Below are 53,731 nucleotides of genomic sequence, written 5' to 3' on the forward strand. Positions count from 1 at the left end.
GGACATCGACAACGTGCGCCTCACCCAGAAGGCGATCCTGCGCTTTCCCGCCTTCAACCAGCGGGTAACGCCCGAGATCGACGGCCAGGTGAGCCGGGTCTCGGCGGATGTGACCACGGACCCGAAGAGCGGGATGAGCTACTACACGGCCCGGATCCGGGTGGCGGAGGACCAGCGCGAGCGCCTTGGCGGGGTGCGGCTGGTACCGGGCATGCCGGTGGAGGCCTTCATGCAGATCGGCGAGCGCTCGGTGCTGAGCTATCTCACCAAGCCGCTGACCGACCAGATCGCCAAGGCTTGGCGTGAGCGGTAAGACCTGGCGCGAGCGGTAGAGCCCGGCGCGAGCGCTCGGCCCATCGCGCTTGCGCCGGTGGGCCGCGTCTGCCAAGGCGCTTGCGCAGCCTGCATCCGGTGCCGCCGCACCGGTCCGCGGCGGGTGCGCGGAGCCGCTTGAGCATGCAATGCCTCGTCATCGGCGCTGGAATCGTCGGGCTCGCCGTCGCGCGGGCCCTGGCGGAGCGCGGCCACGACGTGATCGTCAGCGAGACCGAGAGCGCCATCGGGACGGGCGTGTCCTCGCGCAATTCCGAGGTCATCCATGCGGGCCTCTACTACCCGACCGGCTCCCTGCGGGCCCGGCACTGCGTCGCGGGTCGCCGGATGCTCTACGCGTTCTGCCAAAGCCACGGCGTCGCGCATGCGCGCTGCGGCAAGCTCGTGGTGGCGACGCGCGAGGCGGAGACAGCCAAGATCGCGGCGATCCACGCCCAGGGTCTCGCCAACGGCGTCGAGAACCTGCATCTCCTCGACGGTGAGGCCGCCCGGGCCCTGGAGCCGAACCTCGCCTGCGTCGGCGCCCTCCTGTCCGAGGAGACCGGCATCGTCGACAGTCACGGCCTGATGCTGGCCCTGCAGGGCGACCTCGAGGCGCGGGGCGGCATGATCGCGTTCCGCACGCCCGTCGAGGGCTTGTCGCGCCGGGACGGGGTCTGGATCGCCCGGTTCGGCGGCGCGAGCGCGGGCGAGATGGAATGCGACGCCGTCGTCAACGCGGCGAGCCTCGGGGCGCAGGGGATCGCCGAGCGCACGCAGGGCTACCCGCCGGAGCGGCTGCCGCGCCTCGTCCTCGCCAAGGGGCATTATTTCGGCTGCACCGGCAAGGCCGCGTTCCGGCACCTGATCTACCCGGCCCCCGTCGATGGCGGCCTCGGCACGCACCTGACCCTCGATCTCGCGGGGCGGATGCGCTTCGGCCCCGATGTCGAGTGGGTCGAACGGATCGACTACAGCGTCGATCCGGGCCGGAGCGCGGCGTTCACCGAATCGATCCGCCGCTACTGGCCCGGCCTTCCGGACGGCGCGCTCGTGCCCGATTACGCCGGCATCCGCCCGAAGCTCGTCGGACCCGGCGAGGCACCGGTGGATTTCCGCGTCGACGGGCCGGGCGAGCACGGAATGGCCGGCCTCGTGCACCTGTTCGGCATCGAGAGCCCCGGCCTCACCGCCAGCCTGTCGCTGGCCGAGGACGTCGCGGACCGCCTCGGCGCCTGAGCCGGCCCCTCAACGGGCGGGCGGATCCAGCACGCTGGCGGCGACGGCGTTCAGCGCCTCGCCGCAGCTCGCCGCCTGCTCGGGCGTGAAGCGCAGGATCAGGCGGGCCCCTCCGAGCAAGGTCGTCACCAGGACGGGCAGGCGCGCCGCGCTCAAGGTCCCGGTCTGCCAGCCCAGGACCGGCATGTGGGCGGAATGGATCGGCTCGCCCGGCGCCGGGCGCGGATGCCCGGGCGAGCACACCGCGCTGGCGGCCAGGAGGGCGAGGCCGAGTTCGGCCGCCTGCTCCGGCCCGATATCGACGGGAATCGAGCGTTCCCCGATCTGGATGCGGATGCGCGGATCGCCCGGCCCCATCTCGACGCCGAAGGTTGTTTTCGGCGGTGTCCCACTCTCGCTCACGACCGTGACCCTGCGCAGTTTCGACGCTTCTGCCATGCCGGCCCCGCTCGCGTCGACCCATTCCCTCCGCCGGGGCAGGCCTTGCCGGGCCGCGAGCGCCGCGCCGCCGTCGAGGCGAACCAACAAAACGATCCTCCCGCGCGGCCGATCCGGAACGGGACGGTTTCGTCGAATTCGCCCCGAAAACAGCTTTTGCTTCCGTTGACGGAGGAAGTCTCCCCGGCAATGCTTGTCGAGACGAGCCACCGGTGAAATCTTATAGACGCATTCTGAATAAATGTATTCGGAATGGGATCATTCATCGATCGACAGCCGGATCTCGACTTATTGACGACGCTCAATCCAGGAAACGCGCCATGTTCCAGCCGCCCAGCCCCGAGCCGATCCGCTTCGCCTATTGGGTCCCGAACGTCTCGGGCGGCCTCGTCATCAGCCGCATCCCGCAGCGCACGAGCTGGGATGCGGCCTACAACCGGCGGCTGGCGCAGATCGCCGAGGAGGCGGGCTTCGACTACGCGCTGACGCAGATCCGCTTCACCGCCGGCTACGGCGCCGAGTACCAGCACGAATCGGTCGCCTTCAGCCACGCGCTGCTCGCTGCCACGACCCGCCTGAAGGTGATCGCGGCGCTGCTCCCGGGCCCGTGGAATCCGACGCTCGCGGCCAAGCAGATCGCGACGATCAGCCAATTGTCCGAGGGGCGCATCGCCATCAACGTGGTGAGCGGCTGGTTCTCGGGCGAGTTCCGGGCGATCGGCGAGCCCTGGCTCGACCACGACGAGCGCTATCGCCGCTCCGAGGAATTCATCCGCGCGCTGCGCGGGATCTGGACCCAGGACGACTTCACCTTCCGGGGCGATTTCTACCGCTACGCCAACTATACCCTGAAGCCGAAGCCGGCCGAGCCGCAGCCCGAGATCTTCCAGGGCGGCTCCTCCCGGGCGGCGCGGGACATGGCGGCCCGGGTCTCCGACTGGTACTTCACCAACGGCAACACCCCGGAGGGCATCCGCGCCCAGGTCGAGGACGTGCGGGCCAAGGCCGCCGCCAACGCGCGCCGGGTGAGGATCGGCGTGAACGCCTTCGTGATCGCCCGCGACACCGAGGCGGAAGCCCGCGCGGTGCTGCAGGAGATCATCGACCACGCCGACCCGGAAGCCGTGAAGGCCTTCGGGCACGAGGTCAAGAATGCCGGCAGGGCCTCGCCCGAGGGGGAGGGGAACTGGGCGAAGTCGAGTTTCGAGGATCTCGTCCAGTACAATGACGGCTTCAAGACCAACCTGATCGGCACGCCGGACCAGATCGCCGAGCGCATCGTCGCGCTCAAGGAGGTCGGCGTCGACCTGGCGCTTCTGGCCTTCCTGCATTTCCAGGAGGAGGTCCAGTATTTCGGCGAGCAGGTGATCCCGCGCGTGCGCGCTCTGGAGGCGGTCCGGGACGCCGCCGCGGCACGCCCGGCCGCGGCCTGAGGCCGGCGCCCGGGGCGCGCCCGAATTCGGCGCCAAGAAACGCGGTGCCAAGAAACGCGGTGCCGGGCGCGCCCGCCTCGGCTATCGGGCGCGGGCCCGGAGGCCTATGACAGTCCCATGCGACGCGGCCGCACAGAGCCATCGAGCCGCCCGACCGTCCCGGGCGGCCCCCACCCGATCGCCTGCACGGCGCCCTACGATTGGGAGGGGATCCGGGCCTTCCTGGCCGCCCGGGCGGTTCCGGGCCTCGAACGCGTCACCTCCGGTGCCTACGCGCGCACGATCAGCCTCGGCGGGCGCCATGGCACGCTCCGCGTGCGCGAAGCGGGCGCGGCGGGCCTCATCGCGGATCTGCGCTTCCCGGATCCCGGAGCCATTCCGGCGATCCTGGCGCGGATCGGGCGCCTGTTCGACGTCGCGGCCGATCGCGCCGCCATCGGGGCGCAGCTGTCGGGCGATCCCGATCTCGCGCGCCTCGTCTCGGCCCGGCCCGGCCTGCGCGTGCCGGGCGCCTGGGATGGGTTCGAGCTCGGCGTGCGGGCGATCCTCGGCCAGCAGGTCTCGGTGACGGCCGCGACCCTGCTCGCCGCGGCGCTCGTGGCCACCTACGGGCCTCCCCTCGCGGCCGAGGCCGAGCCCGGTCTCAGCCACGTCTTTCCCGCGCCGCAGGACCTCGCCGAGGCCGACATCTCTCGGGCGCTCAACATGCCGCGCGCCCGCGGCGCGGCGATCCGGAGCCTCGCGGCGGCCGCGGCCGCGGACCCGACCCTGTTCGCACCGGGCCAGGGTCTGGCCGCCGCGGTGGCGCGGCTGACGGCCTTGCGGGGCATCGGTCCCTGGACGGCGCAGTACATCGCGATGCGGGCCCTGCGCGAGCCCGACGCCCTGCCGCCGGGCGATATCGGCCTGCTGCGCGCCCTCGAAACCGGGCAGCGGCGCCCGAGCCGCGCCGAACTCCTCAATCGCGCCGAAGGCTGGCGGCCCTGGCGCGCCTACGCGGCGATGCATCTCTGGGCGGCCGACGCGGATTCGGCGCCAGCGCGATGCGGGAGCAAGGACCGGGATGCGGGCGCTCCGCGAACCGGTGAGAGTGCGGCCTCGCGGGGTGCCGACGGCGCCCCCTCGGAGGAGATGGCGATGCCGATCACGGACCTGCAGACCGAGACCCGGGCGGAGGACGACGCCGGGCGCTGGGCCGCGCTCGCCAGCCGGGACCGCCGCGCCGACGGCCAGTTCGTCTACGCGGTGCGCACCACCGGGATCTATTGCCGCCCGAGCTGCGCGGCGCGCGCCGCCCGGCCCGAGAACGTGCGCTTCCATCCCACCTGCGAGGCCGCGGAGGCGGCCGGCTTCCGGCCCTGCAAGCGCTGCCGCCCGAACGAGGCGGCGCCGGAGGCGCGCCAGGCCGCCGCGATCGCCCGCGCCTGCCGGCTGATCGAGACGGCCGAGACGCTGCCGGTCCTCGACGACCTCGCCCGCGCGGCCGGGATGAGCCCCTTCCACTTCCACCGGGTCTTCAAGCGGATCACCGGGGTCACGCCCAGGGCCTATGCGGGGGCGCGGCGGGCGGAGCGCGTCGCCGAGGGCCTTCAGGAGGCCGGGACCGTGACGGAGGCGATCTACGCGGCAGGCTACAATTCCGCGAGCCGCTTCTATGCCGGCGCGCGCCTCGGCATGACCCCGACGGCCTATCGCCGGGGCGGGGCCGGCACCCGGATCCGCTTCGCGCTCGGCGCCTGCTCGCTCGGCGCCATCCTGGTGGCGGCGACCGAGCGGGGTGTCTGCGCGATCCTGCTTGGGGACGATCCGGACGCCCTGCTGCGGGACCTTCAGGATCGCTTCCCCGCGGCCGAGCTGGTGGGGGGCGAGGCCGATTTCGAGGCGCTGGTCGCGCGGGTCGTGGGCTTCGTCGAGGCGCCGGCCGGCGCCTTCGGGCTGCCCCTCGATATCGGCGGCACCGCGTTCCAGCAGCGCGTCTGGGAGGCCCTGCGCCGGATCCCGGCCGGCACCACCGCGAGCTACGCCGAGATCGCGCGCGCCATCGGGGCACCCACCGCCACGCGGGCGGTGGCGCGGGCCTGCGGGCAGAACGCCCTCGCGGTGGCGATCCCGTGCCATCGCGTGGTGCGCCAGGACGGCGCCCTGTCCGGCTATCGCTGGGGCGTCGCGCGCAAGCGCGATCTCCTCGCCCGCGAGGGCGTCGCCCGACCTGATGGCGTCGCGCTCCGCGAGAGCGTCGACCGGTGAGCGATCGCGTCGAGGCGCTCGACTGGGACCGGATCGCGGCCGATCTCGACGCGTTCGGCTGCGCCGCCATGGGCCGGCTCCTCGAACCCGAGGCCTGCGCGGCCCTGCGCGCCCTCTATTCGGAGGAGGCGCCGTTCCGCAGCCGGATCGTCATGGCCCGGCACGGGTTCGGGCAGGGCGAGTACAAGTACTACGCCTATCCCCTGCCGGCCCCGATCGCGGCCCTGCGCCCGCGCCTCTACGCGCGCCTGGCGCCGGTCGCCAATCGCTGGAATGCCGCGATGGACCTGCCGACCCGCTATCCGCCGGCGCATGCGGAATTCCTGGCGCGCTGCCACGAAGCCGGCCAGGAGCGGCCGACGCCGCTGCTGCTGCGCTACGGGCCGGGCGACTACGATTGCCTGCACCAGGACCTCTACGGCGCGCATGTCTTCCCGCTGCAGGTGGCGATCCTGCTGTCGCAGCCGGGCGAGGATTTCACCGGCGGCGCCTTCGTCCTTACCGAGCAGCGGCCCCGGATGCAGTCGCGGGCGGAGGTGGTGCCGCTCGCCCGCGGCGAGGCCGTGGTCTTCGCCGTCCACACCCGCCCGGTCGAGGGCCGGCGGGGCACCTATCGGGTGAATCTGCGCCACGGCGTCAGCCGGGTGCGAACGGGCGAGCGCTACACCACCGGCATCATCTTCCACGACGCCCAATAGGAGCGTTGCCCGGACAAGCCGGGGCGCACCCGGCCGGTGGCGCGCGGAGCCTCGCGAGGTCCCGCGCGCGAGGCCGCTCAGGCCGCCGAGGCGATCGTGGTCTCGCGGCGCTCCGCGGCGTCCAGGAAGGCGTGCGCGTCCTCCTTGCGCTCGAAGATGTGCGGGGCGAGCCCGCGCTTGCGCAGGGCCTCCTGCATCTTGAGGCGCAGGAAGGCGCTCGTCGCGTAGCGCGTCGAGGTCACGTAGTGGTGGCGCATCATGTACTCGATCATCTCGGCGTAATCGTCGTACAGGTTCTCGGTGATGCGGAACCCGTCGTGGTTGACCACCGAGTTCACCCGCTGCCCGGCCTTCAGGCAGGCGGTCTCCAGCACCTGCCGCAGGGCCTCGATGTCGCCCTTCGAGCGGACCTGCCAGCCCTCGAGGTTGACGAAGAGCAGGTTGCGGCCCGCATCGTAGCTCACCCGCTCGCAGAGGTTCAGGTTGAGGAGGTCGGCGAGCAGCTCCATCGGCTCGTCCCGGAAGATCCGGAGATCCATCGTGATCGGGTTCTCGATGATCGGCGTGAACGCCATGTGGGCGAGGATGTCCCGGCCGATATCGATGCCGGGCGCCACCTCGATCAGTTCGAGGCCGCGCTGAGTCAGGTGGAAGACACAGCGCTCGGTCACGTAGAGGACGGGCTGGTTGCGCTCCTGCGCGAAGGGGCCGCTGAAGGTGTTCTGCTCGACCTCGGCGACGAACTTGCGCGAGCGGCCCTCCTGCAGGATCCGGAGCTTGCCGTCCTCCACCTTGGTGACGAGGCCCCCCGCCGTGAAGGTGCCGGCGAAGATCACCTTGCGGGCGTTCTGTGAGATGTTGATGAAGCCGCCGCAGCCGTTGAGGCGCCCGCCGAAGCGGCTGGTGTTGACGTTGCCCTGGCCGTCGCACTCGGCCATGCCGAGGCAGGTCATGTCGAGGCCGCCGCCGTCGTAGAAGTCGAACATCTGGTTCTGGTCGATGATGCAGTCGGCGTTGGTGGCCGCCCCGAAGCTCGAACCGCTCGCTAGCACCCCGCCGACGGCGCCAGCCTCGGTGGTGAGGGTGATGTAGGGGGTGACCTTCTCCTCGGCGGCGATCGACGAGATGCCCTCGGGCGCGCCGACCCCGAGATTGACCACGCCGTTCGGCGGCAGCTCGAAGGCGGCGCGGCGGGCGATGATCTTGCGGGCGTCGAGGGGCATCCGCGCCATGGCGCCGACCGGCACCCGGATCTCCCCCGCCAGCGCCGCGTCGTGCATGATGCCGTAATTCATGCGGTGCTGCTCGGGCTCGGCCACGACCACGCAATCCACCAGCATGCCGGGCACGCGCACGTCCTTGGGCTTGATCGAGCCCTGCTCGACGATGCGCTCCACCTGCGCGATGACGATGCCGCCGTTGTTGCGGGCCGCCATGGCCTGGGCGAGGTTGTCGAGGGTCAGCGCCTCCTTGGCCATGCAGAGGTTGCCCGAGGGGTCGGCCGAGGTGCCGCGGATGAAGGCCACGTCGATCTTGGTGGCGGTGTAGAACAGCCACTCCTCGCCCGCGACCTCGACGAGCTTGACGATGTCCTCCCGGGTGACGTCGTTCACGCGGCCGCCGCCGTGGCGCGGATCGACATAGGTCTTGAGGCCGACCTTGGAGAACAGGCCCGGCTGGCCCGCCGCGCAGGCGCGGTAGAGCTGCGAGATCACGCCCTGGGGCAGGTTGTAGCCCAGGATCTTGTTCTCCTGCGCGGCCTGCGCGACCTTCGGCATCCGGCCGAAATTCGCCGCGATGACCCGGCTGAGGAGCCCGTCATGGTGTAGGCGCCCGGTGCCGAGCCCTTTGCTGTCGCCCGCGCCCGCGGTCATGATCAGGGTGAGGCCGCGCGGGGCGCCCGTCTCGACGAAGCGCCGCTCCAGGGCCGCGTGGAGCGCCTCGGGGATGCAGCTCTGTACGAAACCGGTCGTAGTGACGACGTCGTCGTTCCGGATCAGCGCGATCGCCTCTTCGGCGGTAATGACCTTATTTTTCCGCATGAGACCTCTATTCCTCCTGTCGCCCCCTCTCGCGGCCGGTTGCGCAAGTATTATCTTGCTGAGGCGGACACGGCGGAAGTCTTTCTTCGACGGACAGGGCGAGCCTAGAGAGCGGAGCCGTTCTCCGCAAGTGCACAAGGGCCCTTCTTGCGTCGCGGCATAGTCTTGTTGCGATGCACTTGCGTAACGGCCGAGAAGAGGCGCGAGGCTGGCCATGATGGCAGGCATTGTGTATGCCAAAAGATGGTGGCGCGGTTCGAAGAAGCCTTGGCCTGAAGCCCTGAATTGGCATTCTCGACCAGCCTGGGCTCCGTCCGCAACTTGGCGCCCGCGTCTTTTGTATATTGAATTATCGCAAGCGCCCGCCGCGCGCGGTGCTGATCCTCAATCCTTGAGGATCAGCTCCTGGATGCGCGCCGTCAGGGTGTCCATCACGAAGGGCTTCGTGAGGACCTGCATGCCATGTTCGAGCTGGCCGTTGCCCAGCACGGCGTTCTCGGCGTAGCCGGTGATGAACAGGACCTTCAGGTCCGGCCGCCCGGCGCGCCCCGCATCGGCCATCTGGCGCCCGTTCATGCCGCCGGGGAGTCCGACATCGGTGACCAGGAGGTCGATCCGCGCCCCCGATTGCAGGATGCGCAGGCCGATTGCGCTGTCGGGCGCCTCGATGGCGGTGTAGCCGAGCGCTTCCAGAACCTCCGTGACCAGCATGCGCACGGTGGGCTCGTCATCGACGACCAGGACGGTCTGGCCCTGCTCGGCCCGCGGCACGGCCGTGACGGCGTGCGGCAGCTCCGCCTCGTCCGTCTCGCCCCGATGGCGCGGCAGGTAGAGGCAGACCATCGTGCCTTCGCCGATCTCGGAATAGATCCGCACCTGCCCGCCCGATTGACGGGCGAAGCCGTAGATCATCGAGAGCCCGAGCCCGGTGCCCGCCCCGATCGGCTTGGTGGTGAAGAACGGGTCGAAGGCGCGCTTGATCACCTCGGGCGTCATGCCGGTGCCGGTGTCGCTGACGCAGAGCGAGACGTACTGGCCGGGCGGCAGGTCCTGCTCGCGGGCGGCGCGCGCGTCGAGCCAGCGATTGCCGGTCTCGATCGTCAGGCGCCCCCCGTCCGGCATGGCGTCGCGGGCATTGATGCAGAGGTTGAGGAGCGCGTTCTCCAGCTGGTTCGGATCCGCCAGGGTGCTCCACAGGCCGCTCGCCGTGACGACCTCCAGGGGGATCGCGGGGCCGACCGAGCGCCGGATCAGCTCCTCGATGCCGGTGACGAGCCGGTTCACGTTGGTGGGCTTCGGGTCGAGCGTCTGGCGGCGCGAGAAGGCGAGCAGGCGGTGCGTCAGCGCAGCCGCCCGCTTCGAGGCGCCCTGGGCGGCGTTGATGTAGCGGTCCACATCGCCGTAGCGGCCCTGCGCCAGGCGCGATTGCAGCAATTCGAGGCTCCCCGAGATGCCGGTGAGCAGGTTGTTGAAATCGTGCGCGATGCCGCCCGTGAGCTGGCCCACCGCCTCCATCTTCTGGGCCTGGCGGAAGGCGTCCTCCAGGTCGCGCTGCTCGGTCACGTCGCGCCCGACCGCGTGGAGATGGCCCTCGCTCGGCACCGCGGTCCAGGACAGGATGCGGTAGGACCCGTCCTTGTGGCGGTAGCGGTTCTCGAAGCGCGGCGTCGCGGCCCCGTCCCGCAAACGATGCAACTCCTCCAGCGTCCGTTGCCGCTCGTCGGCATGCACGTAATCGAGGAAGCGCGATCCCATCAGGTCCTGCGCCTCCCAGCCGAGGACCTCGGTCCAGGCCGGGTTCACGGCCTGGATCATGCCGTCGAAGCCCGCGATCAGCATGATGTCCTTGGACAGGCGCCACATCCGGTCGCGCTCGCGCGTCCGCTCGGCCACCTGCGCCTCCAGGCTCTCGTTGAGCTGGCGCAGCACGTCCGCCGCCTCCCGCCGGGCGCGGGCGAGCTTCAGGTTCGATTCCACCCGCGCCAGGAGCTCGCGGGCCGAGAAGGGCTTCGTCAGGTAATCGTCCGCGCCGGCGCCCACCCCCTCGATCTGCGCCTCCTCGCCGGCCCGAGCCGAGAGCAGGATGACCGGGACGGCGCGCAGGGCGGCGTCGGCGCGCAGGGCCGCGAGCAGGCCGAACCCGTCGAGGCCCGGCATCATCACGTCGGAGAGAACGAGGTCGGGGGGCGCGGCCCGCGCGGCCCGCGCGGCCGCGAGGGCGCTCGCGCCGTCCGCGACCGCCTCGACGACGTAGCCCCGGCTGGTGAGGAGCCGGCGCACGTAGTCGCGCATGTCGGCGTTGTCGTCGGCGAGCAGCACCCGCTCGACCCGCGCCGGAGCGACGGCCCGGTCGCCGACCGGCGGCATCGCGGCCTCCTCGGTCGTGGCGATGGCTTCGCTGCCGGCATTGGCGAGCCAGCGCGTCGCCTCCTCGACAAAGGCCTGCGAGCGCGTCGCCGTCGAGGCCTGGGTGCGCGCGGCGTGGATGCGGTCGGGCGGCAGGTGTTCGCTGCCCAGCGGCAGCGCGACCCGGAAGGTGCTGCCCGCGCCCGGGCGGCTCTCGACGCTGACGCGGCCGCCGTGGAGATGCGTCAGCTCCTGCACCAGCGCGAGGCCGATGCCCGAGCCCTCGAAGCTGCGCCCCTGCGCACCCGCCACCCGGTGGAAGCGCTCGAACAGGCGCGGCAGCTCCGCCTCGGGAATGCCGGTTCCGGTGTCGCTCACCGTCAGGCAGGCCTGCCCGTCCGCCGTTTCCAGCGCCACCCGGATCCCGCCCGCGAGGGTGAACTTGAAGGCATTCGAGATCAGGTTGAGGACGATCTTCTCCCACATCTCGCGGTCGACGAAGACCGGCTCGGAGAGGGGCGCGCAGGCCACGTCGAGGCTGAGGCCCGCCCGCTCCGTGGCCGAGCGGAAGCTCGAGGCGAGCTCGGCCGTATAGGCGCCGAGCTCCGTCGCCTCGAACACGGCCTGGGCCCGCCCGGCCTCGATCCGCGAGAAGTCGAGGAGCGCGTTGACGAGCTTCAGGAGGCGCAGGCCGTTGCGATGCGCGACCTCGACGAGGCGCCGGTTCGCCGGCATCACCTCCGCCTCGGCCTTGCCGATGACCTCCTCCAGGGGCCCGAGCATCAGGGTCAGGGGCGTCCGGAACTCGTGGCTGACATTGGAGAAGAACAGGGTCTTCTGGCGGTCGATCTCCGCCAGCGCCTCGACCCGGCGGCGCTCCTGCTCGTAGGCGTTCGCGTTGGCGAGCCCCGTGGCGATCTGCCCGGCGAAGAGATCGAGGAAGCCCCGGTAGCCCTCGTCGAGGGGGCGGTAGGGGTTGAGCCCGGCCAGGATGAGCCCGGCCGGCCGGTCCTGGCCCTGCTGCGCGATCGGCAGGATGAGGACGTGGCTCGGGGGGAGGTCCCAGGGCCCGGCGGGCAGGCCCGCGAAGGCGAGACCGAGATCCGCGACCGCGACGATCGCCGGCTCGCTCACTTGTCCGGCGCGCGCGGCGATCGCGGCCAGAGCCGCCGGGCCCGTGGCGGCGTGGCCGGCGGGAAGGCCGGCGCGGGACAGGAGGGACGTGTCGGCCTCCTGCGGCCCGGTCAGGTAGGCGAGGAAGACCGGGATGTCGTGCGCGCCGCCCGAGAGGCAGCTCTCGATCACCGCTCCCACCTCCGGGACGGAGCGGATGCCCGCCATGCCGGCGCCGAGGTCGCGCAGCTTGCGCAGGCGGCGCTCGCCGATGACGCGCTCGGTCTCCTCCGAGACGACGCAGAGCATCCCGGTGACCGTGCCGTGATCATCCGCGAGGGGCGAGTAGGAGAAGGTGTGGTAGGTCTCCTCCGTGAAGCCGCTGCGCTGCAGGAACAGCAGCAGGCCCTCGTCCCAGGTCGCCTCGCCGGTGGCGAAGACCCGATCGATGCGCGGGCCGATATCGGGCCAGATCTCGGCCCAGACGGCATCGGAGCGCGAGCCGAGCGCCCAGGTTTCCTTGACGCCGAGGGTCGGCAGGTAGGCGTCATTGCAGAAGAAGATCAGCTCCGGGCCCCAGGCCATCCACATGGCGAAGCGGGAGGCCAGCATCACCCGCACGGCGGTGCAGAGGGATTGCGGCCAGGATTCCATCGGCCCCAGCGGGGTCGCGGCCCAATCATGGGCGCGCAGGCGCTCTCCCATGACGCCGCCGCCGGGAAAACGCGTCCGGTCCGGCGTCTCTAGGCCCTCTGGCATGCGCGAATACAGCCTCGCTTCAGGACGGCTCAGCCGGGATATCGACGAGCCCTATGCACCATGATGCCGGAGATCGCCAGAATACCGCGAAGCCGGGCAGAAAACCGTAGAGCCGGCCGGGGGTTCCCGGGGGCCGTGGCGAGCGGCCCCGGGGCTCGTGACGAGCGGCCCCGGGGTCCCGGATGTTCGGCGCGTGCCGGTCAGGCCATGGCGGGATCGGCCCGCTTGGCCACCGTCCGGCGCGGCTTCGGATCCGCGCGGCGCTCCTCCCGTCCTGCCGGCTTTTCCGACTCCTGCCCCTCCTCATTTCGCGCCTCCTGCCGCGCCTCCTGCCGCGCCTCCAGCAGGCGTTCGAGGAAGGCGGCCGCGAGGGTGGCCCGCTCCGTCGGGTCGGCGCTGCCGCGGGGCAGGATCAGCCGGTTGCCCCGTCGCGCCATCTCGGGATCGAGGGCTGTCAGCGCATCCGCCGAGCCCGCCCGGAAATCCGCCGCGATCCCCTCCGGGCCGCCGCTGAGGCGCGTGATGCCGAGCTGCGCGCAGGCCGTGCGCAGCTCCGCCAGGGTCATCAGGTCCTCGACCGGCCGGGGCAGCGGGCCGAACCGGTCCTCGACCTCGCCCCGCAAGGCCGCCACCTCGTGGCGCTCGCGCAGCCGGAGCAGGCGCGTGTAGAGGCCGACGCGCAGCTCCGGCTCCGGCACGTAATCCTCCGGGACGCAGCCCGAGACCCCGAGGCGGATCTCCGGGCTCCAATCCTCGGCGGGCTCGCCCTTGGCGGCCCGCAGGGTCAATTCCAGCAGGTGCTGGTAGAGGCCGAGGCCGATCAGCTTGACGTGGCCGGCCTGGGCGTCGCCCACGAGGTCGCCCGCCCCGCGCATGTCGAGGTCGCGGGCGCTGATGGCGAAGCCCGCTCCGAGCCGGTCGAGGGCTTCGAGGGTGCGCAGGCGCTTCTCGGTGGCGGGCGCGAGCGGTTGCTCCGGGTCCCCGAGCAGGTAGGCGACGCCCCGGCGCTGGCCGCGCCCGACCCGGCCCCGGAGCTGGTGCAGTTGGGCGAGGCCGAACCGGTCGGCGCGCCAGACCAGCATGGTGTTGGCCCGCGGCACGTCGAGCCCGCTCTCGATGATGTTGGTGGCGAGCAGCACGTCGCCGGCGCTGTCGGCGAAGCGCACCATCACCTCGTCCATCGCGGCGGGCTTGAGGTCGCCATGCGCCACCAGGATCTCGAGTTCCGGCGCGATCTCGGAAAGCCGCGCGCGCATCGGGGCGATGTCCTCGATGCGCGGGCAGACCACGAAGCTCTGGCCGCCGCGCCGGTGCTCGCGCATCAGCGCAGCGCGCACCGGCTCCGCCGCGAAAGGCGCGATCACGGTGCGGATCGGCTGGCGCACCGCGGGCGGCGTCGCGATGACGCTGAGGCTCTGCAGGCCGACGAGGGCGGATTGCAGGGTGCGGGGGATCGGCGTCGCCGTGAGGGTGAGGACATGCGCGCCCTGCGACGCCGCGCGCAGGGTCGCCTTCATCTTGGCGCCGAAGCGCTGCTCCTCGTCGATGATGGTGAGGCCGAGATCGGAAAAGCGCACGCCCCGCCCGGCAAGCGCCTGCGTGCCGACCACGAGGCGGATGCTGCCGTCGGCGAGGCCCGCCTTCACGCGCTTGGCCTCCGTGGGACTGGCGAGCCGCGACAGCTGCGCCGCCTCGATGCCGAACCGGGCGAAGCGCCGGCGGAAGGTCTCGAGATGCTGGCGCACCAGCACCGTGGTGGGGGCCAGGACCGCGACCTGCTTGCCGGCGAACAACGCCGCCGCCGCCGCCCTGAGGGCGATCTCGGTCTTGCCGAACCCGACATCGCCGCAGACGAGCCGGTCCATCGGCCGCCCGCTCGCGAGGTCTTCGAGGACGCCGTCCACCGCGCTCGCCTGATCCGCCGTCAGGGCGAAGCCGAAACCGGCGGCGAAGCGCTCCATCTCCCGGTCCGGCGGCACCAGCGGCTCGGCCGTGGCCTCCTGACGGGCCGCGGCCTCCTCCAGCATGCGCCGGACCGTGTGGGCGATGGCGGCCTCCGCCTGGCAGCGCCGCTTCTCCCAGGATCCGCCCTCCAGCCGGTCGAGGCTGACGGCGTCGGCCTCGGAGCCGTAGCGCCAGATCCGGTCGGCCTGGGCCACCGGCACCATCAGGGTGTCGTCCCCGGCAAAGCGCAGGCGCAGGGCATCCCCGCTCTCGCCCTCCGCGAGGCTCAGCCGCTCCAGTCCCTCGAAGATGCAGAGGCCGTGGTCGCGGTCGATGGCGACGTCGCCGACCCGCAGGTCGACCTCGCCCATGGGCAGGACCGGGGGGACCGCCCCGATGGCGGCGTCGCCGCGCTGCCCGAGGAGGTCGGCCGCCGCGATCGCCGTGACGTTGCGCTCGGGCAGGCGGAAGCCCGCATCGAGGGGCGCCTCGATCGCCACGATGGCACCGGGCTCGGCCGCGAGCACCGCCGACCAGTCGGCCACGCGCCGCACGTTGCGCTCGGTCGCCTTCTCGGCCTGCCGGATGAGGCGGCGCAGAGCCGGCGCCGGACCCGCCAGGAGAATGCGGTCCTGGGCCGCCAGCCGCTCGCGCAGGCAGCGCGCGAAGGCGAGATTCGGCCGCCGGTCGCGCGCGAAGACCGGGATCGTCGCGGATTCGCCCGCATCCTCGCTCGCGGTCGCGACGCGGCGCTCGGCGACCTGCGCGGCCCAGGCCGCGGCGTCGAGATAGAGGCCATCCTGGCCCGCCTTGCTGCGGGCGGAGGGGACGGCCGTCTCCTCTCCGTCGGCGATCTGCTCGAAGAAGGCGGCGGCCCGCTCCTCCGCGCCGGTCTCCACCACGAGGCGGGCCTCGGGCTGATAATCCAGGGGGCTCGCGAGACCCGGGTAGAACTGCGCCAGCCGGTGCTCCTGGCCGCTGAAGGGCACGAGGCACGCGGCGGAATCCGGCGCCAGGATGATCTCGGTGGCGGCGTCGACGACCAGCACCGTCACCTCCGCGACCGAGCGCTGCGAGACCGCGTCGTAGGAGCGGATCGCGGTGATGCGGGCCTCGTCGTGCTCGATCCGGCAGGGGCGGGGGGCGGCCGCCGGGAAGACGTCGATCACCCGGCCGCGCAGGGCGACCTCGCCGGGCTCGTCGACCCGGTCATCCTCGATATAGCCGAGGCGCCGCAACTCGGCGACGACCCCGCTTGGGTCGATCGCGTCGCCGACGCGCAGTTCGAGATGGGCCCCGGACCAGATCTCGGGCGGCGGCACGCGCTGGATCAGGGCGGGCGCCGTCGTCAGCACGAAGTCGGGCCGGGCCGCGTGGTCGGTGAGCCAGCGCAGAACACCGCAGCGGGTCCCCATCACCCCGCGGGAGGGCGAGGCCCGGTCGTAGGGCAGGCAATCCCATTCGGGGTAGATCGCGACGCCGCGCTCGGGCGCCAGCGCGCGCAGCAGGGCGGCGAGACGTTCGAGGCGGCGGTTGTCGCGGGCAACGTGGACCAGGGGACGGGCGGAGCGTTCGAGGTCGAGGAGCGCGACCGCGAGGGCGCCGAGGGGCACGCGCGGCGCGATCGCCTCGGGCGCCACGTCCGGGTTCGTCTGCTGCTTCCGTTTGGCCAATGGGGGCTCCGCGCGACCACGATCTGAAGTTGCATGCAACGCGCGACCTCGGCGGCGAGGTCCCGGCCGGCCGAGCCCGATCCCCAGGATTTACGCGGCGTCCCGAACCGCCCCGACCGATCGCCGCCGCCGCGCGTTGGATCGTCGCCCGCCCGCGACGCCGCACCCGCGGCGGCGGGCCCGAGAGGATTTGCGGTCCCATGAGTCTCAAGCACCCGCTCTACGCGAGCCAGAACGGCGACCGCTGGTCGCTCTGCCGCGGCCAGGACGCCACCGACATCCACGTCCTGCACGAGGCCAACCCGGCCTCGGGCGGCCAGATGTCGCGCATCTCCCTCGGGGCCTTCCTGGCCGGCCCGGCCGGGGCACCCGAGCGGCAGGAATTGCTGCGCCTGATCGGGGCGCTCCTGGAGCAGGCGGCGCAAACGCCGCCCCCGACGCCCGCCGCCCCCGAGCCCGGCGCCGCCGCGGCCGAGCCGACCCCGGGGGAGGGGCTGCGCTGAGGCGCCGCCCGGCGCTGCGGCGCGCCTCGCGCTCCAGGCTGGCCGGGCCGGACTTCACGGCTCTACTGGACCAAGGTCGAATTGAACCGGTCCCTCAACCGTCTAGCTTGAGCTCGTTCCCCCGGGAACGTTCCTTCTGAACTCCAAGCCCGCCCGGTTCATCTCCGACCGCGGCGGGTGTCTTTTTTCCGGTGCACCCGATCCTTGATCCTGTGATCCCCGCATCCTCGGATCACCCGATCCGCGCCGCCGGCATCCTGCCCTTCGCGATCGAGGCCTGAACATTGAACCGATCCATGTCGTCGATCGTCATGCGCCGCTTTATTGAATGCAAAATTTGATCAAACGGACGCCACCCGCCTTAAGATCTTGATCACAGCCGCCGCGTAAGGTGCGGACACTCTTCCTTCACGTGGGCGGTCAGATGGCTAAGTGGATGCCCGGGGTCGCCACGTTCGGGTTGCTGTGTCTCATGATCATTCCGGCTCCCGGAATCTGGGGCGTTCTCATCGGCGGCGTCTGCGCATTGGCGATCGTCATCAGCGCGATGCTGTGGCTGCTTGATCGGATGGCCACCCGCCTCCTGGCCTGGCGTGGTCGGCACCGCGCCCGGCCGGCGCCCCGGCGGCGCGTCGTCCATGCGGGCCCGGGCATAACCAGGAAGGTCTGAAGCGTCCGGCACGGGCCAGGGCGGGCCAGGTCGCTGGGCCAAGTCGCCAGGTCAGGTCGCCAGGTCAGGTCGCCAGGTCAGGTCGCCGGGCCAGGTCGCCGGGCCCGCGCCGAGACGATACGCGGTCGGGCCTCAAAGCGGCCGTACTCGCAGGCGAAACGCGGCAAGCTCTGCCGTACCGGCCGCCGCCTCCAGTGAATCGATGCCCCGTCACGACCGACCCAGCCTGTCGACGCGCTCCATCGTCGACGCGGATCCCCTGTTCCCGGAGTCCGAGGGCGCCCTCGGGCGCCACCATGTCAGCCTGCGCTGGCTCGGCGCCAGCGTCCTGATCGGCACCGTCGGGGCGGCCCTGATGGCCTCCGCGCTGTTCCTCTCCCTCGACGGCAGCAGCACCGCGCCGGCGCTCTCCGCCCCGCGGGCCGTCCACGCCCTGAACGCCGCGGGGGAGGACGAGGGCCCCGACGCCAAGCCGCGCGGCGACCGCCTGGTGCGGGACGCGATGATCGCCTCCGACAAGGACAGCTTCAGCGCCCGCGTCACGCAGGAGGCCGGCGACCACGAGGTGGTGAAGGTCCGCCCCTTCGTGCGGCTCGCCACCAGCCTCGCCGCCGCGATCGGCCCCGAGGCCGGCGAGATCCCGCGCTTCGATCCGGTCCGGCTCTTCGCCCGCGCCGACGATGCGGAGCGCCCGTCCGAGCCTGCCGCCGACCCGTCCGACGCCGAGGTCACCATCGCGCGGGCCGACCTGTCCGAGGACGCCGCCGCGGAGGCGATGCCGGCCATGTCGGACGACGAGGTCACGGCCCTCGTCGAGGAGGAGCGCCGCCGCGCCGCCGTCACCGGCCGGGCTCTGGCGCTCCCCTTCGCGTCGCAGAGCCTGCTCGCCCGCACGCTCGGCGCCGCCCGCCCCGACGCCGCCGACGCGGCCATCGCGGCCGGGGCCGAGACCGACCCGTTCCGGGCGATCGAGGTCCATGTCATCCCGGAGAACGTGACCGCCATTTCCAAGGCCGACTCGGCCGCCGCCCTCATCGCGCAGCGCGACCTCACCCTGAAGCGCGGCGAGACGCTGGCGGCCGCGCTCGCGGCCAGCGGCGCCGGCGAGGGGGTGGCCCAGGCGGTCGTCGGCGTGCTCAGCGAGCACGCCCGCACGGGCCTGTCGGAGGGGCAGCACCTGCGCCTCCTGTTCGCGCCGGGGCCGGAACCGGGCGAGCCGCGCCAGCTCCGCCGCGTCACGCTCTACGGGCCCGAGGGCATCGAGGAGATCGCGGCCGCGAAGGATCGCGGCGGCTTCGTCTCGGTGGCGCCGCCGCCCCGCACCACGGCCCGCGCCCCGAGCGAGGCCGACGATGCCCAGGGCGCCACGCGCCTCTACGAGAGCCTCTACGCCACGATCCTGCGGAACGGCCTGCCGCCCGCGCTGGCTGAGGATCTCGTCGGGATCTTCGGCTTCGGCATCGATTTCCAGCGTGCGGTGGCGCCCGACGACCGGCTCGAACTCCTGTTCAGCCCGGCCGAGGACGCCAATGACCGTCCGGACGTGCTCTATGCCAGCCTCGTCCTCGGGGGCGAGACGCACCGGGCCTACCGGTTTGAGGCGCCGCGCACCGGCGCCGTCGCGTATTACGACGAGCGGGGCGGCTCGCTGCGCAAGTTCCTGCTGCGCAAGCCCATCGCGGACGGGCGCATCACCTCGCCCTTCGGCACGCGCTACCACCCGATCCTCGGCTACGCGAAGTTCCACAACGGCGTGGATTGGGCCAACAAGGCCGGAACCCCGATCCTGGCCACCGGCGACGGCAAGGTGGTCTCGGCCGGTCCGCGCGGCGGCTACGGCAACCGCATCGAGATCCAGCACGCCAACGGCTACGACACGGCCTACAACCACATGTTCCGCTTCGCCAAGGGCATCGCGGCCGGGCAGCGCGTCCACCAGGGTCAGGTGATCGGCTATGTCGGCTCGACCGGCCTCTCCACCGGGCCGCACGTCCATTACGAGGTCAGCATCAACGGCCACTTCGTGGACCCGATGAAGATCCGCCTCCCCGACGGGCACGGCCTCGACGGACCGGCGCTGGCCGCCTTCCAGCGCCAGGAAGAGCAGGCCAACACGCTTCGCCGCCACGCGACCCTCGCGAGTTCCTCCGGCTCGCTCTGAGCCGCGCGGGCAGTCGGCCGCACGGATTGGAGGGCGCTTCAGCGCAGCGGCCTGACCGCGAAGCTGTGGGCGATGTGGCCGGGGATGAGCCGGAAATCGGTCTCGCGCGCGATGGCCAAGCCGTCGGCGTCGAGGGTCTCGACGGCGCCGCGGGCCTTGGTCTCGGACATGTTGGTCCGCGCCGCGATCTCGGCGCAGCTCAGGCTCGCGACCGTGCCGCGCCGGTCAGCGAGGGCGCAGAGCAGCGCGTAGAGCTTCAGGGCGTTGCAATCGCGCGCGTAGCGGCTGGTGAAGCGGTGCAGGTCGGACAGGCTCGCGTCGGGCGCGCTCGGGTCGATCGGAGCATGCGCGATCCGGGCGTAGCGGGCCGGGCCCGGCGCGTCGGTGAGCCGGTACCGGACCCGGCGCCCCTGGCCCTCCTGCGACACCGCGATGAGCCCCTGCGTGGCCAGGAGGCGCTTGCCCGCCGAGAGCACCGGCGAGGACAGGCCGGCCAACGCGCCGATCTGCGCGTAGGAGAGGAGCGCGGCGACCGGTCCGTCCTCCTCCGGGTCGCCGTCCTCGGCCGCGAGCGCCACCGCGAGCAGGATCTTGAGGGCCGCGGTCGAGCGCCCCGCATAGGCCGGCTCGCTGCGGAAGCTGCGCAGGCCCCCGTCGAGGATCCAGCGGCAAGGCAGGCGCGAGATGGAGCGGGGCGCCGGCCGCCCGCCGAGCCGGGCCGCGACGTCCTCCGGGGGACCGGTGCGGCGGGCCTCGCGCGCTTCCGCGCCGGGAAGCAGGCAGTTCATCCGACCAGGCACCCCTGCCGGCACTCGGCCTCCAGGCTGCCGCCCGCGAGGCTGCGGGCGAGACGCCGGGCGATGCCGATGAGCGCCGAGACCATCGGGGTGCCGGGCTCCTGCTTGGGCGCCACGAGGCCGATCGTGTGGCAGATGTCGGGCGCGACGATCGGGATGGCGCGCACGCCCTCCATCGGCCCGAGGGTGTCGGCCAGGATCGCCGGCATGATGGTGGCCCATTGCAGGGTGCGCACGTGGCTCATCAGCACGATCATCGAGTTGGATTCGAGCGTCGGCGCCGGCTCGCTGCCGGAGGCGCGCAATTGCTGGTCGATGATCCGCCGGTTCTGCATGTCCGGCGTCAGGAGGCAGAGCGGGATGCGGCTGACCTCGGCCCAGGTCACGGCGTCGCGCCCGTCATAGGCCCCGCCCGCCGCCGTGAGCAGGCGATAGCGCTCCTGGTAGAGCGGCACGACCGTGACCCGCCCGAGGGGCTCGTTGTCGAGATAGGTGAGGCCCGCATCCGCCTCGAGATTCTCGAGAAGCGCGAAGATCGCCGTCGAGGTGGTGGATTCCACGCTGAACCGCACATCGGGGTAGCGGGCCCGATAGGGGGTGGTGAGCGAGGCCACCATCGGCAGCGCCGTCGGGATCGCGGCGATGCGCAGGTGCCCGGCCGGCCCGTGCCGGAGCGTCGCCACGTCCTCCCGCATGGCGCGGGCATCGGCGACGATGCGGCGCCCCCAGGACAGGACCCGCTCACCCTCCGGGGTGAAGCCCTGGAAGCGCGAGCCGCGCTGCACCAGGCGCACGCCGAGCCGGTCCTCCAGGCTCTTCACGCCCGCCGACAGGGTCTGCTGGGTCACGCCGCAGGTTTCGGCGGCGCGGCCGAAATGCTGCTCGCGCGACAGGGCGAGGAGGAAGTCGAGCTTGTCGATCACGGCGACGCGATGCAGTTCCGTCCAGGCCGATGCGGCGGGTCGCATCTGTGGTATAATGACGTTTCGGTGCGTTCAATATGAAGCAATCTTCCGTTATGATCCGGGCGGTCGAGGGGCCGGGCCCGGAGAGCCCTGCGCCCTCGGCCGCATAGGTGAATTCCCGCAGGGCCGTTACGCTGCGGACCCGATTACGAAGGTTCAGCCCCCGCCCCATGACGATGCGTAGACGCGACGGCGCCCGGATCCCGCGCCTGCTGGCCGGCCTCGCCCTCGCCCTCGCGAGCCTGTCCGGCGCCGCGCAAGGCCGCCCCTTCGTGGATGCGGCCGGGCGCAGGGTCGAGATCCCGGAGACGGTCGGGCGCGTGCTCGCCGCTGGCCCGCCGGCCTCGGTGCTGCTCTACACCCTGGCGCCGGGCAAGATGGTCGGCTGGGTCCGAAGCCCGCAGGCCGACGAGAAGCCCTTCCTGGCCCGGGAGACCTGGGATCTCCCGGCCTATGGGCGCCTCACGGGCCGGGGCAACACCGCCAATATCGAGGCGGTGCTCGCCCTCAAGCCCGACCTCATCGTCGATATCGGCGCGACGGGCCCGACCTACGCGTCCCTCGCCGACCGGGTGCAGGCCCAGACCGGCATCCCCTACATCCTCCTCGACGGGAGCTTCGCCCGGACGCCCGAGACCTATCGCCGCTTCGGCGCGCTGATCGGCGCGGAGGCGCGGGGCGAGGCCCTGGCCGCGGATGCGGAGAGCCTTCTGGCGGAGGTGCGCACGAGGCTCGCCGCCCTCCCGGAGGGAAGGCGGCCGCGCGTCTATTACGGGCGCGGGCCGCGCGGCCTCGAGACGGGGCTCGCCGGCTCGATCAACACCGAGATCCTGGATTTCGCGGGCGCCCGCAACGTCGCAAGCTCGGAGGGGCCGGGCGGGTTGACCACGGTCTCGCCCGAGCAGGTGCTCGGCTGGAATCCGGACGTGATCCTCGCCCTCGATCCCGCCTTCGGCGAGGCGCTGACGCGCAACCCGCTCTGGCGCGGGCTGTCCGCCGTGAAGGCCGGCCGGATCTACCAGATTCCGCGCCTGCCGTTCGGCTGGTTCGACGCGCCCCCCGGGGTGAACCGCCTGATCGGCCTGCGCTGGCTCGTCGCCCTCCTGTACCCGGACCTGTTCCCGCAGCCGCTGGCCGCGATCACCCGCGACTTCTACCGGCGCTTCTATCAGGTGGAGCTTGACGCCAGCCAGCTCGACGCTTTGCTCGCCGGAGCCGGCCAGCCGACAGCCGGCCAGCCCGGAGCCCCGCCGTGACGCGCGCCGCCGCCGGGGCCGGCGCCAGCGACAAGGCCGGGCGGCGCCTCGCCCGTGTCCTGCGCCGGGCCGGCCCGCTTCTCGCGCTGGCGCTCCTCGCAATCGTCTCCCTCTCGGTCGGCAAGTACGGCGTGCCGGCCCGGGAGGTGTTCGCGGTGATCGGCGCCAAGCTCCTGGGGCTGGCCTCCGGCGTCGATCCGACGGCCCAGACCGTGGTGCTGCAGGTGCGCCTGCCCCGGGTCGCGGCGGCGCTCGTGGTCGGCGGGGCGCTGGCGGCGGCCGGCGCGACCTATCAGGGGCTGTTCCGCAATCCCCTGGTCTCGCCCGATATCCTGGGCGTCTCGACGGGCGCGAGCCTCGGGGCGGTGCTCGGCATCTTCCTGTCGCTGCCCGTCTGGGCGATCCAGGGGCTCGCCTTCCTGGGCGGGCTCGGCGCGGTCGGGCTCGTCTACGCGGTGGGGGCGGCGGTGCGCCGGCACGATCCGGTGCTGACCCTGGTGCTGGCGGGCGTCGCGGTCGGGGCGGTGCTCGGGGCGGCGATCTCGCTCCTCAAGGTCCTGGCCGACCCCTACAACCAGTTGCCCGCCATCACCTACTGGCTGCTCGGCAGCCTCGCGGCCGTCACCCTCGGGGATGTCGGGGCGATCCTGCCGGCGATCCTCCTCGGGCTCCTGCCCCTCTGGCTCCTGCGCTGGCGCATGAACCTGATGAGCCTCGGGGAGGAGGAGGCCCGCGCGCTGGGCGTCGAGACCCGGCTCCTGCGCCCGCTCTTCATCGCCAGCGCGACGTTGATCACCGCCGCGGCGGTCTCGGTGACGGGGGTGATCGGCTGGATCGGCCTCCTCGTGCCGCACGTGGCCCGCCTCCTGGTCGGGCCGGATTTCCGGCGCCTCCTGCCGGCGGCCCTGGTTCTCGGGGCCGGCTACCTGCTGGCCGTCGATCTCGCGGCCCGCAGCCTCGCGGTGATCGAGGTGCCGCTCGGCATCCTGACGGCCCTGATCGGCGCGCCCTTCTTCCTCTGGCTCCTCGCCACCGCGCGGCGGGGCTGGTCGTGAGCACGGAAGCGCTGCTGAGAGCCGAGCACCTGGCCTTCGGCTACGGCGCCCGGATCGTCGGGGCCGAGGTGAGCTTCGCGCTCCAGGCCGGGGAGGTGCTCTGCCTGCTCGGGCCCAATGGCAGCGGCAAGACCACCCTGTTCAAGACGCTCCTCGGCCTGCTGCCGGCGCGCGCCGGCCGGGTCCTGGTCGACGGTCTCGACGTCGCGCGCTGGTCCCGGGCGCGGCTCGCCCGCACCATCGCGTATGTGCCGCAGGCCCACGCCGCCCTGTTCCCCTTCACGGTCCGGGAGGTGGTGCTGATGGGCCGCGCGAGCCGGCTGCGGCCCTTCGCGGCCCCGGGTCGGGCCGACCACGCCGTCGCGGAGGCGGCCCTGGCGAGCCTCGGCATCGCCCATCTCGGCCCCCGGATCTACACCGAGATCAGCGGCGGCGAGCGCCAGCTCGCCCTCGTCGCCCGGGCGCTCGCCGGGGAGCCGCGCCTCCTCGTCATGGACGAGCCGACCGCGAGCCTCGATTTCGGCAACCAGGTGCAGGTGCTGGCCCAGATCCGGCGCCTCGCCCGCGACGGGCTCGGCGTCATCCTGTCGACCCACGATCCCGACCACGCCTTCCTGTGCGCCGACCGGGTGGCGCTCCTGCACCGGGGGCGCCTCGCGGCCCTGGGCCCCCCGTCCGAGACCGTCACGTCGGAGAGCCTGCGCCGGCTCTACGGCGTCGAGGTCGCGGTGGTGCCGCTGGCCGGGCAGGGGCGCTCGGTCTGCACCCCGGTGCTCCCGTGAGGAACGGTCCGGTGCCCGCAGCCGTTGCGGGGCTCGACGCGATGCGCGCGAACAGGCGGTGACCCGAGCATGACCGAGCCTGCCAACGAACGGCCCGTCAGCGTGGCGCTGGGGCTCGGGGGCCTGCTGCGGGTCGGCGGCCGCACGGTCGCGGTCGCGGATGCCCTCACGCTGCTGCGGGCGGTCCAGTCGGCCGGCTCGGTCCAAGGCGTCGCCGGCGCGCTCGACCTCTCCTATCGCGCCGCCTGGGAGCGGCTCCGCAGCCTGGAGTCCGGCCTCGGCCGCCAGCTCGTGCAGAAGACCCGGGGCCATGGCAGCGCGCTCACGCCCTTCGGCCTCTCCGTCTGCAACGCGCTCGGCGATGCCAGCGCGGGCCTCGAGGCCGCCCTCGCGCGCGAGGGCCGGGCCGTGGAGGCGCGCCTCGTCGCGCTCTTCACCGAGGCGCCGCGGCGCCTCGCCATCGCGGCGAGCCACGACCTCCTGCTGATGGAGGCGGTCGAGGCGCTCGGCGGCAGCGAGGTCGCGGTTCTGGGCAGCCGGGACGCGGTCCAGCGCCTCCTCGACGGGCAGGTGGACGTGGCGGGCTTCCATCTCGGCGCCGAGCCCCTCGCCGAATCGGGCGTGCCCTTCTCCGACCTCGCCGACGCCGCCACCCTGCGGGTGCGGCCCGTCTTCGAGCGCGAGCAGGGCCTGATGCTGGCGGCCGGAAACCCCCTCGGCATCCGCGCCTTTCCGGATCTCGCCGGCCGGCGGTTCCGCTACGTCAACCGCCAGAAGGGCTCGGGCACCCGGCTCTGGTTCGATCGGCTGCTGGCCGAGCACGGCCTCGCGCCGGCCGAGATCCAGGGCTACGGCGTCGAGGAATTCACCCATCAGGCGGTGGCCGCCGTGATCGCCACCGGGGCGGCGGATGCGGGGCTCGGGGCGCGCTCGGCGGCCGAGCGCTTCGGCCTGCACTTCCTCAGCATCGGCTGGGAGACCTATTACCTCGCGGCGAGCGCGGCGCTGCCGCCCGAGACCCTCGACGGCCTGATCGCCGCGGTGGCGGCCCGGGCCGAGCGCAGCCCCGGCTATAAGGCGCCGCCCCGGGCCTGATCCTCCGGCGGCGGGGCCGCCCCCTTGCCGAGGGCGGCCCGCGCCACGGTCGAGCGCGCCGCGTCGATGGCGATGCGGGCCGCACTCAGGCTGCGCGGCTCGGTCGGGCGCGTGAGGGCGTAGCGGGCGATGTTGGCCGCGAGGCTGTCGATCTCGTCGGCGAGACTCGCGAGCTTGCCCGCATCCTGGATGCGGCGCGCCTCCGAGCGGATCTCGAGGAGGCGCCCGGTCGCGATCTCGATCCGCTCGCGCCGGGCCCGCCACAGGCGCCGGCGCAGCCACGCGACCGTGGAGCCGATGCCGCCGCCCAGGAAGGCCACGAGGTAGATCCAGGTCTCGTAGCGCTCGATGAAGCCCTGCTGCTCGCGCTCGAAGTAATCGATCGCGCCGGGGTGGATCGGCAGCCGGGCGCTGGTGGCGGCGGCGGTGGTGTCGTAGGCCGGCGCCGCCATGTCGTTGGCCGCCGGCACGCTGTCGGCGAGCGCGCTGCGCAGCTCGAACAGGTGCTCGGTCGCCTCAGCGGCCACGCTCCGCGACAGGGTCGCGCGCGCCACCAGCCGATAGGACGCGCCGACGCTCGCCACATCCTCGGCCGGCAGCTTCGGGTTGCCGCCGAACAGGCCGGCCGGCACGCTCACGGCCTGGAGCCGCGGCATCCGGGCGAGCGCCGCCGGAACGTCGGGCACGCCGACGAGGCTGACCGCCCGGCCCTCGCTCGCCTCGCGCACCGCGCCGACGAGGCGCCGCGCCGCCGCACTCGTCGGGCTGGTCAGGACCGCGATGGCGGCGATGCGCCCCTGCGACAGGGCGGCGCCGATCTCGGCCTCCTCGACGGGCACGAGCTGCACGGCCTCGCCCGCAGTGCCCGCGTCCGGGCTCTCCGCCGGCAGATCGAGGCCGCTCTGCTCAAGGAGCGTTCGGATCAGGGCGAGGTCGGCGCCGCGGCGGGCCAGCGTGCCGACCCGCTTGCCCGCGAGGTCGGTCAGGCTGCCGATCCCGGACGCCTCCGGGCTCACCACCAGCACCGCCTGCTCGCGCAGGACCGCGAGGGTCAGGCCGTTGGCGGGGAGCAGGATGTCGGGCCGGACCACCGCGAGGTCGACCTTGCCGGCCTGCAGCGCCTCGGCGCTCTCGCGGACCCCGTCGAAGGGCACGATCTTCAGGCGCAGGTTCAGCCGCTTCTCGGCGAGTGCCGCCGCGTAGGCGCGCATCAGCGCCGGCTCCGTCCCGCCCGCCGGCGCCACCGCGACGGACAGGGTCGTGGGCAGCGACAGGTACAGGATGGAGGCGAGCGCCACCGCGACGAGCAGGCCGATGACGAGGTAGCCGCGCTCGCGCCGCGCCGCGGGCTTCGGGCGCGGCTTCGGCTTGGAATCGGGGGAGGCTTTGGGCGAGGAATTGGGCTTCAGCATCCGTCCTGATCCGTTCCGCGCTCCGGCCGCCAGGATAGGCCGCCCGCCCGGGATGCAGGAACGCGCCGCGCGCGCAATCCGACGCAGAGCATTTCGCGGTGGACGCCGCCCCAAGGCGGGTGGGCTCGATCGCCGGCGGCGCCCCCGGCCCCCCTCAGACCGGGTCCGCGTCGATGCGCAGGCGCAAAACCGCGTAGGGCGGCGTCTGCTGGTCCGTCCCGCCATTGTATTCCGGCCGGCGGTTCACCTGCGCGGCGGAGACGTAGAGCCAGCGGTCGGGGGTGATCCAGAAGGTGTCGGCCCAGACCAGCCGGTCATCGGAGGCGATCACCGTGATGGTGCCGTCCGGGTCGCGGCGGCCGACGGCATTGTGCTCCTGCAGGCTGAGATAGACCCGGTCCCGCGAATCCGCGATCAACCCGCCGGTGAGGCCCTTCTCGCCGAGATCCTCGACGCCCGCCGCGACCTCCGCGTCGGAGGCCTCCGGGTCGAGGAGGCTCGCCGTGTCCACCGCGTAGAGGCGCCGGCCCATCAGCGGCGCGTAGTAGAGGCGGCGCCCGTCCGGGCTCAGCGCGATGCCGTTGGCCCCGCCGCTCACTGGCTGCGGCTTCGCGCCAGGCGGCCGCAGCATGACGGGGCGCTTCTCGACGAACTTGACGATGCCTTTCTGCGACTTCGTGCTGGCATGCCCGTCGAGGCGGCGCACGACGCGCCCGCTGGCGAGGTCGACGGCCAGGATCGCGCCCTCCTGGCCCTGGCCCTGGTCGGTGATGTAGGCGAGCGCCCGCCCGTCCCGGATATCCACCCGCAGGTCGTTGAGGGAGGAAGCCGGGGTGATTCCGGCCTCGAGCGGCACCACCTTGCGCACCGCGTTCGTTCCGAGATCGACCTGCACGAGCTTGGCGCCCCCCGGCACCGGCGGTCCCTTGCCCTCGGGCAGGCCGGCATCGAGGAGCCAGAGGCTGTCGTCGCGGTCGAAGACGCCGTTCGGCACGTGGAACAGGGCGGATTGCGGCCGGCTCCGGTCCGGCGCGTTGGCGGCGGCGCTCGGGTAGGGCGTCACGCTGCCGTCCGGGGCGACTTCGCCGACCGTGATCGGCACCTCGGCATTGAAGCGCGGCATCATCACGAAGACCCGGCCCCCGCGCGAGATCGCGAGGCCGGTGGGCGTCGAGGGCGCCTGGACGAGATGCGCCAGTTCCATCGCGCCGGCCGGGCGGCTCGTCGAGGCCGCGGCCGCGGCCGCGGGGGCCGCGTCCGCCTGGGCCTCGGCCGGCCGGGTCGTGCTGAGGGCGGCGGCGGTGAGGCCGCCGGCCAGGAGGTCGCGTCGGGCGATCGGCATGGGATCCTCGTGAGGGGGCGGTCGGGTCAGCGGCGGCTGCCGCCCGCCGCGACCTTGAGGTCGACGGCCAGGATGGCATCGCCCGCGGCGATGAAGAGGCGGCGCCCGTCCGGGCCGCCGAAGGCGAGGTTGGCGGCGGCCTTCGGAGTGGCGATGCGGCCGAGCGGCGTTCCGTCGGGGGCGTAGAGGCGCACGCCGTCCTCGCAGGCCGCGTAGAGGTTCCCGTTCGCGTCGACCGCGAGACCATCGGGCACGCCGGCTTCGAGCTCGGCGAAGACCCGGGCCGGGCCGAGGCGCCGATCGGGCCCGACCGCGAAGGCCAGGATGCGGCGGGCGGCCTCGGGGTTCAGGGCCGCGCTCGCGTCGCTGACATAGAGGATGCGCCCGTCCGGCGCGAAGGCGAGGCCGTTCGGCTGGCCGACCGCGTCCGTCACGGCGCCGAGCTGCCCTGAGGGGTTGATCCGATAGACCCGCCGGGCGGATTGCGCCGGCTCGGCCATCAGGCCCTCATCCGCCTGCCGGATCCCGAAGACCGGATCGGTGAACCAGAGCGCGCCGTCGGGCCCGAGGGTCACGTCGTTCGGGGCGTTGAGCGGCTTGCCGTCGAAACTGTCGGCCAGCACCGTGAGGCTGCCGTCCGGCGCGCGCCGCACCACCCGCCGGCCGCGATGCTCGCAGGTGACGAGGCGGCCCTGCGCATCGAGCGCGTTGCCATTGGGGTTGTTCGCGGGATCGCGCAGGGTGCTGACCCGGCGCTCCGCGTCGAGGACGCCGATCCGGTTCGCCCGCACGTCGCTGAAGACCAGGCCTCCGAGGGCGGGGGCCCAGCACAGGCCCTCGCACCAGCGCGCGCCCCGGTGCAGGGTCTCCAGCCGCGCGCCCACGTCGATGACCGCGTCGAGCCGCGGATCGAGGCGGCGCACGATTGGCGCGGCCCGCGCAGGGCCCGGACCCGCGAGGGCCGACGCCGCGAGGCCGGCCGCGAGGAAGTCCCGTCGTCTCAGGGGCGCCATGCGCGTTCGTTATCCCTCCGCACGCATCCTCGGCAGGCGCGGTCCTGGTCCGATCCCAACGCCCCGTCGGCGGAGACGATCCGGCCGCTTCGCACCCCGATCGGCTTGAGCGACAAAACCTCGCGGCAAAAATTGCGGATCCGGGTCGAACCGCTTCTAGGACTCTTAGTTGTAGGCAGGACCCTGGCTGTATCGCTCCGGGCAGCCGGAGTGTCGTGTGCCGATCGAGGACGAAGCCGAGCCGTCTCATCCCGGGCACGATGGGCAGCCGCGCGTTCCGCTGCGGGCGGTGGTGGCCATCCCGGTCCGCAACGAGGCCGAACGGATCGCTCCATGCCTGTTGGCGCTCGAAGCGCAGGACGTCGCGCCGGACGAGGCCTACGGCGTCGTGCTGTTCCTCAACAATTGCCAGGACGGCACCGGGGCGGTCGTGGCGGCCTTGCGGCCGCGCCTGAGTTTTCCCCTCCGGGTGATCGAGCGGAGCTTCGCCGGGGCGCAGGCGGGCTGGGCCCGCCGCGCCGCCATGGAGGCAGCGGCCGCCTGGCTCGACGCCGAGGACGCGCCGGATCCCGCGATCCTCACCACCGATGCCGACAGCCGCGTCCCGCCCGACTGGATCGCCCGCAACCGCGCGGCCTTGCGCGGCGGGGCGGATGCGGTGGCGGGGCGGATCGCCCTCGACGCGGAGGAGGCCGCGCGCCTGCCCGACGCCCTCCATGCCCGCGGCCGCCTGGAGGGCCGCTACGAGGCCCTGCTGATCGAGCTCGCGGCGCGGCTCGATCCGGAGCCGCACGATCCCTGGCCCTGCCACGGCACGGCCTCGGGCGCGTCCCTCGCGGTGCGCCTCGGCGCCTATCGCCGGGCCGGCGGCATGCCGGCTCTGCCCGTCGGCGAGGACCGGGCCTTCGTGGCGGGTCTGAGCGCGATCGGCGCCCGGCTGCGCCACTGCCCCGACATCACCGTGATCACCTCGGGCCGCCTCGACGGGCGCGCGCCGGGGGGCGCCGCCGACACGATGCGCCTGCGTTGCGCCGAGCCCGCCGCCCCCTGCGACCCCCGGCTCGAAGCCCTGCCGCGCGCCCTCGTCCGCATCCTCTGGCGGCGGCGCCTGCGCCGGCTCCACGCCCGGGGCGCCCTGGCGCGCACCGCGCGCTGGGCCCCGCTCCTGGCGATCCCGCGCGACGAGGCCGAGCGGATCGCCGGGCTCGGCGAGGCCGGGGCCGTGCTCGCCGCGATCGAGGCGGCGAGCCCGCGCCTCGCCCCCCGGCCGCTCACGCCCGGGGACCTCGCGCCGCAGATCCGGCGCGCGGCCGCGCTCCTCGGGCTGATCCGGGCCGCGCAGCACCTCGGCGCGGGGGGCTGGCGCGCCAGGATCGCGGCCCTGCGCGCCCGTGGCCGCGCGGGCCCGGCCCCGGAAGCTGCGCCCTCGGTGGAGGGCGGGGGGATCGGGTGAGGCGATGGGGCTGATCTACTCCGTGCAGAAGCACGCCGCGCGCCGGCTCCACTACGATCTGCGCCTCGAACTCGGGGGCGTGCTCAGGAGCTGGGCCATCACCCGCGGCCCGAGCCTGGTGGCCGGGGAGAAGCGGCTCGCGGTCGAGGTGCCCGATCACGGGCTCGATTACGCCGGCTACGAGGGCGTGATCGGTGCCGGCCAGTATGGGGCGGGCGTCGTGCTCCTGTGGGATCGTGGGACTTGGGAGCCGGAGGGCGATGCCGCCGCGGCCTTGGCGGCGGGCTCCCTCGGCTTCATCCTGGCGGGCGAGAAGCTGACGGGCCGTTGGCACCTGCGCCGGATGAAGCCCCGCTCGCGCGAGCGCCGGCCCTCCTGGCTCCTGATCAAGAGCGAGGACGCGGCGGCCCGGCCGCCGGGCGCGCCCGACATCCTGGAAGAGCAGCCGCGCTCCGTCCTGACCGGGCGCAGCGTCGAGGACATCGCCGCCGCGGCGCCGTGAGGGGGACAGGTTCGTTGGATCCGAGATCGTCCGGACAATCCCCGCGCGCGGCGGCGGAAGCCGCCTCCCGCCGGGTCGCGCGCTCGGCGGCCGCCCGCGCCGCCGCTGAGGACCACGATGGCGGCTTCCCGGCCGAGGACCTCGCCGATCTCGCCCGCCTCGGCCTCCTCGCCGCGCCGGTGCCCCGGGCGGCGGGCGGCGCGGGCCTCGGCGAGGAGCCGGGCGCGGAAAGCCTCGCGGCCGTGCTCCGCCGCATCGGCTCGGGCAGCCTCGCGCTCGGCCGGGTCTACGAGGGCCACGTCAACGCGCTGCAGCTCGTGGCCCGCTACGCCAGCTTAGGCCAGCGCGAGAGCCTGTTCTCGGATGCGCGGGACGGGCACCTGTTCGGGGTCTGGAACACCGAGCCGGAGCAGGGCGGGCTGAGCCTTGTCGCGGCCCCGGGCGGTTACCGGCTCGAAGGCCGCAAGACCTTCGCGTCGGGGGCGGGCCACGTCACCCGCGCCCTCGTGACCGCCCGGACGGAGCCCGGCGCGCCGCCCCTGATGCTCGTCGTGCCCCTCGAACCCGGCACGCGCCACGACCTTTCGGCGTGGCGCGCCCAGGGCATGCGCGCCTCGGCCACCGGCACGATCGATTTCAGCGGCTTGGCGATCGGTCCCGACGCGATCCTCGGCGGCCCGGACGATTACCATCGCCAGCCCGAATTCTCGGGCGGCGCCTGGCGCTTCGCCGCGGTGCAGCTCGGCGGCATCGACGCGGTGCTGGATGCCTGGCGCCGGCACCTCGACGCCACGCAGCGCGGCGCCGACCCGCACCAGCTCGCCCGCCTCGGCGAGGGGGCGCTCGCGGCCGAGACGGCGAGCCTCTGGGTCGGGCGCGCCGCCGCGATCGTCGCGCAGGGCACGCGCCCGCCGGAGGAGATCGTCGCCTATGTCAACCTCGCGCGGCTCGCGGTCGAGCGCGCGGGGCTCGACGTGCTGCAGCTGGCGCAGCGCTCGGTCGGGCTGCAGGGCTTCCTGCGCGATCATCCTCTGGAGCGGCTGTCGCGCGATCTCGCGACCTATCTGCGCCAGCCCGCCCCCGACCGGGCGCTCGCGGGCGCAGCCGAGCACGTCCTCGGGTCCGGCGCCGAGGCCGGCGATCTCTGGGCCGACCGGCCGGAGGCCTCCTGATGCGGGCATCGGAATTCCTCGCGCAGGCCGACCGCCTGCCGGTCGGGGACCTCCACGCTCTCACCGGGGGCGGGGGGCTCGTCGTGGTGGCGCCCCATCCCGACGACGAGAGCCTGGGCTGCGGCGGGCTGATCGCCGAGGCCGCAGCGCGCGGGCTGCCGATGCGCCTCGTGGTTCTGAGCGACGGCGTCGGCTCGCACCCGAACTCCCGACGCTACCCGCCCGAGCGCCTGCGGTGCCTGCGCGAAGCGGAGACCCTGGCGGCGGTCGCGCGCCTCGGCCTCGCCCCGGGCCATGTCCGCTTTCTGCGCCTGCCCGACCGGTTCGTGCCGAGCGAGGGCCCGGCGGCGGAGGCCGCCGCCGAGTCCATCGCGGAGGCGGCCCGCGACTGCCGCGCGGGCGCCCTCTTCGTCACCTGGGCGCACGACCCCCATTGCGACCATCAGGCCGCCGCCCGCCTCGCCCTGCGCGCCCTGCGCGCCCGCCGGATTCTGCCGGGCCTTCGCGCCTACGCCTATCCGGTCTGGGGCTGGGCTCTCGCCCCGGACATCGAGGTCGGGCCGCCGCCCCGGGGCCTGCGCCTCGACATCGCCGCGCATCGGGAGGCCAAGCAGGCCGCGATCGCCGAGCATCGCTCGCAGGTCACCGACCTGATCGACGACGATCCCGAGGGGTTTCGGCTCGAGCCCGCGATGCTCGCCCGCTTCGCAGGGCGGCACGAGATCTTCCTCGCCATCCCGCCGGAGACCGAGCCGTGAGCCGCCGCGCCGCCTCCCTGACGCCCGCCTATTTCGCCGGCCTCTATGCCGAGGATCCCGATCCCTGGCGCTTCGCCACCAGTCCTTACGAGCGCGACAAATACGCGGCGACGCTCGCGGCCCTTCCGCGCGCGCATTACCGCTCGGTCCTGGAGGTCGGCTGCTCCATCGGCGTGCTCACCCGGGCGCTCAGCCTCCGCTGCGACGCGCTCCTCGCCCTCGACGTCGCCGAGGCGGCCCTCGCGCAGGCCCACGCCCGCTCGGCCGATGCCGCGCATGTCCGCTTCGCGCGCCGCCGCGTGCCGGAGGAATGGCCCGACGGCCGCTTCGACCTGATCGTCCTGTCGGAGGTGGTCTATTACCTCGATGCCGCGGATGTGGAGCGCCTGGTCGCGCGCCTGCGCGCGGCGCTCGCGCCCGGCGGCGACGTCGTCCTGGTGCACTGGACCGGCGAGACCGATTACCCCTTGAGCGGGGACGAGGCCGCTGAGCGGGTCATCGCGGGCGCGCGGGATTTCGCCTCGATCCGTCACCAGGCACGCGCCGATGCCTACCGGCTCGACGTGCTGTCGCGCACCGGAGCGTAGATCCGGCGCCGAGCCGTCAGGGCTCCGCGCCGAGCCGTCAGGGCTCGGCCAGAAGCGCCGCCGCGATGGCGGCCCGCTCCGCCGGCAGCGGTCCCGCCGCCATCGGCCGGCCCGCGCGGCTATACCAGTAGGCCGCGTTGCCGAGATCGCCCTCGGCCCGGTGCAGATGCGCGTGGACCCAGGCCGCCACCGGCCCCGCCGCTTCCTGCACCAGAGCGTGGGCGCGGCCCCATCCGGCCTCGCCGCGCTCGGCCCACCACAGGGCCGCGAGGGGCGCCGACAGGTCGGGCGGCGGCGCCTCCGAACCGAGCGAGGCGTGGAATCGATCGAGATCCATGCGGGTCAACGCGGGACCGCGCGGGAGGATGCTCAACCGCCGGCGGCGCGCTCGGGCATCCAGCGGCCCCGGCGCTGGCGCTCGGACCAGGCGTAGCGGGCATCCGCCTCGATGAGGTGGGCATGATCGGAGAGCCGGTTGCGCTCGAGCCAGGCCAGCGCCGCCTCCAGCTCCGCCAGCGTCATGACGGCCCGGCCCTTGCCGAGGGCGCGCTTGAGCACGGCATTGTAGCGGTGGACGAGGCTGCCGCCCCGCGGCATCCGCAGGTTCGCCTCGTCCTCCACCGCCTGCGCGGCGACCTGCGCGGAGAGTCGCTGGCGCAGGGCACGCTCGGAGAGCGAGGGCGGCTCCGCCTGCAGGCTTGCCCTGCTGGGGGTTGCGCCGCGCGCGGGCGCGCCCTCCGCCGGATCGGGAATGCGCGGGCGCAGCATGGCGTAGCGCATGCCGAGCGCGTTGCTCTCGAGCGGGGTGATGCCGCCGGGCTCCTCGTCGCGCCAGATCACCCGCTCGGGGTTCTCCGCGCTCGCGGGCCGATCCGGGCGCGGCCGGGTCGCGTGGCCCTGCTCGGTCTCGAGCTCCGCCCGGAAGCGGGCGAAGAGCGGGTCGTCCGGGTGGAACACCAGGGCCTGCTGGCCGGAATAGGGCCCCGCATGCGGGTCGACCCGGGTGGCGCGGGCCAGCATCTGCTCCAGCCAGGGCCGCGAGCGGACATGGGTCAGCGCCGCCACCACGGCGACCTCGGGCGCGTCGAGCCCCTCATAGGCCATCGCCACGGTGACGAGGATCGCGGGCTCGGGCAGCAGCCGGAAGGCCGCCAGCGCCCCGGCGGCATCCTGCGCCGAGGAGGTCGCGAGGCGGACATCGCGCTCGCCCTGCGCCGCCGGCATCCAGGCGCGCAGCGTGCCGAGATAGCGCCGGGCGCTCGCCTGGTCGGGCGCGACCACGAGGAGCTTGCCGAGGCCCGGCGCCGCCTCGTGCGCCCCGAGGCCGCGCTCCAGCCGGCGCCGGGCCCGCAGGCGGCGGGTGGCGTGAAACGCCTCGCCGAGGAGCTCGCTGGCGAAGCCGGTGCGCAGGGCCGTGAACAAGGCGGGCCGCGTCGTCACGCGCACGCCGCCCGCCGAGAGCCGGTGCGGCCCGACCCGCGACTGCCCCGCCGCGCGGCCCCCTTCGAGCCAGCTCGCCTCCCCGTCGAGCGCCCCGAAATTGACCGGCAGCACGGCCCGCTCGGCCAGGGCCTGGGCGCGCGAGTAGCCGATCACCGCGAGGCCCGGCGCGTCGAGGTCGATCTCGGGCGGCGCGCCCGTGCGCACCGGGTGATAGGGCAGGCCGAGGATGCGCCGCCCATCCGCCCGCTCAAGCGTGCCGGACAGGAGCAGGCGGAACGCCGCGGCCGCGAGGAGCGGGCGCATCGCCCGGCTCCAGGCCCCCGCCTCGTCCTCGTCCGGCGCCTCGCCCCTGCGCGTCGCCGGCATCGGCAGGTGGTGGACCTCGTCGACGACGAGGAGCGTGCGGTGCCGCAACGCCTCCGCGAGGTGAAGCTCGGGCGCGGCCGCCACCGCCTGATAGGTGGTGACGTAGCCGGAAAGTCCGCGGGCCGGGTCCGGCTCGTTGTCGGCGGCGCGCAGGCTCAACCCGTGGCCGAGCGCCCGGCGCCAGACCGGATCCGCGAAGGCTTCCTCCGCCTGAAGCCGCAGGGAATCGCGCGGCACCACCCAGACCACGCGCTCGATCCGCCCCGCCGGGATCAGCTGCGCGGCGGCGATGACGGGCAGGAGCGACTTGCCGCCCCCGGGCGTGACCGCCGCCAGGATATCGGTGACGTCGCCGGCCTCGCCCTGCGCGATGGCCGCCACGAGGCTGCGGAGCGTGCGCTGATGCGCGCGGAACGGGGGATGCGCGGTGCTCAAGACACCGCGTCGGGCTGAGGCGTGACCATGGCGCCAACCTGCCGGAAGCCGGCCGGCTTGTGAATCCCGAAACGGGACATTGGCACCGCCGATCCGAAGCGGAGAGGGCGCGCTTCGCGCGGAGCCGGGTAAGACGGCAAGATGGCATGACAGCAAGACGACAGGCGTCGCCGCGATCGTCCGGCGCAAGGTCTACTCGCCCCGGGCCTCAGCGCCCGGTCGCGTTCCGCGCGGCAGGTCCCGGCTTGCGGCCCTTCGGCGCCCGGGTGCCGCGGGTGCGCGCCGTCCGGGTCTTGCGGGCCGGGTCGGCGGCGCGCTCCGGCGCCTGGTCCGCGCCCGGCCGATCGCCGCGCGCCTCCGCATGGACATCCAGGAAGGCGCGGCAGGCCGCGAATTGCGTCTCGACCTCGGGCGGGCAGGCAAGGCCCTTCGTTCGTGCCAGGGATTGGGCGTAGCGCAGCATCGCGGGGCTCGGGGGCCGCTCGGCGCCGCCCATGGTGCTCCCCGGGTCGCCGCCTTTTTCGCCCCCCGGGTTCCGCTGGGTCGCGTGAAGGTCGAGGAAGGCGCGGCAGATGCTGGCGTTGCTCTTGAGGCCGCGCGGCAGGGCCAGCCCCTTGCGGTCGGCCACCGAGACCGCGAAGGCCACCATGGCGGGGGTCGGCGGCCGGGCCTCGCGGCCTCCCGCCGGGGCGCGCGCCGGCGCGAGGCTCGGGTCGAGGCTGACCACGCTCGCCGCCGAGATCGCCGCGATCAGAGCTTCGAGGCGCGCCCGGGTGCGCTGCCGGAAGGCGTCGGCGCGCCGCTCCGCCTCGGCCCGCGTCGCCGCCCGGCCGATCTCGGCAAGCTCCGATTCGAACACCGCCCGGCCGACCGGATCGCCGTAGGCCGGGAAGACCCGCCGGACCGCCGCCATGAAGGCGAGCCCGACCTCCGTCACCGTGATGGCCGGGTCCTTGCCCGCGTTCAGGGCGACGTAGTGGCTCTTGAGCAGCTTCGGCAGGATCGCGTCGCGGGTCGCCGCTGTGCCGAGCCCCTTCGGCTCGTTCGGGTTGACCGGGTTCTCCAGGGCCCGCTTCACCGCCGGATCGTCCACCTGATCGATGAGGCGGCCCATCACCACGGGCAATTCGCCCCGGGTGATGCGTCGGGGCGGCTCGGTCACGGCGGTCTCGACCCGGGCCTCCGTGGCCCGCGCCTCCGCGCCGTCCGCCACCGGCGGCAGCCGCGCCAGCACCGCCTCGTCCTCGCGCCGCGCCTTGCCCGGCACTGCCTCGGCCTCGCCCTCGGCCTCGGCCCCGTAGACGGCGCGCCAGCCGGGCGCCTTCACGACGGAGCCGGTGACGCTGAAGCGCTTCTCGCCGATCGGCGTCGCGATCTCGGCCGAGACAATGGTGCGCGCGTCGATCCCGTCGGGCAGGTGCGCGGCCAGATAGGCCTTGGCGACGAGCTCCCAGAGCCGGGCGAGGTCGCGGCCGAGGCTGCCGGGCCGGGGCATCTTGCGGAGGGGCACGATGGCGTGGTGCTCGCCCGGATCCTTGACGTAATGCCCCTTCGCGCCCCGGCGGAACACCAGCGCGCCGGCCTCCGGCACCAGGCCGGCGAGATCGGGCAGGGTCTCCGGCAAGGCGCCCAGGATCGCGCCCGCATCCCCGGTCTGGCTCTCGGGCAGGTGCTCGGATTCGGTGCGCGGATAGCTGAGATAGCCCTGGTCGTAGAGATCCTGAGCGAGGCCCGCCGTGTGCTGCGGGTCCCAGCCGAAGCGCTTGGCGCAGCGCCGCGCGAGGGTGTCCTTGGAGAAGAGCTTCGGGGGCGCCCGGCGCACGTCCCGCTGCTCGACCCGGAGCGGGCCGGCCCAGCCCGCCGCCGCCGCCCGGATCGTCTCGGCGATCTCCGCCTCGAAGATCCGCTCCTTGGGGGCGTGCCACAGGGTCAGGGCCGCGCCGGACCCGGTTTCGGCGGTCAGCGCGACCTTGAAGAAATCCTGCGGCACGAAGGCCCGGATGCGCGCTTCGAGGTCGGCCAGGATCGCCAGGGTCGGCGTCTGCACCCCGCCGAAGCGCCAGGGATCGCGGAAGGCCGGCGGGCGCAGCCGCAAGGAGATCGCGCGCGTGCCGTTCAATCCGAGATGGTAATCCTCGTATTGGCGGCAGAGCGCCTCCAGGTAGGCGGCGTAGTCGCGCTCGCCCGAATCCGGCTCCCGCGCCAGGGCCGCGAAGGCGCGCCGGATCGAGACGTCGTCGAGGGCCCCGAGCTTGAGCCGGTCGACCCGGCCGCGCCAGCCGAGATGCTCCAGCACCTCCCAGGCGATCATCGAGCCCTCGCGTCCGGGATCGGTCGCGATGATCACCCGCTCGACGCCCGCGAGCGCCCGGCCGATCGCCGCGACCTTGCCCGCGTGGGATTGGCCGGAGCGGTTCGCCCCGTAGCCCACCGGGATCGTCTCCAGCACGATCGGCAGCGCGTCGAGCCGCCACGACTTCCATTCCGGCCGGATCCGCCCCGGCTCCTCGGCCGCCAGGAGATGCCCCTCCGCCGCGACGCAGACCGTATCCGGCGATTTGAAGAAGCGCTGAAGCTGCCGCATCGCCGACGGCTTCTCGAAAAAGAACAGCGTGCGACCGGACCCGCGCGGGGCCGCGGCGGGTTGGCCCGGCGCCGGCCGAGCGGGCGTCCGCCGCTTCGCGGTGCGGGGTTGCGTGGCGCGGGGTTCCTCGGGGCGCGGCGTCATGCTGTCCTGCGGCCCTTGCGCGCGAGGCGCGGCCCAACGGCGTGCACGATCCCGAAACCGTCGGGGCTGGGAAGGCGGTCGCGGGCCATGGAACAATTCCAGCGTCGCTGCTTGCGCGAAGATGCGCATTTGTTCATGAATTGTTCCGATTAAAGCCCAGGATTTGATAAGGTGCAAGGGGGGTCGGCGGGGGGATGTCGTCACGATCGGAGGTTGCATGCGACGAGCGGCGGGCGGCGCCTTCAGGGCCCGTCCTGGCGCCGCGTCCGCATCAGGTCGCGGCCCAGCGGGCGATCCTGGCCGCCCGCGCCTCGGGCCGGCCGGGCTTCCTCCTCGGCGACATGACCGGCCTCGGCAAGACCCTCTCGGCCTGGAGCGCGCTCGCGGCGATGCCGGAGTCCGAGGTGCTGATCGTCTGCCCGAAGGGGGCGATGCCGCAATGGCGGCGCACCATCGCGCTCTCCGGCCTGCCCGAGAAGACCGTGACGCTGATCAATTACGAGCGGACCAAATCCCTGATGGCGCCCCCGGCGGCGAGCACCCGGCGCTCGACCCGGGCCCGGAACAACGCGCTCGCCAAGCACGGACAGATCAAGCGGCATTGGCCGCTCGTGGTCTTCGACGAGAGCCACCGCATCCGCAATCCCTACGCGCAGCAGAGCCTCGTCTGTCGCCAACTCGCTGACGCGGCAAGCTTTTCGATCTACATGAGCGCCACCGCCGGCCAGGCCCCGCACGAGCTCTCCTATCTCGGACGGCTGCTTGGCGCCGCGGTCGGGGCATCCACCGAGACCCTGGCCGAGTTCCGCCTGCTGATGCAGCGCCTCGCGATCGGGCGGGCCAAGGGCCGCTGGGTCAACTGGTCCTGGGAGGCGAATGCCCGCGATTGCGCCGTGATGGCGGACCTCCTCTACAAGGGCGCGCGCGCCATCGGATTGCGGCGGCGCCCTGGCGACATCGCCGGCTGGCCCGAGGTGCAGCGCGAACTCGCCCCCACGGCGCTCGGGCGCGACGAGCGCCGCCTCTACGACGCGACCTGGCGGGAGTTCCGCCGGGAATGGGGCTTGCTCGGGGGCAGCACCCGCCGCCCGGCGGGCTGGGCGGCGGACCTGCGCTTCCGCCAGAAGGCCAGCCTCCTGCGCACCGCCGGCAGCGCCGATTTCGCCGAGCTGCTGCTCGATGCCGGCGAGCAGGTTGCGATCTCGGTGGCGTTCCTGGAGACGAGCGCTGCCCTCGTCGAGATGCTTCAGGGCCGGGGCTGGCGCGTCGGCGCCATCAACGGGGCGCAGAGCGGGGAGGACAACGAGGCCGTCCGGGTCGCCTTCCAGACCGGCGCCCTCGACGTCGTGGTCTTCACCGTCACGGAATCGATCTCGCTCCACCGCAACGAGCTTGCGGGGGGCGGGCGGGTCCGCGCGCTCCTGATCCACGACATGCGCCACAGCGCCATCCAGCTTGCCCAGATCGAGGGCCGCTGCCACCGCGATGGCGAGGCGGCGACGATCTATTACGCCTTCGCGGAGGACACGGTGGAGGAGGCGATCGCCGCCACGGTCCTGCGCCGCATGCTCGCGATGGACGCGATGGCGGGCGAGGATACGGCACTTCTCGACACTATCGTTGATTGCATCGATAGAGCCTGCCAGGACCGCCCGTGATCAGGGTCCTGCTCCGGCGGAGGCGGTACCAGCGCCGCCAAGACCGATCTCTTGGTCTCCTAAACAATTGTTAAAAGAAGAGAAAGCCAGCCGATGGAACCTCCGACCCCGATCACCTTCGAGGACATTCGCGAGCGCGCCTATGAGTTGTGGGAGCGCAACCACCGACCCGAAGGGCTCGAGATCCGGTTCTGGCTTCTCGCAGAGCGGGAGCTGAAGGCCGAGCGGGACCGGAAGCTGACCGGATCGGTGCAAAGCCCTGCCGAGGACAGCGCCGCCAGAGATCCCGCACCCGCGGAGAACTCGACGCAGACGATTGCTGCGCCGAAGAGCGCCGCATCCGAAACCCCTGTGGAGAAACGCGCCCGATCGACCGTCTCGCGTTGATTGCAGCCGGCTCCCGGCGGCTCCCCGTGCGTTGATGGTTCGGTCGCCGACCCGACCCCGTGGGGGATGCCGGTGCGGGACCGACAGGTGGATTCATGGCACGCAAGCGCGTCGAACGCACGGCCGACATCCTGATCGATGCCGTCTCCCGGCTCGGCCTTCCGCCCCGCTCCGTCGATCTTGAGGGGCTGCGGGCTTTCCTCGAACTGCCCGAGTTCGGAGGCTACGTCGAGGATGCCCGGGTCGCCCGGGCGCTGCGGGCGATGGCCGGTCAGCGCGCCTTCGCGGAGCGCGGCGCCGCATCGGTGGCCAAGGCGGTGCCCGGCCTGAAAGCCGTCGTGGCGAATGATCACAGCCTGACCTGGACCATCCGGGTCACGATCCCGCTCCTCGACGACGGACGCATGGAGCTTCGGCTCGAGACCGTGCCGGATGGCACGGCCGCCGAGATCCTCGACGGCATGGCCGAGCGGAACGATCCGGCCTGGCGGCTGGATGAGCTTCGCGCGGCCGTGAAGGCCGTCTCGGCGCAGGTGGCCCGGGCGCTCCGCAAGCCCGTCGACCGGCTGCGGGAGCAGGTCCTCGGGGATCTGCACGAGGTCGGCGCGGATGCCGGAACCTATATCGAGCACATGGACCGCTCGCTGCGCTCGCGGCAGTTCCGCCTCGGCCCCAATCTGGCCCGCTCCCTCAGCGACACCCTGATCCCCGTGCGCCGGCGCGCCAAGGTCGTGGCCCGGGAGGATTCGCGCCTGCGCCGCCTGCGCGATCAGGTCGGCTTCGGTGCCTATATCGAGAAATTCACCGCGGCCCGCCGCCTGAACCGCCGCATCGTGTTCCACATGGGCCCGACCAATTCGGGCAAGACCTACGCGGCGCTGGCAGCGCTCACCGCCGCGGCGACAGGGACCTATCTGGCCCCGCTCCGGCTCCTGGCCCTCGAGAACTACGAGACCCTGCTGGAGCGCGGCCTGCAGGCCGGGATGGTCACCGGCGAGGAGGTGCTCAGCGTCGACAGGCCGACGCATACCTCGCGCACCATCGAGACCGCCGACCTGATGCGTCCGGTCGATGTCGCGGTCATCGACGAGATCCAGATGCTGTCCGACCCCGACCGCGGCTGGGCCTGGACCAATGCGCTCTTCGGAATCCCGGCCAAGACCGTCATCGTCTGCGGTTCGGACGACGCGCTGTCCGCCCTGCGCCGGGCCGCGGAGGCGGCCAACGAGTCCCTGGAGGTCGTGACCTTCGAGCGGAAGACGCCCCTCGTGCTCCTCGACGAGCCGGTGCCGCTCGAGATGGTGGAGCCGGGCGATGCCGTCGTGGCCTTCTCGCGCAGGGCCGTGCACGAGAATCGCGAGGTTCTGGTCGCCCGCGGGCACAGCGTCGCGACGATCTACGGCGCACTCTCGCCCGAGGTGCGGCGCGCGGAGGCCGCCCGCTTCCGCACGGGCGAAGCCAACGTCCTCGTCACCACCGACGCGATCGGCATGGGCTTGAATCTCGGGCCCCTGAAGCGGATCGTGTTCTCGGCGGTCCGCAAGTGGGACGGCACGGGCGAGCGCGCCTTGACGAACTCGGAGATCCGCCAGATCGCCGGGCGCGCGGGCCGTTTCGGGCACCAGGAGGTCGGCTACGTCGCGGCCACCGACGAGACCGGGATCGAGCCGATCCGCACCGCGCTCGGCGGTGCCCCGACGGCTCCGGCCATCGACACCCGCTTCTTCGTCCGGCCCGACCTCATCGCGATCAATTCCGTGGCGCAGGAGATGCAGACCGACAGCCTGCGGGAGGTCCTCACGCATTTCGCCCGCGCGACCTTCTATGCCGGATCGCCGTTCCAGCCCTCGGCGCTGGAAGAGATCCTGGAGGTCGCCCGCGTGGTCGATCGGGCGCGCCTGCCGATCCAGGAGAAGTTCGCCTTCTCGGTCTGCCCCATCGACCGGCGCGACGAGGTCTCGATGGGCCTGCTGGAGCGCTGGACGCAGGCCCGCGCCGCCGGCGTCGCCGTGCCGGCCCTGCGGGCGAATCTCGGCGGGCAGCTCGATTATCAGGAGCGCAGCGTCAAGCTCGCGAGCGCCTATCTGTGGTTGTCCCGCCGATTCCCGGAGACCTTCGACGACGTCGCGGCGATCCGGGACATGCGCGCGCGCTCGAACGGCGTCATCGAGCGCCACCTCCGCGAAACCGCGACCCGAAAAGCAGAGCGCCGGTCGCGTCGCGCCGTCGGAGGCCGCTGACCCTCACGCCGCGAAGGACGCGAGCGCGATGTCCGCGCCTTCGAGGCGCTGGCGCACCGCGCGGGCGGTCGCCACCGCGTGCTCGCTATCGCCGTGCACGCAGATCGAGCGGATCGGCGTCGGCAGACGGGCTCCGGCTGCGGTGATGATGGCGCCCTCGCGCACCATCGCGAGGACCCGCTCGGCCGCAGCATCGGCGGTGTCGATCAGCGCCCCGGGCAAGCCGCGCGTGATGAGCTGCCCGTCCTCGGTATAGCCGCGGTCGGCGAAGATCTCCTGATGAACCGCGAGGCCGGCGGCTTCGCCGGCGGGCACCTGGGCTGTCAGGGCTATGGCCAGGAGCGCGAGACCCGGGTCGACCGCCCGCACCGCGCGCGCGATGGCATCGGCGACCGGCCGCTCCGCCGCCGCGAGATTGGCGAGGGCCCCGTGCGCCTTGACGTAAGTGATGCGATGACCCGCATAGGCTGCGAGGGCCTGCGCGGCGCCGACTTGGTAGGCGACGAGCCGCTCGATCTCGGGCGCGCTGAAGGGCATGCGGCGCCGCCCGAACCCCCAGAGATCGGGAAAGCCCGGATGCGCCCCGACCGCAACGCTCCGCGCTCTCGCCAGCGCGAAGGTCGCCGCCATGATTTCGGGATCCCCCGCATGCAACCCACACGCGACGTTGGCGGAAGTCACCACGTCGAGCATCGCCGCGTCGTCGCCACACCGGTAGGTGCCAAAGCCCTCTCCAAGATCGGCATTGAGATCGACGGACAGCATGCAATTCTCCCTGACTTGGCGACGCAATCGGCGGCGAACGGAGCGAGCCTTGACCATGTCGGCTCGAGCTCACGCTTGTCGGTCCTCGGCTTCACGCACTTCGCCGATGGGTCGTCCGCTTCGAAGCGCGCTTCAGGCGGTGGCGGGCGCCGCGATCGGCCGATCCGGAACAGGCTCCCCGTCGGCCTCGAGTTCCCGTCCGGCCGTCTCCGGCAAGATCAGGGCCGACACGATCACCAGAAGATAGCCGCTCACCGCCATCACCCCGATGGCGACGCCGAGCGTCAGCGAGGCGCTGAGATATCCCACGAGCGCGGGACAGATCGCTCCGACGGCGCGCCCGAAATTGTAACAGAACCCCTGTGCCGAGCCCCGCACCCGGCTTGGAAACAATTCACTCAGGAAAGCGCCCATCCCGGAGAACACGCCGGAAAGGAAGAAGCCCAACGGAAAACCGAGGAACAGCATCGAGGTGTCGTTGATCGGGATCAGCATGTAGATCGACACCAGCGTTCCGGCGCAGGCGCCGAACAGGATGAAGCCCTTTCGCCGGCCGATGCGATCGGACAGATAGGCGCTGGTGAGATAGCCGAGGAACGAGCCGACGATCAGCACGAGAAGGTACCCGCTCGTGTTGAGCACGGAGAGGTTGCGTTCCGTCTTCAAATAGGTGGGCAGCCAGGTGGTCACCGAGTAATAGGCACCCTGCATGCCGGTCGCGAGCAGGCTCGCCATGATCGTGCGGCCGATGAGTTCGCGCGAGAAAATGTCGAGGAAGTTGCCCTTGTCGCCGGCCTTCGACATGCGTGCCCGCGTCTCACGGTAGACGGCCGGATCCTCGATGTTGCGGCGGATGTAGAAGATGAGCACTGCCGGCAGGGCACCGAGCCAGAACAGGACGCGCCACGCGAGCGCCGGCTCGACGAAGGCGAACACCGCCCAATAGGCGATGGCCGCCATGCCCCAGCCCACCGCCCAGCTGCTCTGCACCAGTCCCACGGCCTTGCCGCGGTAGCGCGCCTGAATCGCCTCGGCGATGAGGACGGAACCGACCGACCACTCACCCCCGAAGCCGAGCCCCTGCATCGCGCGGGTGAACAGCAACTGCTCGTAGGATTGGGTGAAGCCGCTCAGCACGGTGAAGACGGTGAACCACGCAACCGTCACTTGCAGGATCAGGACCCGACCGTAGCGGTCCGCCAGGACACCCGCGAGCCAGCCGCCGATCGCCGAGGTCACGAGGGCGGCGGTGGCGATGTTCCCCGCCTCCGTTTTGGTCAGCCCCCAGACGAGCGTCAGGGTCGAGATCATGAAGGTGTAGACCATGTAGTCGAACGCATCGACGCCGTAGCCCGCGAAGGCCGCAGTCAAAACACGGCGCTCCTCGGTGTTCGTGTCTCTCAGCCACATCGCTGTTCTCCTGAGGAAGGATGGACGGAACGGGCGCGGCCCATCGGGGACGTGCGTGGCAGATCCCGGTTCAGGCGAACGGAAGATCGCGGTTCAGGAGGTCGGTGATCAGCATGTGCCCGGGCGAATGCGTGATGCAGAGAGCGGGCGCCGCCGCCGTGACGACCGCCTGGGGCGTGACCCCGCAGGCCCAGAAGACCGGGATCTCGTCCGCCTCGATCGCGACCGGATCGCCGAAATCCGGGCGATCGATATTCTCGATGCCGATCAGGCGCGGATCCCCGAGATGGATCGGTGCCCCGTGCACCGCCGGCATCCGCGCGGTGACCTGCACGGCACGGATCGCGGCCGCGGCCTTCATCGGGCGCATCGAGACGACGAGCGGGCCGTGGAAGGGCCCGGCGGGGCTCGTCGGGATGTTCGTCCGATACATCGCGACATTGCGTCCCTGCGCGACGTGGCGGAGCGGGATGCCGGCGGCGAGAAGGGCCTCCTCGAACGAGAAGGAGCAGCCGAGGACGAAGCTGACGAAATCGTCCCGCCACAGGCCGGACACGTCCGAGACCTCGGAGACGGGGTGTCCGTTTTCGAACAGGCGGTACGCCGGCACGTCGGTGGCGATATCCAGGTCCTCTCCGAGGGCCGGCAAACCACGCGCACCCGGAGCGGAGACGGCCAGGAGCGGACAGGGCTTCGGGTTCTGCTGACAGAAGCGCAGGAAGTCGCTGGCCAGCGCAGCCGGCAGGATCACCAGATTGCCCTGAACATGGGCCGGAGCGAGTCCGACCGTGTGGCCGCGCCAATCCCCGCGGCGAATGGCTTGGCGCGCCTCGCGCGCCGACCAGGCGGGCATGCTTGCCGCGATGGGGGCGGCCGCCGCGAGACTGCCCTGGTCGATTTGCCGGTTCATCGGGTCCTCCAAGGCGCGCATCGTCATCCGACCACGCCGTCGATCAGGTTGAGCCCGAGCAGGTACTCGGAACTGAGATTCGTGCGGATCACCGGGGTCAGAACGACGGGCTCCGCGAGCGCCTCTCGCTCGGCTCGCCGCGCCGCGACCGCCTGCTCCAACGAGACCGATGCGAAATGCAGGACGCTGCCGGCCTGAGCCTGGGCCAAACGGCCGAGATCGGCGCCGATCACGGTTGCGATCTTCGGATAGCCGCCCGTCGGCTGGCGGTCGGCCATCAGGACGATCGGCAGCCCGTCGCCGGGCACCTGGATCGCTCCCATCGCGATCCCGTCGGAGACGATGTTGTAATCGCCAGCATGGCTGAGCTTCGTGCCCGCGAGGAAGCAGGCCATCCGGTCACCGCGCGCCGTGACCGTCCAGGGATTTGCCAGGAAGGCGTCGATCTCGGAAGGCGGGAAGAAGTCGGCCTGTGGCCCGAGGACGACGCGAATTCTATCAGCCGGCCGTTCGAGCCAGGGGGACACCAATTGTGCCGGTTCGCCGATCGCGGGTTGCGACCGAATGATCGGAATTACATCGCCGGATCGGAGGGCACGTCCTTCGAGGCCACCGAAGCCAGAACGCGTGTGGGTGGCGGTCGAGCCCAAAGTATCGGCGACCTCGATCCGGCCCGCGGCCGCGAGATAGCACCAGGCGCCGCTTCGTCCTGCCTTGATGGTCAGCACTGCGCCGGGCCGCAGGGTCAACGCGACGGCCGTCGGAAGCGGGCGTCCGTCGAGATCGATCCGGAAGCTGCCTCCGGCGACGGCGAGGTCGAGAGGTGCATCCTCGGCCGTCAGGGAAATGCCGCCGAGCGAGACCTCGATCGCCGTGGCGGTCCGCTCATTGCCGAGCGCCCGGTTGGCCGCGGCGTGGGCCAGCGGGTCCATCGGCCCGGCGGGCGTGATGCCGTAGCGCATGTAGCCGTGCCGTCCCGCATCCTGCAGCGTGGCCCCGCCGCCGGTCGAGAGGATCCGAAGGTGAGCATCCGGCACGGCCATCACCGAGTCTGCCGCGCGATGATCTCCCCCGCCGCGGCGCGGCGGTCGAGATTCGCGAAGGTCGACGCGTCGATCGCTTCGAAGCGCAAGCTGTCCCCGCCTTCGATCAGGAAATTCGGATTCCGGCTCTTAGAGAACAGCCGTTCGGGCGTGCGGGCGAGCACGTACCAGCCCGTCGGCATGGGAAAGGTCGCGACCGCCGCGAGACCGCCGCCGATCAGAAGCGCGCTCTGCGGGTGCGGCGGCCTCGGACGCGCTCGGCGCGAGATGGCGAGTTCGGCGGGCAACCCGCCGAGATAGGCGAAACCCGGGGCAAACCCGTACATGTAGACCCGGTACTCCGCGGTTCGATGCAGCGCGGCGACGCGCTCGACTGTCAGTCCGGCAATCTCCGCAACCTCGGCGATATCCTCGGCAAAGCCCGGATCGTAACAGCAGGGAAGCGTCCAGATCCGGCCCGGAGCGCGAACCGCGCTCGCGCGGGCGCTGATCGTCTCGACGAGCGCGACGAGGCGACTGCGTTCGAGCACGAGCGGATCGTAGTGGATCATCAGCGAGCGATAAGTCGGCACCGATTCGCAGAAGCCGTCCGGCCGTTCGTCTCGCAGGGCTGCGTCGAGGGCCAGCACCCGGTCGTTGATCGCCGGATCGACGACGGTGCCGAACTCGACCACGAGGGCGGCCTCGCCCGCGTCGAGAAATCGGGGCGATGTTCGATCTGGGCTCGCTGCCGGTGGCATCATTTGCGCACCTCCTGCTTGCGGGGCCTGACGCGGGGTCCGTGCGGCCCGGGCGTCCGGCGAGATCCTCTCTCAGGGGCGACTCTCGCCTTCAGATGTGGCAGCGTCCCACCGAGCCCGGGCCTGCGCCAATCGTGATTGCGAATGGAGGCCGATAAGCGCCGGTTATCCATCGGCTGACGCGGATCGCGCGACCGCCTGGGCAATCCGCGCAGCCTCCTCGACGAGGTGATAGGCCGGTCGGCTGGCATAGGTCGCCGTGAACGTGATCGGCGACAGGTTCACGGTGGTGGGGAGGACGTGCAACGCGCCCGCCGCGAGCTCGCGGCCAATGACATCGGGCGGGATGAGGCAGATCCCGAGTCCCTCGATCGTCATCTTGATGATCGTCGCGAGAGACGCGCTGGTGTGAATCTGCGGCGGCGGATGGTTCGCGCGCAAGATCAGGTCGCGCAATTCGACGTAGGGGCTCGTGTTCTTCGGGTATGTGATGAGGGGATGGCTCAGCAGGTCCGCCAGGTCCAGTGTCCTGCTCGCATCGACGAGATGCGGTGAAGCGATCCAGGCGACGGAGACGCTGCACAGCGAGCGGTTCACGAGGTTCGGCAGGGTGATCGGCCCCACCAGAAGTGCCAGATCGATGTCGTTGTTGACGAGGGCCGCCTGCATGTTCGGCGAGATATCGACCGCGATGTCCACGCTCACGCCCGGGAAGGTCGCCCGCATGCGCTCGACGAAACGCATCAGCCACGTTTGAACGATCGTCTCCGAGACGCCGAGCCGCAGCGTGCCGGTCATCGTGGCGGGGCTCGCCAGAGCCGTGACCATCTCGGCGCGCAGGGCGAGGAACCGCTCCGCGTAGCGGAGCAGTTCGCGGCCTGTGTCGGTCAGGGTCACATCCCGGCTGCGTCGCTCGAGGAGCGGCCCGAATTCGTGCTCGAGCGCCGCGATCCTCTGGGAGACGGCCGGTTGTGTCGTGTTCACCTGCTCGCTGGCTCGCCGAAAGCTCGAAAAGGTCGCCACCCAGTAGAAGATCTCCAGGCTTCGCAGATCCGCCATCGCGTCATCGATCCGTGGTTTGCCGGTACGCGATGCACCGTCCGAGCCATGAAGGCTCGATCAGTGTGTGCTGGAAACCGATCGCCGCGAAAGGGCGATTTCAGATCGTGCTCGCAAGTACAGCGCATGGCGATGCGGCTGCCCGGCGGAAAGTCTCGATCGCCAGGACAGACATCGACCGACGATCGCGGGATATGAGATCCGTAGCACGCTGGTTTTCGTTCCCTGTGAGCCTCCCGTGATGTGGATCACGGTGCGGGAGATTCCACGGGTCCATATCGGTCGGCGAGGCCTCGCGGCGCGATGCGCCTCAAGCGGCAAGGATGCCAAAGTCCAGCCTTCCGGAAGCCCGAAGCCCTGGCTGGCGGCACCACCGTCCCGTCGACGTGATCGTCCAAACCGAGCCTTTGGACCGAGACCTTGGAGACGCTCCATGTTCAGTCTTTTCAAGCGCAGATCGCAAGCGCAAGCCGCCCGCCGCGTCACCGAGGTCGGCTGGGCGATCACGGACAGCAAGGCATCGCTGATCTGGGATGATCCGGAGCCATTCCGCCGGGATTTGCCCAAGGCTGCCTCGGCGAAATCGGTGCAGGGCTGCCCAGCGGCGATCGATTTCGATGCGCGGCACTACATGATCCGCTGCCCGGTCGATTTGAACCTGCGCATTCGTCTCGAGGAGGGCCAGGCGCCGATCCTCGAGAACGCGGACGGGGCGCGGAGCACCATCCGTCCGAAGCAGATCGGCCAGATGGTGAGCATCGTGAACCCGGCGGAGTGGCGCCATCCGAAGCGACCGATCCTGCAGATCATCACGCCCTATATCTTCCTGGCGGACGAGGTTGCGTATCTCAATCAGGTGCCGCCCTATCTGGATTTCCTGCCGGATCCGCTCCCCGGCGTGCTGATCAGCGGGCGCTTCCCGGTCCATGTCTGGCCGCGGCCCCTCATGTGGGCGTTCGAATGGCACGACACCTCGAAGAACCTGGTTCTCCGCCGAGGCCAGCCCTGGTTCTACGTCCGGTTCGACACACCCGATCCGTCGAGGCCGACGCGCCTCGTCGAGGCCGACATCACCGCCCCGGTTCAACGATACATCGACGAGCTCAGCGGCGTGACGAATTACGTCAATCGCACCTACGCGCTGTTCGAGCGGGCCAAGAAGCGTCGCCCGGAACAGCTGCTGGTGCCGCGGGTCCGGCGTCCCGCGGCGCGATCGACCGCGAAGTGCCCTGTTGCGGCGTGAGCCGATTTATGCGAGAGCGAGTTCGTTCCCGCCGCCCAGTCCGGCGTCGGGGAGACCGCTGCTCAGCCGAGGTCGGGATTCCTCACGGAATCCCGCGAAGTTCGAGCAACGGACGATTGGTTTGGCGAAGTAGCTCAGTTGGTTAGAGTACCGGCCTGTCACGCCGGGGGTCGCGGGTTCGAGCCCCGTCTTCGTCGCCAAATTGTAGGAACTGCCAGGCCGGAGATCGCTCCGTTGCCGGCTTTCCCAAAGACCACACCGCCAAACTGGCAGTTTTCCGGCGTCAGCCGACGGGCCGAAGGCCGCACGGATCCCCCACGCCGTCACGCGCCGGCATGACGCCCGGCGGATCCGCCGAATTCCCGCACACCGCAATCGCGCAGGCCCGACCCGACCGAGCCCGGCATCCCGGTCCACGCCGCCGCCAGGGCGGCCCGGTGTGACCCGCCTCACGGACCCTCGGAGCCGAGATCCTACAAGGAGAGCATCCCGGTCTGAGCGGGTGTCCCGGTTTCAGCATCGCCGCCTTCGCGGGTCTGGGCCGGGCTCGTCCCGGCCTGATCATTCTCTCCAGAGGAGCGATGCGCGATGAAACCCAACGTCCCCGAACTCGGCGCGGCGCTCTCGACCTGCCGCTCGGCGCTCGTCAGCCTGGTGGTCGTCAGCGGTCTCCTGAGCGTTCTCTACCTCACCGCATCCTTCTTCATGCTGGTCATCTCGGACCGCATCCTTCCGAGCCGCTCGGTGCCGTCGCTCGTCGGCTTGGTCCTCCTGGCCTTGATGCTCTACGGCTTCCAGGCGGCACTCGAGGCTCTGCGCGGCCGAATCCTGACGCGCATCAGTGCCGTCCTGGACGATTGCCTGAGCCAGCGCGTCTTCCACGTCATGGTTCGGAATACGCTCTCCGGCACCGCGCCGGGGGCCGGCCATCTGCCCCTGCGGGATCTCGATCAGATCCGTGGCTTTCTCGGCAGCTCCGCCCCCGCGGCCCTCTGCGACCTGCCTTGGATGCCGCTCTATTTCGGCATCTGCTTCCTGTTTCATCCCCTGATCGGGCTCGCCACGGTCTCGGGCGCATTGCTTCTCGTCGGCATCACGGTGATCGCCGACCGGCTGACGCGCGGACCCTCCAAGATTGCGAGCGAGCACGGCCAGCGCCGCAGCACGATCACGGATGCGGGCTGCCGCAACGCGGACGTCCTGATCGCCATGGGGATGCAGGACCACTTCGCGGGCCGCTGGGAGGACGCCAACCAGAACTACCTTCTGGCGCAACAGCGCGTGGCCGATGTGGCGGGATCGTCCAGCGCCGTCTCCAAGGCGGCGCGCATGGCACTCCAATCCGGCGTCCTCGCGATCGGTGCGTATCTGGTGATCTACGACAAGAGTTCGCCCGGGATCATCATCGCGTCCTCGATCCTGCTCGGGCGCGCGCTCGCGCCGCTCGATGCCACCATCGCGAACTGGAAAGGCGTCATTGCCGCGCAGCAGAGCTGGACCCGCCTCACCGCATTGCTCGCGAAGATGCCGGCGGCGCAGCACAACGGCTCATTGCCGGTCCCGATGCATCTCGTGAAAGTCGAGGGCCTGAGCGTTGCCCCTCCGGGCAGCACCCGCCTCACCGTGAAGGATGCCAGCTTCACCGTGAAGGCCGGCCAGGCGCTCGCCGTGACGGGCCCGAGCGGATCGGGCAAATCCACCCTGGTGCGGGCGCTCGTGGGCATTCTCCCGGCCGCGCGTGGGAGCATTCGCCTCGATACCGTGCCGATGACCCAGTGGGCGAGCACGGATCTTGGCCGCCATATCGGCTATTTGCCCCAGGAGGTCTCGCTCTTCGCCGGGACGGTCGCGCAGAACATTGCCCGCTTCACCCCCGATGCGACCCGGGCCGAGATCGAGGCGGCGGCGCGGCAGGCGGGCGTGCATGACCTCATCCAGCGCCTGCCCGAAGGCTACGACACCGAGCTCGGGGAAGGCGGTCTCGGATTGTCCGGCGGTCAGCGACAGCGGATCGGACTGGCCCGTGCGCTCTACGGATCGCCCTTCCTCCTCGTGCTCGACGAGCCGAATGCCAGTCTCGACGGCGACGGCGATACGGCACTCACCGACGCGATCCTCGGCGCCCGGGCGCGCGGCGGGATCGTCATCGTGGTGGCCCACCGGATGAGTGCCTTGGCGGGGGTGGATCTGATGCTGACGATGGAGGCCGGCGAGATCCAGGCCTTCGGGCCGAAGGACGAGGTCCTGCGCCGGATCCGTCGGCCGGCACCATCGCAGCCGGTCCCCGCGCAGAACGACCGGGCGCCCGCGCGCACCGCTGGCCAGGTGCCGATGCGGATTGTCGAGAGCGCCTGATCCGGCGCCCCGCGAGCGGGCCGCGGGGGAGGCCATCGCGGCAATCTCGCCAGCACGCGCTCGCGGGCCGAACGATCGATCACGGATGCCGGACCCGCCTCGCGCGGGTCCGGCCGCAATGCTGAGGGCGAATGCGACGTCGCCAGGACTTCGGGCGAGGCACATCCCACGATCGCCGCGGCGTGACGCACGGCAGATAATCTCGCTTCGAGCGCAAGACGAAGAACACTGGCGTTGGCTAGAGTACTCGGCTGAACTTACGGTTTTTCAGAAGCCGATGATCTTCTCTATCGCTTCCTCGATTTTTCTACGCTGCTCCTCACAATGTGGATGCACGGCCGGACAACGCTCCACCATGTCGAGCGCAGCGCCTCATCTGCCTCTTCTCATACCGAGCGGGTTGGACGGCGCCACGCTGGGGCGAGCCGTGATCTCAATGCAAAACCTTCACCACCGAGCGCACCGGGCCTGCTCGGCTTCGAATCCTTGCGGTGCACGGGGGCACGCACACCCAGCGTTCCTGATCTTTTTTACGCGGAAATAGCGCGGTCCGCCAAAAACGTGATCGGCATCACAGTATCGATCTTCAGATCATCCTAGAACGAAATCGACTTCGGCGGAGACTTTATCCAGCACAAGTCAGAACGACCGTGACGGACACGTCGCGATCATCGCAATCAACAGAAACTCTCATGCGGCGCAGAGCGCCAGCTAATCATCGAATGGAGCGCGGATCATGGACAAGATTTATGGCGGCGACGGCAATGACACCATCTACGGTGGCAAAGGCGACGATGTGATTTACGGCGGTGGCGGTAACGACACCATTTATGGCGGTGGCGGCAACGACACCATCTACGGCGGGAAGGGCAACGACACGATTTACGGCGGCAAGGGCGACGACAGCCTCTACGGTGGGAAGGGCAACGACACCGTCTACGGTGGCAAGGGCGACGACACCATCCACGGCGGCAAGGGTGACGACACCCTCTACGGCGGGAAGGGCAACGACACCGTCTATGGTGGCAAGGGCGACGACACCATCCACGGCGGAAAGGGTGACGACACCCTCTACGGCGGAAAGGGCAACGACACCGTCTACGGTGGCAAGGGCGACGACACCATCCACGGCGGAAAGGGTGACGACACCCTCTACGGCGGGAAGGGCAACGACACCGTCTA

At 72.0% G+C, this 53,731-nt stretch carries 41 protein-coding genes, 1 tRNA gene and 1 pseudogene; 25 read left to right on the forward strand and 18 right to left on the reverse strand.

Going from position 1 to position 53,731, the window contains the following annotated elements; translation table 11 throughout:
* Together F6X53_RS25805 and F6X53_RS25810 are read left to right on the forward strand one after the other, a co-directional pair.
* The coding region (locus tag F6X53_RS25805; protein WP_191971007.1) for a beta-barrel domain-containing protein at positions 1 to 313 on the forward strand (313 nt) is incomplete at its 5' end.
* Positions 314 to 456: 143 nt separating this feature from the next.
* Positions 457 to 1,551 carry an NAD(P)/FAD-dependent oxidoreductase gene (locus F6X53_RS25810; RefSeq protein WP_151003796.1) on the forward strand — a complete coding sequence of 365 codons (1,095 nt, stop codon included), beginning with the start codon at positions 457 to 459 and terminating at the stop codon, positions 1,549 to 1,551.
* Between the two features lie 9 nt (positions 1,552 to 1,560).
* Here the strand turns inward: F6X53_RS25810 and F6X53_RS25815 are convergent, their stop codons facing one another.
* Positions 1,561 to 2,076, reverse strand: coding sequence for a hypothetical protein (locus F6X53_RS25815; protein WP_151003736.1), 516 nt, complete (start codon positions 2,074 to 2,076; stop codon positions 1,561 to 1,563).
* A 233-nt stretch (positions 2,077 to 2,309) separates the two neighbouring features.
* Between F6X53_RS25815 and sfnG the strand changes: the two genes are divergently transcribed.
* From sfnG to F6X53_RS25830, 4 genes and pseudogenes are all read left to right on the forward strand, one after another.
* Complete coding sequence (sfnG, locus tag F6X53_RS25820) at positions 2,310 to 3,422, forward strand: dimethylsulfone monooxygenase SfnG (protein WP_151003738.1); 1,113 nt, start codon at positions 2,310 to 2,312, stop codon at positions 3,420 to 3,422.
* A gap of 117 nt (positions 3,423 to 3,539) precedes the next feature.
* A pseudogene (locus F6X53_RS33890) lies at positions 3,540 to 3,929 on the forward strand (AlkA N-terminal domain-containing protein); the annotation flags it as partial.
* 630 nt (positions 3,930 to 4,559) lie between these two features.
* Positions 4,560 to 5,669 (forward strand): bifunctional DNA-binding transcriptional regulator/O6-methylguanine-DNA methyltransferase Ada, encoded by a 1,110-nt coding sequence (gene ada / locus F6X53_RS32940; protein ID WP_210386414.1) that lies wholly within the window; start codon positions 4,560 to 4,562, stop codon positions 5,667 to 5,669.
* A complete protein-coding gene (locus F6X53_RS25830; protein WP_238298813.1) occupies positions 5,666 to 6,367 on the forward strand; it encodes a 2OG-Fe(II) oxygenase in 702 nt (233 codons plus the stop codon). Before ada ends, F6X53_RS25830 begins: the two co-directional genes overlap by 4 nt.
* Positions 6,368 to 6,444: 77 nt before the next feature.
* Here F6X53_RS25830 and F6X53_RS25835 read toward each other — a convergent pair whose 3' ends face one another.
* From F6X53_RS25835 to F6X53_RS25845, 3 genes are all read right to left on the reverse strand, one after another.
* Entirely contained in the window at positions 6,445 to 8,409 is a 1,965-nt protein-coding gene (locus tag F6X53_RS25835) for an acyl CoA:acetate/3-ketoacid CoA transferase (RefSeq protein WP_151003742.1), read from the reverse strand.
* A 384-nt stretch (positions 8,410 to 8,793) separates the two neighbouring features.
* Entirely contained in the window at positions 8,794 to 12,627 is a 3,834-nt protein-coding gene (locus F6X53_RS25840; protein WP_151003744.1) for an ATP-binding protein, read from the reverse strand.
* Between the two features lie 200 nt (positions 12,628 to 12,827).
* The gene (locus F6X53_RS25845) at positions 12,828 to 16,244 is read right to left on the reverse strand and encodes a TRCF domain-containing protein (protein WP_151003746.1); all 3,417 of its coding nucleotides are present in this window, start codon (positions 16,242 to 16,244) and stop codon (positions 12,828 to 12,830) included.
* A 200-nt stretch (positions 16,245 to 16,444) separates the two neighbouring features.
* Here F6X53_RS25845 and F6X53_RS25850 point away from each other — a divergent pair, with 200 nt between their 5' ends.
* From F6X53_RS25850 to F6X53_RS25860, 3 genes are all read left to right on the forward strand, one after another.
* Positions 16,445 to 16,747, forward strand: a complete 303-nt coding sequence (locus F6X53_RS25850; RefSeq protein WP_151003748.1) for a hypothetical protein — start codon at positions 16,445 to 16,447, stop codon at positions 16,745 to 16,747.
* A gap of 436 nt (positions 16,748 to 17,183) precedes the next feature.
* Positions 17,184 to 17,417: a hypothetical protein gene (locus tag F6X53_RS25855; RefSeq protein WP_306426613.1), complete on the forward strand. Its 234-nt coding sequence runs from the start codon at positions 17,184 to 17,186 to the stop codon at positions 17,415 to 17,417.
* A gap of 202 nt (positions 17,418 to 17,619) precedes the next feature.
* Positions 17,620 to 19,578, forward strand: a complete 1,959-nt coding sequence (locus tag F6X53_RS25860; protein WP_151003752.1) for a M23 family metallopeptidase — start codon at positions 17,620 to 17,622, stop codon at positions 19,576 to 19,578.
* Positions 19,579 to 19,616: 38 nt separating this feature from the next.
* Here the strand turns inward: F6X53_RS25860 and F6X53_RS32685 are convergent, their stop codons facing one another.
* Positions 19,617 to 20,366 carry a hypothetical protein gene (locus F6X53_RS32685; RefSeq protein WP_191971008.1) on the reverse strand — a complete coding sequence of 250 codons (750 nt, stop codon included), beginning with the start codon at positions 20,364 to 20,366 and terminating at the stop codon, positions 19,617 to 19,619.
* On the reverse strand, positions 20,363 to 21,298 hold the full coding sequence (locus F6X53_RS25870; protein WP_151003800.1) for a LysR family transcriptional regulator: 936 nt from the start codon (positions 21,296 to 21,298) through the stop codon (positions 20,363 to 20,365). Before F6X53_RS25870 ends, F6X53_RS32685 begins: the two co-directional genes overlap by 4 nt.
* 218 nt (positions 21,299 to 21,516) lie before the next feature.
* Between F6X53_RS25870 and F6X53_RS25875 the strand changes: the two genes are divergently transcribed.
* From F6X53_RS25875 to F6X53_RS25890, 4 genes are all read left to right on the forward strand, one after another.
* Complete coding sequence (locus F6X53_RS25875; RefSeq protein ID WP_151003802.1) at positions 21,517 to 22,596, forward strand: iron ABC transporter substrate-binding protein; 1,080 nt, start codon at positions 21,517 to 21,519, stop codon at positions 22,594 to 22,596.
* Positions 22,593 to 23,651: a FecCD family ABC transporter permease gene (locus F6X53_RS25880; protein ID WP_373876004.1), complete on the forward strand. Its 1,059-nt coding sequence runs from the start codon at positions 22,593 to 22,595 to the stop codon at positions 23,649 to 23,651. The genes F6X53_RS25875 and F6X53_RS25880 overlap by 4 nt, the downstream gene beginning before the upstream one ends.
* A complete protein-coding gene (locus tag F6X53_RS25885; protein WP_151003754.1) occupies positions 23,648 to 24,433 on the forward strand; it encodes an ABC transporter ATP-binding protein in 786 nt (261 codons plus the stop codon). The genes F6X53_RS25880 and F6X53_RS25885 overlap by 4 nt, the downstream gene beginning before the upstream one ends.
* Before the next feature lie 69 nt (positions 24,434 to 24,502).
* Positions 24,503 to 25,528 carry a substrate-binding domain-containing protein gene (locus F6X53_RS25890; RefSeq protein ID WP_151003756.1) on the forward strand — a complete coding sequence of 342 codons (1,026 nt, stop codon included), beginning with the start codon at positions 24,503 to 24,505 and terminating at the stop codon, positions 25,526 to 25,528.
* Here the strand turns inward: F6X53_RS25890 and F6X53_RS25895 are convergent.
* The 3 genes from F6X53_RS25895 to F6X53_RS25905 all read right to left on the reverse strand — a co-directional run bounded on the left by F6X53_RS25895 (position 25,504) and on the right by F6X53_RS25905 (position 29,295).
* Entirely contained in the window at positions 25,504 to 26,940 is a 1,437-nt protein-coding gene (locus F6X53_RS25895) for a TAXI family TRAP transporter solute-binding subunit (RefSeq protein WP_151003758.1), read from the reverse strand. The two genes, F6X53_RS25890 and F6X53_RS25895, sit on opposite strands and share 25 nt — an antisense overlap.
* A gap of 154 nt (positions 26,941 to 27,094) precedes the next feature.
* A complete protein-coding gene (locus F6X53_RS25900) occupies positions 27,095 to 28,282 on the reverse strand; it encodes an SMP-30/gluconolactonase/LRE family protein (protein ID WP_151003760.1) in 1,188 nt (395 codons plus the stop codon).
* Positions 28,283 to 28,308: 26 nt separating this feature from the next.
* Positions 28,309 to 29,295 carry an SMP-30/gluconolactonase/LRE family protein gene (locus F6X53_RS25905; RefSeq protein WP_238298362.1) on the reverse strand — a complete coding sequence of 329 codons (987 nt, stop codon included), beginning with the start codon at positions 29,293 to 29,295 and terminating at the stop codon, positions 28,309 to 28,311.
* A gap of 223 nt (positions 29,296 to 29,518) precedes the next feature.
* Here F6X53_RS25905 and F6X53_RS25910 point away from each other — a divergent pair, with 223 nt between their 5' ends.
* From F6X53_RS25910 to F6X53_RS25930, 5 genes are read left to right on the forward strand one after another with little or no spacing between them, the layout of a single operon-like run.
* Positions 29,519 to 30,748, forward strand: coding sequence for a glycosyltransferase (locus F6X53_RS25910; protein WP_425324703.1), 1,230 nt, complete (start codon positions 29,519 to 29,521; stop codon positions 30,746 to 30,748).
* A gap of 4 nt (positions 30,749 to 30,752) precedes the next feature.
* Positions 30,753 to 31,250, forward strand: coding sequence for a DNA polymerase ligase N-terminal domain-containing protein (locus tag F6X53_RS25915; protein ID WP_151003762.1), 498 nt, complete (start codon positions 30,753 to 30,755; stop codon positions 31,248 to 31,250).
* Between the two features lie 14 nt (positions 31,251 to 31,264).
* Complete coding sequence (locus F6X53_RS25920) at positions 31,265 to 32,422, forward strand: acyl-CoA dehydrogenase family protein (RefSeq protein WP_151003764.1); 1,158 nt, start codon at positions 31,265 to 31,267, stop codon at positions 32,420 to 32,422.
* Positions 32,422 to 33,180, forward strand: a complete 759-nt coding sequence (locus tag F6X53_RS25925) for a PIG-L deacetylase family protein (RefSeq protein WP_151003767.1) — start codon at positions 32,422 to 32,424, stop codon at positions 33,178 to 33,180. Before F6X53_RS25920 ends, F6X53_RS25925 begins: the two co-directional genes overlap by 1 nt.
* The gene (locus tag F6X53_RS25930; RefSeq protein ID WP_151003769.1) at positions 33,177 to 33,767 is read left to right on the forward strand and encodes an SAM-dependent methyltransferase; all 591 of its coding nucleotides are present in this window, start codon (positions 33,177 to 33,179) and stop codon (positions 33,765 to 33,767) included. The genes F6X53_RS25925 and F6X53_RS25930 overlap by 4 nt, the downstream gene beginning before the upstream one ends.
* 37 nt (positions 33,768 to 33,804) lie before the next feature.
* On the opposite strand, the gene F6X53_RS25935 is transcribed toward F6X53_RS25930, so the two are convergent.
* The 3 genes from F6X53_RS25935 to F6X53_RS25945 form a co-directional block, all read right to left on the reverse strand.
* Entirely contained in the window at positions 33,805 to 34,104 is a 300-nt protein-coding gene (locus tag F6X53_RS25935) for a hypothetical protein (protein WP_151003771.1), read from the reverse strand.
* Positions 34,105 to 34,136: 32 nt separating this feature from the next.
* On the reverse strand, positions 34,137 to 36,011 hold the full coding sequence (locus F6X53_RS25940) for a DEAD/DEAH box helicase (RefSeq protein WP_151003773.1): 1,875 nt from the start codon (positions 36,009 to 36,011) through the stop codon (positions 34,137 to 34,139).
* Between the two features lie 208 nt (positions 36,012 to 36,219).
* Complete coding sequence (locus tag F6X53_RS25945; RefSeq protein ID WP_244965620.1) at positions 36,220 to 38,595, reverse strand: type IA DNA topoisomerase; 2,376 nt, start codon at positions 38,593 to 38,595, stop codon at positions 36,220 to 36,222.
* A 338-nt stretch (positions 38,596 to 38,933) separates the two neighbouring features.
* On the opposite strand from F6X53_RS25945, the gene F6X53_RS25950 reads away from it, so the two are divergent.
* The 3 genes from F6X53_RS25950 (at position 38,934) to F6X53_RS25965 (ending at position 43,024) form a co-directional block, all read left to right on the forward strand.
* Positions 38,934 to 40,397: a DEAD/DEAH box helicase family protein gene (locus tag F6X53_RS25950; RefSeq protein ID WP_151003775.1), complete on the forward strand. Its 1,464-nt coding sequence runs from the start codon at positions 38,934 to 38,936 to the stop codon at positions 40,395 to 40,397.
* Positions 40,398 to 40,490: 93 nt separating this feature from the next.
* Positions 40,491 to 40,784: a DUF2934 domain-containing protein gene (locus tag F6X53_RS33895; RefSeq protein ID WP_151003777.1), complete on the forward strand. Its 294-nt coding sequence runs from the start codon at positions 40,491 to 40,493 to the stop codon at positions 40,782 to 40,784.
* A 95-nt stretch (positions 40,785 to 40,879) separates the two neighbouring features.
* Positions 40,880 to 43,024: a helicase-related protein gene (locus tag F6X53_RS25965; protein ID WP_151003779.1), complete on the forward strand. Its 2,145-nt coding sequence runs from the start codon at positions 40,880 to 40,882 to the stop codon at positions 43,022 to 43,024.
* 3 nt (positions 43,025 to 43,027) lie between these two features.
* On the opposite strand, the gene F6X53_RS25970 is transcribed toward F6X53_RS25965, so the two are convergent.
* The 6 genes from F6X53_RS25970 to F6X53_RS25995 all read right to left on the reverse strand — a co-directional run bounded on the left by F6X53_RS25970 (position 43,028) and on the right by F6X53_RS25995 (position 48,951).
* On the reverse strand, positions 43,028 to 43,789 hold the full coding sequence (locus tag F6X53_RS25970) for a 5-oxoprolinase subunit PxpA (RefSeq protein WP_151003781.1): 762 nt from the start codon (positions 43,787 to 43,789) through the stop codon (positions 43,028 to 43,030).
* Between the two features lie 132 nt (positions 43,790 to 43,921).
* Positions 43,922 to 45,199 (reverse strand): MFS transporter, encoded by a 1,278-nt coding sequence (locus tag F6X53_RS25975; RefSeq protein ID WP_151003783.1) that lies wholly within the window; start codon positions 45,197 to 45,199, stop codon positions 43,922 to 43,924.
* A gap of 70 nt (positions 45,200 to 45,269) precedes the next feature.
* Complete coding sequence (locus F6X53_RS25980; RefSeq protein WP_238296677.1) at positions 45,270 to 46,052, reverse strand: putative hydro-lyase; 783 nt, start codon at positions 46,050 to 46,052, stop codon at positions 45,270 to 45,272.
* Between the two features lie 80 nt (positions 46,053 to 46,132).
* On the reverse strand, positions 46,133 to 47,146 hold the full coding sequence (locus F6X53_RS25985; protein ID WP_373875912.1) for a 5-oxoprolinase subunit C family protein: 1,014 nt from the start codon (positions 47,144 to 47,146) through the stop codon (positions 46,133 to 46,135).
* A gap of 5 nt (positions 47,147 to 47,151) precedes the next feature.
* Positions 47,152 to 47,892 carry a 5-oxoprolinase subunit B family protein gene (locus F6X53_RS25990; RefSeq protein WP_151003814.1) on the reverse strand — a complete coding sequence of 247 codons (741 nt, stop codon included), beginning with the start codon at positions 47,890 to 47,892 and terminating at the stop codon, positions 47,152 to 47,154.
* A 165-nt stretch (positions 47,893 to 48,057) separates the two neighbouring features.
* Positions 48,058 to 48,951, reverse strand: a complete 894-nt coding sequence (locus F6X53_RS25995) for a LysR family transcriptional regulator (RefSeq protein WP_151003790.1) — start codon at positions 48,949 to 48,951, stop codon at positions 48,058 to 48,060.
* Between the two features lie 67 nt (positions 48,952 to 49,018).
* On the opposite strand from F6X53_RS25995, the gene F6X53_RS26000 reads away from it, so the two are divergent.
* From F6X53_RS26000 to F6X53_RS26015, 4 genes are all read left to right on the forward strand, one after another.
* On the forward strand, positions 49,019 to 50,194 hold the full coding sequence (locus tag F6X53_RS26000) for a hypothetical protein (RefSeq protein WP_238296674.1): 1,176 nt from the start codon (positions 49,019 to 49,021) through the stop codon (positions 50,192 to 50,194).
* 123 nt (positions 50,195 to 50,317) lie between these two features.
* A tRNA-Asp gene (locus tag F6X53_RS26005) sits at positions 50,318 to 50,394 on the forward strand.
* Positions 50,395 to 50,782: 388 nt separating this feature from the next.
* Entirely contained in the window at positions 50,783 to 52,549 is a 1,767-nt protein-coding gene (locus F6X53_RS26010) for a type I secretion system permease/ATPase (protein ID WP_151003792.1), read from the forward strand.
* Positions 52,550 to 53,285: 736 nt separating this feature from the next.
* Positions 53,286 to 53,731 (forward strand): calcium-binding protein (locus F6X53_RS26015; RefSeq protein ID WP_151003794.1); only part of this gene is annotated, 446 nt, incomplete at its 3' end.

This window comes from Methylobacterium soli, from assembly GCF_008806385.1.
Lineage (GTDB): Bacteria > Pseudomonadota > Alphaproteobacteria > Rhizobiales > Beijerinckiaceae > Methylobacterium > Methylobacterium soli.

What these genes read in the sequence shown, in the direction of transcription:
- F6X53_RS25890 (WP_151003756.1), top strand. Translation starts at nt 24,503, where the DNA reads ATGACCGAGCCTGCCAACGAACGGCCCGTCAGCGTGGCGCTGGGGCTC.
- F6X53_RS25835 (WP_151003742.1), bottom strand. Translation starts at nt 8,409, where the DNA reads ATGCGGAAAAATAAGGTCATTACCGCCGAAGAGGCGATCGCGCTGATC.
- F6X53_RS25925 (WP_151003767.1), top strand. Translation starts at nt 32,422, where the DNA reads ATGCGGGCATCGGAATTCCTCGCGCAGGCCGACCGCCTGCCGGTCGGG.
- F6X53_RS25980 (WP_238296677.1), bottom strand. Translation starts at nt 46,052, where the DNA reads ATGCCCGCCTGGTCGGCGCGCGAGGCGCGCCAAGCCATTCGCCGCGGG.
- F6X53_RS25860 (WP_151003752.1), top strand. Translation starts at nt 17,620, where the DNA reads ATGCCCCGTCACGACCGACCCAGCCTGTCGACGCGCTCCATCGTCGAC.
- F6X53_RS25970 (WP_151003781.1), bottom strand. Translation starts at nt 43,789, where the DNA reads ATGCTGTCCGTCGATCTCAATGCCGATCTTGGAGAGGGCTTTGGCACC.
- sfnG (WP_151003738.1), top strand. Translation starts at nt 2,310, where the DNA reads ATGTTCCAGCCGCCCAGCCCCGAGCCGATCCGCTTCGCCTATTGGGTC.
- F6X53_RS25895 (WP_151003758.1), bottom strand. Translation starts at nt 26,940, where the DNA reads ATGCTGAAGCCCAATTCCTCGCCCAAAGCCTCCCCCGATTCCAAGCCG.
- F6X53_RS25990 (WP_151003814.1), bottom strand. Translation starts at nt 47,892, where the DNA reads ATGCCACCGGCAGCGAGCCCAGATCGAACATCGCCCCGATTTCTCGAC.
- F6X53_RS33895 (WP_151003777.1), top strand. Translation starts at nt 40,491, where the DNA reads ATGGAACCTCCGACCCCGATCACCTTCGAGGACATTCGCGAGCGCGCC.
- F6X53_RS25995 (WP_151003790.1), bottom strand. Translation starts at nt 48,951, where the DNA reads ATGGCGGATCTGCGAAGCCTGGAGATCTTCTACTGGGTGGCGACCTTT.
- ada (WP_210386414.1), top strand. Translation starts at nt 4,560, where the DNA reads ATGCCGATCACGGACCTGCAGACCGAGACCCGGGCGGAGGACGACGCC.
- F6X53_RS25935 (WP_151003771.1), bottom strand. Translation starts at nt 34,104, where the DNA reads ATGGATCTCGATCGATTCCACGCCTCGCTCGGTTCGGAGGCGCCGCCG.
- F6X53_RS25900 (WP_151003760.1), bottom strand. Translation starts at nt 28,282, where the DNA reads ATGCCGATCGCCCGACGCGACCTCCTGGCCGGCGGCCTCACCGCCGCC.
- F6X53_RS25915 (WP_151003762.1), top strand. Translation starts at nt 30,753, where the DNA reads ATGGGGCTGATCTACTCCGTGCAGAAGCACGCCGCGCGCCGGCTCCAC.
- F6X53_RS25950 (WP_151003775.1), top strand. Translation starts at nt 38,934, where the DNA reads ATGTCGTCACGATCGGAGGTTGCATGCGACGAGCGGCGGGCGGCGCCT.
- F6X53_RS25810 (WP_151003796.1), top strand. Translation starts at nt 457, where the DNA reads ATGCAATGCCTCGTCATCGGCGCTGGAATCGTCGGGCTCGCCGTCGCG.
- F6X53_RS25875 (WP_151003802.1), top strand. Translation starts at nt 21,517, where the DNA reads ATGCGTAGACGCGACGGCGCCCGGATCCCGCGCCTGCTGGCCGGCCTC.
- F6X53_RS32685 (WP_191971008.1), bottom strand. Translation starts at nt 20,366, where the DNA reads ATGAACTGCCTGCTTCCCGGCGCGGAAGCGCGCGAGGCCCGCCGCACC.
- F6X53_RS25850 (WP_151003748.1), top strand. Translation starts at nt 16,445, where the DNA reads ATGAGTCTCAAGCACCCGCTCTACGCGAGCCAGAACGGCGACCGCTGG.
- F6X53_RS25840 (WP_151003744.1), bottom strand. Translation starts at nt 12,627, where the DNA reads ATGCCAGAGGGCCTAGAGACGCCGGACCGGACGCGTTTTCCCGGCGGC.
- F6X53_RS26010 (WP_151003792.1), top strand. Translation starts at nt 50,783, where the DNA reads ATGAAACCCAACGTCCCCGAACTCGGCGCGGCGCTCTCGACCTGCCGC.
- F6X53_RS25905 (WP_238298362.1), bottom strand. Translation starts at nt 29,295, where the DNA reads ATGGCGCCCCTGAGACGACGGGACTTCCTCGCGGCCGGCCTCGCGGCG.
- F6X53_RS25855 (WP_306426613.1), top strand. Translation starts at nt 17,184, where the DNA reads ATGCCCGGGGTCGCCACGTTCGGGTTGCTGTGTCTCATGATCATTCCG.
- F6X53_RS25965 (WP_151003779.1), top strand. Translation starts at nt 40,880, where the DNA reads ATGGCACGCAAGCGCGTCGAACGCACGGCCGACATCCTGATCGATGCC.
- F6X53_RS25975 (WP_151003783.1), bottom strand. Translation starts at nt 45,199, where the DNA reads ATGTGGCTGAGAGACACGAACACCGAGGAGCGCCGTGTTTTGACTGCG.
- F6X53_RS25945 (WP_244965620.1), bottom strand. Translation starts at nt 38,595, where the DNA reads ATGCGGCAGCTTCAGCGCTTCTTCAAATCGCCGGATACGGTCTGCGTC.